Below are 56,026 nucleotides of genomic sequence, written 5' to 3'. Positions count from 1 at the left end.
TGGATCAAGCTCGTCGGCGACTGGATCTCCCGCGAGGAGGGCGACCTGGCGCCGTCGTTCCCCGCGGAGGCCTTCGCCGACGCGATCGCCGCCGCGCACGCCGAGGGCGCCAAGGTGACCGCCCACTGCTTCGGCCACGGCGTCCTGCCCGGCCTGATCGAGGCGGGGATCGACTGCATCGAGCACGGCACCGGGCTCACCGAGGACCTGATCGACGCGATGGTCGAGCACGGCACCCGGCTGGTGCCGACCGTCATGCAGCTCGACAAGTTCCCCCAGCACGCGGCGGCCGGGCAGGAGAGGTTCCCCGCCTACGCCGCGACGATGACCGACCTCTACGCCCGGATGCCCGCGACGATCATGGCGGCCTGGGAGGCGGGCGTGCCGATCTACGCCGGCTCCGACGGCGGTGGCATCAGCCGCCACGGCAACATCGCCGGCGAGGTCGAGGCCCTCGTGCGCATCGGGATGCCCGCCCACGACGCGCTGGGTGCGGCGAGCTGGAGCGCCCGGGAGTGGCTCGGGGTCGACGGCCTCGTCGAGGGCGCGTCGGCCGACTTCGTCGTCTACGACCGCAACCCGGTCGAGGACCTGTCGGTGCTCCGCACCCCGACCGCGGTCGTGCTCCGCGGCGCGCTGGTCAGTCCAGGTCGATGACCTGCACGTCCGGGCCGGGCTCGTAGACCACGAGCGCGCAGTTGCGCTTGACCAGCTCCTCGCCGACCTGCTCGCCGGTGCGGCGGTCGATGACCCGGCGCCAGATCTGGTTGCGGCGGAACACGTCGCCGTCGCGGCGCAGGAACTGCTCGTGCCGGGCCTCGACCCGGTAGGAGTGGTCCGGGCGCTCGTCGGCGCGCAGCTGGCCGTGCAGGAAGCGCTCGCCGACCCACGTCCGGAGCTGGAAGGTGTACGCCGTGTCGTTGCGCACCACGAGGTCGACGTAGTTGTAGACGATCGAGCACCCCACGCCCCACGGCAGCACCCGCCCGCGGTCGGGGAACGGGTCGAAGGAGTGCTCCGAGCGCTCCACGACGGTCAGCGGCGAGTGCAGCACCATCCAGTGCACGAGGTTGGCCAGCTGGCAGATCCCGCCACCGACGCCTGCCTCGGCCGCGCCGTTCGACAGCCGCATCCCGTCGACGTACCCCTTGCGGCGGGTGCAGTTGCCCACGACGCGGTTGAACGACACGCTCTCGCCGGGTCGGATGAGCGTCCCGTCCATCCGCTCGGCCGCGAGCCGGAGGTTGGTCACCTTGTTGTGCTGCAGGTGCATCTGGTCGGGGTCGAGCTCGCGCAGCAGCAGCGACCCGTGCTGCTCGAGCCGCACCGGCAGGTCGACCGCGTCGCGCGTGCGCGCCCACACGACCCGGCCCGACCACGCGTCCCGCACCCAGTGCGTACGCCGGCGGGCGCGGTGCACCGCCATCGCGGCGGGAAGCAGCCACGGGTGACGCTGCGTCAGGCGTGGGGGAGCGGTCAACCGCGCGGGGAGGTCGAGCGGCTCGGGCGGCTGCAGGTGCCCGGCGTGCGCGCTGGTCATGCCAGGTAGACGCACCAGGGGGCGAGGAGGTTGCCGGGAACTGGTTTGTGCCCGCCGCGACGGCTCGGCGAGGATCGGGCTCGTGAGCACCCTCGTCGACCTCTTCCCGCCCCTCGGCCTCCACGTGGTGGCCGGCCCGCTCGAGCTGCGCGGACTCACCGACGAGCTGATCCTCGAGGTGTGCGACCTCGCCGAGGCCGGCATCCACGACCCCGAGGAGATGCCGTTCTACTTCCCGTGGACGGCCGCCCCTCCGGGCCGGCTGGCCCGCAACACCGCCGCCTACCACTGGGGCAAGCGGGCGACGTTCTCCCCGGACGACTTCTGCCTCGACCTCGCCGTGCTGCTCGACGGCCGGGTGATCGGCTGCCAGGGCGTCGCCGCGAAGCACTTCCCGGTGACCCGGACCGGTGAGACCGGCTCGTGGCTGGGGCGCGAGCACCAGGGTCGCGGCCTGGGCACCGCCATGCGGCAGGCGATGTGCGCCCTGCTCTTCGACCACCTCGGGTTCGAGGAGATCACCTCCGCGGCGTTCCTCGACAACCCCGCCTCGCTGGGCGTCTCGCGCAAGGTCGGCTACCGGCCCACCGCGGTGAGCCGGATCAAGCGCCGCGAGGGCGAGCTCGCGCTCAACCAGGGACTGGTGCTGACGCCCGAGACATTCGTCCGGGGCGCCGAGCCGATCCGCGTCACCGGCGCCGACGCAGTGCGTGCCTTCATCGGTCTGGACGACTAGGGTCGGCGCCACCGGATCGGGGGGTCAGGGATGCGTCGTACGTCAGGTAGGGGAGCGGTCGTGACGCTCGCCGTCGCGAGCCTCCTGGTGCCGGTCGCGCCGGCCGGGTCGACGCCGTCCGCCGCCGCGCCCCGGTGCGCAGGCCGGGTCGCGACGATCGTCGGCACCGCGGGTGCCGACCGGCTGGTCGGCACCCCGCGCGCCGACGTCATCGTCGCCCTCGCCGGGCGCGACCACATCGACGCCCGCGGAGGCGACGACCTCGTCTGCGGCGGCCCCGGCGGTGACGTGATCCAGGGCGGCTCCGGGGACGACCGGCTGCTCGGAGAGGGCAACGACTGGCGCGCCGACCGGGGCGGGGTCCACGTCTTCGGCGACGTGCTCGACGGCGGCGCCGGCGACGACGTGCTCGACGTCGGTCCTGCCACTCCGGCGGCCGAGGACCTCGTCCGCGACCGGGTCGAGTTCCGCTCGGCGCCGGGAGCGGTGGTCGTCGACCTCGCTGTCGGCACCGCGACCGGCCAGGGCGAGGACGTCTTCCGGCGCGTGCCCCGCCTGTCGGTGCGCACCGGGGCGGGCGACGACACCATCCGGGGGACGGAGGGGGCCGACGACGTCGACGCCGGCCCCGGCGACGACACGGTGGTGCTGCTCGGCGGCGCGGACTTCTACCGCGAGGGCCGTACGTCGCTGTCCGACGACGACGTGGTCGACACGGGCAGGGGAGCAGATGTCGTACGGGCCGCGTCCGGTGCGGACCGGATCACCACGGGCAGGGGCGCGGACGACGTCACCCTCCGCGGCCGGGGCCCGGTCACGCTCGAGACGGGCCCGGCCAGCGACACGGTCGTCGCCCCGGCCACCGACCGGCCCGGGGCGTCGTACGACCTGGGGCCCGGCGCGGAGAACCACCTGTCCCTGGACCCGGGGCCGCTGGACGCCACGCAGGCAGGCCTGCCGATCCGTGTCGACGTCCCGGCCGGCCTGCTCACGCTCACCCTCGCCGGGGGGCCTGTCGACGCCCGGATCGCCGGCATCCGCAGGCTCGTGCTCGACCCCGGCTTCAGGATCGACTTCCTCGGCGGTGCGGCCGACGAGACCCTCGACGTGGCCCCGCGGGGATCGATCCCGCTCCATGCCGTGATGGGCGCCGGCGACGACCGCGTGTGGGGCACCCGGGGCGACGACCACATCGACGGTGGGGACGGTGTCGACACGGCCTACGGCGACGAGGGGGACGACACGTGCGTCAACGTCGAGGAGCCCACCGACTGCTGATCGAGGGCGGATTGGTCGTCGTGCGTCGCCTCTGGCAGAATCAGTCGTTGTGTCCTGCGTGCCCGGACCCTCTCTCCGAGCACGCAGCGCCCTTCGAGTGACCCGCACCGGTGACCCCACCTGGCAACGGTCCCTCACCCACGACAATTTCTGAGGAGACACCACAAACGTGGCCGTCAAGATTCGCTTGAAGCGCCTGGGCAAGATCCGGGTGCCGCAGTACCGCATCGTCGTCGTCGACTCGCGCAAGAAGCGCGACGGCAAGGTCCTCGAGGAGATCGGCAAGTACCACCCGAAGGAGGACCCGTCCTACATCGACGTCGTCTCCGACCGGGCGCAGTACTGGCTCGGCGTGGGCGCACAGCCCTCCGAGGCCGTCGAGGCGATCCTGAAGATCACCGGTGACTGGCAGAAGTTCAAGGGTCAGCCGGGCACCGAGGGGACCCTCCGGGTCAAGGAGCCCAAGCGTTCCAAGCTCGACATCTTCAACGAGGCCCTCAAGGAGGTCTCCGCCGAGTCCAAGGGCGGCGCGGTGACCTCGAAGAAGAAGGCCGAGAAGGCTGACGACAAGGCTGACGCCAAGTCCGACGCCAAGTCCGACGCCAAGTCCGACAAGGCCGAGGCGCCCGCCGAGGTGCCGGCCTCCGAGACGCCCGAGGGCGCTGCGGACGCCAACGCCGACCTCGAGAACGTCTCGGCCGCGGACAAGCAGGCCTGATCGTGCTCGCCGAGGCGCTCGAGCACCTGGTGCGGGGCATCGTCGACCACCCCGACGATGTCGTCGTCCGCGACAAGCAGCTGCGTCGCGGCTCCATCCTCGAGGTCCGGGTCCACCCCGACGACCTCGGCAAGGTGATCGGCCGCAACGGCCGCACCGCGACCGCCTTCCGCACCGTCGTCTCGGCCCTCGCGGGTCGGGGCGGCGCGCGGGTCGACTTCGTCGACACCGACCGGCGCCGCTGAGCGACCGACAGCCTCACGGACGGGCACCATCCCAGCGGGGGTGGTGCCCGTCCGGCATTTCCCGGGGATCGCCCGGGCGGCGATAGCCTCGGCGCGTGAACGAGGACAACGCTGGCGATGTCGAGGTCGTGGTCGGGCGCATCGGCAAGCCCCACGGGATCCGCGGCGAGGTCACCCTCGACGTACGCACCGACGAGCCCGACCGTCGCTTCGCCCCGGGGGCGACCCTGCGCGCGGAGGCCCCGGCCGGTGCCGACCGGCGCCCCGGCAGCCTGACCGTCGCCCGCGCCCGCTGGCACCAGAGCACCCTCCTCGTGACCTTTGAGGAGCTCGCCGACCGCAACGCCGCCGAGGCCGTGCGGGGCACGGTCCTCCACGCCACCATCGGCCGCGACGAGACCCCCGAGGACCCCGACGAGTTCTACGACCACCAGCTCGTGGGACTCGACGTGGTCGACGTCGACGGGAGCCCGCTCGGCACCGTCACGGCGCTCGTGCGCGGCTCCGCCCAGGACCTGCTGACGGTCCGCACGCCCGCCGGCCGCGACACGCTCGTGCCGTTCGTGTCCGCGCTGGTGCCCGAGGTCGACCTCGCTGCCGGCCGGGTCGTCGTCGCCGACCGCCCCGGTCTGGTCTCACCGTTCCCCGACGAGGTCCCCGACGAGGTCCCCGACGAGGTCACCGACGGGGACGAGTCGTGAGGATCGACGTCGTCACGATCTTCCCCGACTACCTCGCCCCGCTCGGGCTGAGCCTGCCGGGCAAGGCCCAGGACCGCGGCCTGCTCGACGTCGCGGTCCACGACCTGCGGCAGTGGACCACCGACCGGCACCGCACCGTCGACGACACCCCCTACGGCGGCGGCGCCGGGATGGTCATGAAGCCGGAGCCGTGGGGACGGGCGCTGGACGCCGTGGCGGCGGGGGCGACGATCGTCTTCACGACGCCCAGCGGCGAGCCGTTCACCCAGGCGCTGGCCCACGAGCTGAGCGGGCACGAGCACCTGGTCTTCGCGTGCGGACGCTACGAGGGCATCGACCAGCGGGTCATCGAGCACGCCGCGACCGTGGGCACGGTGCGCGAAGTCTCCCTCGGGGACTACGTCCTCAACGGGGGAGAGGTGGCCGCGCTGGCCATCACCGAGGCGGTCGTGCGGCTGCTGCCAGGCTTCATGGGCAACGCCGAGTCGCTCGTCGAGGAGTCGCACGCCGACGGGCTCCTGGAGTACCCCGTCTACACCAAGCCCGCGTCCTGGCAGGGACGCGAGGTCCCGGAGGTGCTGCTCTCGGGCGACCACGCCCGGATCGAGGCGTGGCGCCGCGAGCAGGCCGTCCACCGCACCGCCGAGCGTCGGCCCGACCTGCTGCGGGCCGACGCGCTCGTCGGCGCGCTGGGCGAGCTCGACGTACGCCCGGCCGTGCCCGCTGACGCCGGCGAGCTCTACACGCTCCAGCGGGCCTGCTGGCTCCAGGAGCTCGAGGCCAACCCCGGGGTCGAGATCCCGGCGCTGCGCGAGTCGCTCGACGACGTACGCCGCGGGCTGGGGGAGTGGACCGTCATGGTGGCCCGCGAGCCCTCCTCGGGCCGCCTGGTGGGCGCCGTGCGGGGTCGCCTCGACTCCCACGGCGAGTGGGACATCGGCCGGATCATGGTCGCCCCCGACCTGCAGGGCCGCGGGCTGGGCCGCGCGCTCCTCGAGCTCGTCGAGGGGCTCGCGCCGCCCGACGCGACGACCTACGTGCTGTTCACGGGGGCGGGCTCGACCGACAACCTCCGGATGTACAAGAAGGCCGGCTTCCGGCTGCGTGCGGATCGTCCCTCCCCGCCGGGAGCCGTGGTGCTGACCAAGCAGGTCCGGCGCCGGATTTCACGCTGACGCGCTCGCTCTGGCAGACTTCACCCTTGGTCCGCTCGAGGCCAGGGTCGCCCGGTCGCATCCTCCGATGCGCGCTCCGGGGTCCCGCCGCACCGCACCTGCCACAGGGGGCGCACCGGCCGGCCGCACCGGGCACCAGCCAAGTCCATCACCACCACGATCCGCGGCTGACCTGTGGCACCCGCGAGGAGCAACGACATGACCAACGTCATCGCCGAACTCGGCACCGCCATCAAGCGTGACGACGTCCCGGACTTCCGCGCCGGCGACACCGTCAAGGTCCACGTCAAGGTCATCGAGGGCAGCCGCTCGCGTGTCCAGGTCTTCCAGGGCGTCGTGATCCGCGTCCACGGCTCGGGCATCGGCCGCACCTTCACCGTGCGCAAGGTCTCCTTCGGCGTCGGCGTCGAGCGCACCTTCCCGGTCAACTCCCCGATCTTCGAGAAGCTCGAGGTCGTCACCCGCGGTGACGTGCGTCGCGCCAAGCTCTACTACCTGCGCAACCTGCGCGGCAAGGCCGCCAAGATCAAGGAGCGCCGCGAGGCGTGATCCGTCGAGCCACGCCCCCGGCGTGGACCCGACCAGGGACTCGTTAGTCTCTGCGAGTGACTTCTGATGACCGCGGTTCTTCGTCCCTCTCGACGGGCGAGGGACCGCGGTCGTCGCGTTCGGAGGAGGGCCCCGCGATGACCGGCGGCGCCCGCCCGGAGGCCGGACCGAAGGCCGGCCGCGGCAAGCGCAAGCAGCTCCCGCTGTGGCAGGAGACGATCCTCCTGCTCGGCGTCGCGCTGGTGCTCGCGATCGTCATCAAGACGTTCTTCGTCCAGGCCTTCTACATCCCCTCGGAGTCGATGGAGCCGGGACTGATCCTCAACGACCGGATCCTGATCCAGAAGGTCTCCTACTGGGGCGACGGCGAGCCCGAGCGCGGCGACGTCGTGGTGTTCAAGGACCCCGGTGGCTGGCTGCCGCCGGTCGACTCGGCCGGTCCCACCAACCCGGTCGCGAAGGCGATGGCGAAGGTCGGCCTCTACCCGACCGGCGGCCACCTCGTGAAGCGCGTCATCGGCGTCGCCGGCGACACCATCGAGTGCTGCGACGACAAGGGCCGCCTCATCGTCAACGGCACGCCGCTCGACGAGTCGGCCTACGTCAAGCGCGGCGGCGCGAGCTGCAACGGCCCGATGCCGACCAACGGCGCCTGCGACGAGGACTGGTCGGTCGGCCCGATCCCCGACGGCCACGTCTTCGTGATGGGCGACAACCGGTCCCGCTCGGCCGACAGCTCGCAGAAGATGTGCCGCAGCGACGAGACCGAGTGCGTGCCGGGCGACGAGTTCGTCCCGGTCGACCTCGTCGTCGGCAAGGTCTTCGTGCTGTTGTGGCCGGCCGACCGCTTCCGCTGGAACACCCGTCCCGACACGTTCGAGGACGTGCCGGCACCGTCCTCGTGACCGCCGTGTCCCACCTGCCGCCCGAGCCGCTTCCGGGCGGCTTCACCGTGCGCCGCGACGCCGGGATCTACGGCTACGAGCGCGCGCTGCGCCGGGCCGGCCTGGCGCCCGTCGCCGGGGTCGACGAGGCGGGCCGCGGCGCGTGCGCCGGCCCCCTGGTCGCGGGCGCGGTCGTCCTGCCGCCGGGGAAGGCGGGCATCGTCCCGGGGCTGGCCGACAGCAAGCTCCTCACCGAGGCCGCCCGCGAGCGTGTCTACGCGCAGGTGGTGCGCCGCGCGCTGGCGTGGTCGGTGGTGGTGGTGGACAGCGAGGAGTGCGACCGGCTCGGCATGCACGTCGCCAACGTCGAGGCCCTCAGGCGCGCGGTGGCGCGCCTGGAGACGCGCCCGTCGTACGTCCTCACCGACGGGTTCCCCGTCGACGGCCTCGGCGTGCCGGGGCTCGCGGTCTGGAAGGGCGACCGGGTGGCCGCCTGCATCGCCGCGGCCTCCGTGATCGCCAAGGTGACCCGCGACCGGCTCATGGTCGGGCTCCACGACGAGTGGCCCCACTACGACTTCCGCACCCACAAGGGCTACGTCACCGCCGAGCACGAGGCGGCGCTCGCCGAGCACGGCCCCTCTCCGGTCCACCGGATGCGGTTCGTCAACGTGCGCCGCGCGGCGGGCCTGGAGGCGGTGGCCGGGGACGAGGTGGCTAGTCTCGGCCGTGGGACGGGCAGCACCACCGAGGAGGACGCATGAGCGCCGAGGATCTCGAGAAGTACGAGACCGAGATGGAGCTCACCCTCTATCGCGAGTACCGCGACGTCGTCGGCATCTTCAAGTACGTCGTGGAGACCGACCGGCGCTTCTACCTGTGCAACCAGGTCGACGTGAAGGCGCGCTCCGAGAGCGGCGACGTGTTCTTCGAGGTGTCGATGACCGACGCCTGGGTCTGGGACATGTACCGCCCCGCCCGATTCGCCAAGAACGTCAAGGTGCTGACGTTCAAGGACGTCAACGTCGAGGAGCTCGCTCCCCAGGACATCGACCCTCCCAAGGACTGACCCGGCCGTCCTGCCGGTCCCGTCGCCGGGCTCGTGCCGGCGCGCGTCGTCGGCGTCCCCGCCGCGTGTCGTCGGAGTCCCCGCCGCGTGTCGTCGGAGTCCCCGCCGCGTGTCGTCGGAGTCCCCGCTCGCGTGTCGTCGGAGTCCCCGCTCGAGCGGGGACTCCGACACCTGGAGGGGGTTGCCACCGCCTCCAAGTGTCAGAACGGGCCTCCAGGTCGGGCCTCCAGGGTCGGGCCTCGTGCCGTGGGTCGTACGACGCCTCGCCGCGACCGCGGTGCCACCGACCTGGCCGCGGAGCGTCCACAGGCGCCCTGGTCCGGCCGTCCTCCACAGGCTGACGGCCCGACCGTCGAGGGGCGTCGGAGGGTCGCGGTGTGCTGGGTGCTCACCGACCCGCCCACCGGAAGGCACCCACGATGGCCCGACCCGCTGCCGCCTCTCCCTTCGCGCTCGACGCCGCCGCCGAGCATCGCCGCCGACTGGGGGCGCGCGGCGAGAGCATCGCGGTCCGACACCTCACCGGGCTCGGCCTGGTCCTGCTCGACCGCAACTGGCGCTGCGACGCAGGCGAGATCGACCTCGTCCTGCGCGACGGCGACGTCCTGGTGGTCTGTGAGGTCAAGACCCGCACGTCCACCGACTTCGGCACGCCGCTGGAGGCGATCGACCGGCGCAAGGCCGACCGGCTGCGGCGCCTGGCCGCCCGGTGGCTGCTGGCCCACGACTGCCATCCCGACGATGTCCGCATCGACCTGGTCGGCGTGCTCACCCCGCACGGCCGACCGGTCGAGGTCGAGCACGTCGAGGGGATCGGTTGATGGCCTTCGCGACCGCCCGCTCGCTGGCGCTCAAGGGTGCCGACGGCCACGTCATCGACGTCCAGGTCGACGTCTCCCCGGGCCTGGTCACCACCACGATCATCGGCCGCGTCGACAAGACGCTGTCGGAGGCCCGCGACCGGGTGCGCATGGCGATCAACAACGACTGCGGGCGCTGGCCGGCGACCAAGCGGGTCACGATCCTGCTGGCCCCCGCCGACCTGCCCAAGCGCGGCACCCACTACGACCTCGCGATCGCGATCGCCGTCCTCGCCGCCGACAAGTCGCAGCAGGAGCTGACGCCCGACCTGCTCGAGGGGTGGGCCTTCATCGGCGAGCTGTCCGTCGCCGGCGGGCTGCGGCCGGTGCCCGGGGTGCTGCCCATGGTCATCGCAGCGGCCGCCCACGGCATCAGCCGGGTGTTCGTGCCCGAGCCGCAGGCTGCCGAGGCGGCGTTGGTGCCCGGCATGACCGTGTTCGGCGTCCGGTCGCTCGCGCAGGTGTCCGCCGTGCTCCGCGGGGTCGAGGTGCCCGAGGCGCCGCCGGTGGTCGCCCCGTCTGCCAGCCCACTGGCGACGTGGCGCGGCGACGACCGCCTGGCCGACCTCGACCTGCGCGACCTCGACGGGCTGGAGGACGTCCGCTACGCCGTCGAGGTGGCGGCGGCCGGCGGCCACCCGATGATGCTGATCGGCCCGCGGGGGACGGGCAAGACGTCGATCGCGGAGCGTATCCCGACGATTCTGCCCGACCTCACCACCGAGCAGGCGCTCGAGGTGACGGCCCTGCACTCGGTCGCGGGTGCGCTCCCGCACGGAAGCGGCCTGTTGCGCCGACCTCCGTGGTTCGCCCCGCACCACTCCGCGACCGCGGCGAGCGTGCTCGGTGGCGGCACCGGCAGGGTCCGCCCCGGTCAGGTGAGTCTCGCCCACCACGGGGTCCTGTTCCTCGACGAGTTCCCGCACTTCCGCGCCGACGTCGTCGAGGCGATGCGCCAGCCCCTGGAGTCGGGCGAGGTGACCATCGCCCGGGGCGAGGAGTCGGCCACCTATCCGGCGCGCTCCCTGGTGGTCCTGGCGGCCAACCCCTGCCCGTGCGGCAACTTCCACGGCATGTCGGGCGGCAGCTGCGACTGCAGCGAGGTGCAGCGCTCCCACTACCGCCGCAAGCTCACCGGGCCGATCCTCGACCGGGTCGACATCTGGATGGAGGTACGCCCCCAACGCCGGCGCCGGGCCGTGTCGTTCGGGTCGGAGCCCGAGTCGTCGGCCGACGTGCGGGCCCGGGTGGCCGAGGCGCGGCAGCGCCAGGACCGCCGCTACCGCGACTGTGCCTGGCTCCTCAACTCCTCCTGCCCCGGGCCCGTCCTCGCCGAGCGCTGGCCGCTCGAGCCCGCGGCCCAGGCACTGATCGACGCGGCGCTGGCCGACGGCACGCTGACCCGCCGCGGGCTCACCCGCGTGCAGAGGCTGGCCTGGACGGTCGCCGACTGTGCGGGTGTGTGTCGACCCGGCGTCCGTGAGGCGGAGATCGCGCTTGCGCTCAGGTCCGACGACGCGGCCCGGAGCCTGCCGGCGCGCGTGGTCTCGGTGGCGGCGTCATGACCGGCGACCAGAGCCTGGCCGCCGACGCCGAACGACTCGCCCGGGTCGTGCTCAGCTGCGGTGTCGAGCCGGGCGACGGCAGGACGTCGTCGCTCGTCCGGCAGATCGGTGCCGTCCGAACGCTGGAGGACCTCCTGGTGCCCAAGTCCGACAGCTGCCTGGCCGAGCGCCTCGAGCAGGTCGACCCGGCCCGCCGGCTCGAGCAGGCCGCGAAGTGCGGCATCCGGTTCCTCGTCCCCGGCGACCCCGAGTGGCCGACCCCGCTCGACCAGCTCGACGACGCCATCACCGACCAGGGTGTGGGCGGGACTCCACCGGGGCTGTGGGTGAGGGGCCCGATGCCCCTCACCGAGCTCGCGACGTCCGCCGCCGTGGTCGGCTCCCGCACCGCGTCGGTCTACGGCATGGAGGTGACCCGCGGACTCTGCGACCGCGTCGCCGCAGCAGGCGTGCCGGTGGTCTCAGGTGGCGCGATCGGCATCGACTTCGTCGCCCACGACGCGACCCTCGGGGCCGGAGGGACGACAGCGGCAGTCCTGGCGTGCGGCGTCGACCGGGTCTACCCGGCGCAGAACCGCCCCCTGCTCACGCACCTCGCAGCCGAGTACGCCGTGATCTCGGAGCAACCCCCGGGGTCCGCCCCCACCCGGCCGCGCTTCCTCGCGCGCAACCGGCTGATCGCCGCCCTGACTCGCGGCACCGTGCTCGTCGAGGCCGCCCTGCGCAGCGGCGCGCTCAGCACCGCGGCGTGGGCCGAGGCGCTCAACCGGCCGGTCATGGGCGTGCCGGGCCCGGTGACGAGCTACACCTCGCAGGGGGTCAACCAATGGCTCAGGGAGGGGCGCGCCACGGTGGTGAGCGACGGCGCCGAGGTCCTCGAGCTGATCGGCGAGTCCGGCGAGCACCTCGTCGACGTGCGACGCGGTGAGCGACGACCGCGCGACACGCTCGGCCCCGTCGACCGACAGGTGCTGGAGTGGGTGCCGGTCGGCGCCCCGGCCAGTGTGGACTCGATCGCCCGCCTGGCCTCGCTGCACATCCGCCAGACCGAGGCAGCCCTCCAGCGGCTGCTGACCAAGCGTTTCGTCCGCTACGAGGAGGGCGGGTGGCGACTCGCGCCTGACACGTGACGGCCAGCCGCGCGCCTAGGCTGCCGGAGTGAGCAACGAAGGGACCCGCGCGGCCGCCCCCGAGGCCGCCTCCGAGGCCGGCGAGGCCGCCTCCGAGGCCGGCGAGGCCGCCCCCGAGGCCGGCGAGGCCGCCCCCGAGGCCGAGGGCGGCGCGGACGCCGAGGGCGGCGCGGACGCCGAGGGCGGCGCGGACGCCGAGGCCGCGAGCGGCCTGTCCGAGGCCATGGTGCGGCTGCTCGGCGACTACGAACGCCATCTCGTCTCCGAGCGCGACCTCGCGCCCCACACGGTGCGGGCCTACCTCGGCGACATCGCCGGCCTGCTCGACCACTGCGACCGGCTCGGCATCACCGAGGTGTCCGACCTCGACCTCCGCACCCTGCGCAGCTGGCTGGCGCGGCTGCAGACGACCGGCCGCAGCCGCACCACCATCGCGCGCCGCGCCACGGCTGCGCGCGTCTTCACCGCCTGGCTGCACCGCACGGGCCGGTTGGACGCCGATCCCGGTGCGGCGCTCGGGTCGCCGAAGAAGCACAAGACGCTCCCGCCGGTGCTGCGCGCCGACGAGGCCGAGGCCCTGATCAGGTCCGCCGCCGACCTCGCCGACGACGGCACCCCGGTCGGGGTGCGCGACGTCGCGATGCTCGAGCTGCTCTACGCCACCGGGATCCGCGTCGGGGAGCTCGTCGGGCTCGACATCGACGACCTCGACGCCGAGCGCCGCGTCGTGCGCGTCTTCGGCAAGGGCCGCAAGGAGCGCTCCGTGCCCTACGGCGCCCCGGCCGGCAAGGCCGTCGACCGCTGGCTGCGGGTCGGCCGTCCGCACCTGCGCGTCGAGGGGTCTGGTCCGGCGTTGTTCCTGGGGGTGCGTGGGCGCCGCATCGACCAGCGCGCCGTGCGCGAGCTCGTCCACCGCCGCATCGCCGACGTGCCCGGCGCACCCGACATCGGGCCGCACGGCCTGCGGCACACGGCGGCCACCCACCTCCTCGAGGGCGGCGCCGACCTGCGGTCGGTCCAGGAGCTGCTCGGGCACGCCTCGCTGGCGACGACCCAGCTCTACACCCACGTCACGACCGACCGGCTGCGACGGGCCTACCAGCAGGCGCACCCCCGGGCCTGAGCGGTCCTACGAGACCGCGCTGAGGGATGCCGGTCCGGATGACGCAGGGAGGGGCGGGCGGTGCCCGGCGGGCGGGGGAGTGCTCAGGCGAGCCAGTCCACCGGGCGCCGCCAGCGCGACAGTGGCGGGCTCCACGGCAGCCGGAGGGTCGCGGGCTCGTCGCGCCACAGGGGCAGCAACCGCACGGGTCCTCCGCCGACGAGCGACAGCGGGTCGAGGTAGACCCGGTCGTCGCCGTCCCCCTCGACGAGGCCCCAGTGCAGACAGGCGGCGGGGACGCAGTGCCCGTCGGCGATCACGAGGCGGCCGATCAGCTCCCCGGCGGCCACCTCCTGGCCGCGCTCGACGGACGCCACGACCGGCTCGTAGGTCGTCCGGCGGCCGCCGTGCAGCACGCTCACCACCGGCTTGCCGCCGATCGAGCCGGCGAACCCCACCGTGCCCGGCAGTGCCGCGCGCACGGCCTGGCCGGGCGCCCCGGCGAGGTCGACGCCGCGGTGGCCGGCGGCGTAGGGGTGGGGCGGCGGCTCGAAGGGGCGTACGACGTCGGGCTCGGGGTCGAGCGGCCAGACGCCGGTCGGCTCGTCGACCGCTCCGTCGGAAGGGCCCGCGCCGGACGGGGACGCGCCGAGCGTGACGGTCATCAGGAGCGCGCCGAGCACGGCGCCGAGGAGGGCTCGCATGCGCTCCACCCTCGCCCGACGATGCGCGCCGCGACCGCGCCGGCGCAGCGGCCTGTGGACGAGGGCCGCAAGGGCCGACCTGTGGACGTCCCGCGGACGCGTCCGGCCGGCCGGGAGGGCTCGAGCCCGACCGCTCGGCCCACGCTCGGCCCACGCTCGAGCGAGCACTCGCTGCGATTGGCCCCGCGGGGAGGGGCGGGCTTACGATGTGCGGAGCAGTCCACCCGGACTGACTTCGCACGCTCGCAGACCGCGTCGGAATGCATCCCTGGTTCCGGACCGCCCGTGGGCGTCGGTCCTCAGTTCGCGCCGGTCCCGCCGGCGTGATCGGACCGGCGCGCGAGCGTCAGGGCTCCCGGCACCCGCCGGGCGCAGCAACTGAAAACATCAGGAGCCCGCTCCCGGTCCGACCTGTCGCAAGGTCGGGCACGTCGGCGAGCGCCTCCGTCACCACAGGAGAACCCATGGCAGTCGTCACCATGCGCCAGCTGCTCGAGAGCGGCGTCCACTTCGGTCACCAGACCCGTCGCTGGAACCCGAAGATGAAGCGCTTCATCATGACCGAGCGCAACGGCATCTACATCATCGACCTGCAGCAGTCGCTCGCCTACATCGACCGGTCCTACGCGTTCGTCAAGGAGACCGTCGCCAAGGGCGGTGTCGTGATGTTCGTCGGCACCAAGAAGCAGGCCCAGGAGGCCATCGCCGAGCAGGCGACGCGCGTCGGGATGCCCTATGTCAACCAGCGCTGGCTCGGCGGCATGCTCACCAACTTCCAGACCGTGCACCAGCGGATCAACCGCCTCAAGGAGCTCGACGAGATCGACTTCGACGACGTCGCCGGCTCCAACCGCACGAAGAAGGAGCTCCTGCAGATGAAGCGGGAGCGCACCAAGCTCGACAAGACGCTCGGCGGCATCCGCGACATGACGAAGGTTCCTTCGGCCGTGTGGATCGTCGACACCAACAAGGAGCACCTGGCCGTCGAGGAGGCCCGCAAGCTGCGGATCCCGATCATCGGCATCCTCGACTCCAACTGCGACCCCGACGTCGTCGACTTCCCGATCCCGGGCAACGACGACGCCATCCGCGCGGTCGGCCTGCTGACCCGCGTGGTCGCCGACGCCGTCGCCGAGGGCCTCATCGCCCGCTCGGGCGCCAAGTCCGGCACGGCCGAGGGCGCCGTCGGTGCCGAGGAGCCCCTCGCCGAGTGGGAGCGCGAGCTCCTCGCGGGTGACGCCGAGAAGGCTGCTGCGGCCGCCACCGGTGACGCCGCCGCCGAGACCCCGGCCTCCGAGGCCACCGGTGCCGCTGCCGAGGCCCCGCAGGCCGACGCCGCCGCCGAGGCCGCGACCGACGCGCCTGCCGCCGGGAGCGACGCCCCGGCCGCCGAGGTCGCCGTCGAGGTCAACGCCGACGTCGACGCCGCTGCGGCCGAGGCCGCCTCGGTCGACACCGCCGCGGCCGTGAAGGACGCCGAGCCCGCCACCGACGAGCCCACGGCCTGATCGTCCCCGATCGCGGCGGCGCGCACGACCTGCGCGCCGCCGCGTCCGCATCCACCGAACTGCAAGGAAGAAGGACCATGGCCAACTTCACCGCTGCCGACGTCAAGAAGCTCCGCGAGCTCACCCAGGCCGGGATGATGGACTGCAAGAAGGCGCTGACCGAGACGGACGGCGACTTCGACAAGGCCGTCGAGCTGCTCCGCGTCAAGGGTGCCGCCAAGGCCGCCGCCCGCGGGGCCGAGCGCGAGACCGCCGCCGGCCTCGTCGCCACCTCGGGCAACGCGCTGGTCGAGCTCAAGAGCGAGACCGACTTCGTCGCGAAGAACGAGGAGTTCATCGCCAAGGCCCAGCAGATCGCCGACGTCGCCAACGCCGTCAAGGCCACCGACACCGAGGCCCTCAAGGCCGCCGAGCTCGACGGCAAGACCGTCGGCGAGGTCATCGAGGACCTCGCCATCACCATCGGCGAGAAGATCGAGCTGGGCGACGTCGCCTACTTCGACGGCAACACCGTCACCTACATGCACAAGCGTGCCGCCGACCTGCCGCCCGCCGTGGGCGTGCTGGTGGAGTTCGAGGGCGACGAGGCCGCAGCCCGCGCAGCCGCGATGCAGATCGCCGCGATGCGTGCCCAGTACCTCACCCGCGACGAGGTGCCCGCCGACGTCGTCGAGTCCGAGCGCTCGATCGCCGAGCAGAAGACCCGCGACGAGGGCAAGCCCGAGCAGGCGATCGCGAAGATCGTCGAGGGTCGCCTCGGTGGCTTCTTCAAGGAGATCGTGCTGCTCGAGCAGGAGTCGGTCACCGAGTCCAAGAAGTCGGTCAAGGCCGTCCTGGACGAGGCCGGCACCACCGTGAAGCGGTTCGCCCGCTTCGAGGTCGGCGCCTGAGCCAGCCCCACCCGAGACACCCGACGAGGGGTCGTACGCCACCGGCGTACGGCCCCTCGTCGCACGTCGGGAGGCGGGGTCGACCGCGAGGTGTCCCACCCCACCCCCGGGAGCCGCTCGGTTCGTCGGGCACCGCCGGGTCCGGTAGGTTTCGGGTGACCACCCAGGCGCTCGAAGGGATGCACGTGGCGTACAAGCGAGTCCTCCTCAAACTCTCCGGTGAAGTGTTCGGCGGAGGCGAGGTGGGGTTGAACCTCGACGTCATCAACGCCCTCGCGGGCGAGGTGGCCGAGGTCGCCAAGTCGGGCGTGCAGATCGCGATCGTCGTCGGAGGGGGCAACTTCTTCCGCGGCGCCGAGCTGCAGCAGCGGGGCATGGAGCGGGCCCGCGCCGACTACATGGGCATGCTCGGCACGGTGATGAACTGCCTGGCCCTCCAGGACCTCATCGAGAAGCACGGCGTCGAGACGCGCGTGCAGACCGCGATCACCATGGGCCAGGTCGCCGAGCCCTACATCCCGCGCCGGGCGATCCGCCACATGGAGAAGGGCCGCGTCGTGATCTTCGGCGCCGGCGCCGGCATGCCCTTCTTCTCGACCGACACCGTCGCCGCCCAGCGGGCGCTGGAGACGCGGTGCGAGGTCATCCTGATGGGCAAGCAGGGCGTCGACGGCGTCTACGACTCCGACCCCAAGACCAACCCCGCGGCGGTGAAGTTCGACCGCCTCACCTACGACGAGTACCTCGCCCGCGACCTCAAGGTCGCCGACGCGACCGGCATCGCGATGGCCCGCGACAACCGGATGGACATCGTCTTCTTCAACCTCTCCACGCCCGGCACGATCGTGCGGGCGGTGCGGGGTGAGAAGATCGGCACGCTGGTGAGCAGCTCGGCCTGACCGGGCCCGAGCCCACCCGCACCACGACGTACGAGGAGAGAGAGCACACCGTGATCAAGGACGTCATGAACGATGCCGACGCCAAGATGGGCAAGTCGGTCGAGTCGACGCGCGAGGAGTTCGCCGCGATCCGGGCCGGTCGCGCCAACCCGGCGATGTTCGCCAAGATCACGGCCGACTACTACGGCACCCAGACCCCGCTCCAGCAGCTGGCGAGCTTCTCCTCCCAGGACGCTCGCACGATCCTGATCCAGCCCTTCGACATGGGCGCGATGGGCAGCATCGAGAAGGCCATCCGCGACTCCGACCTCGGGGTCAACCCGGCCAACGACGGCAAGGTGCTGCGCTGCGTCTTCCCCGAGCTGACCGAGGAGCGTCGCAAGGAGTTCATCAAGCTCGCCCGGTCCAAGGCCGAGGACGGGCGCGTGTCGGTGCGCAACGTACGCCGCACGGCCAAGCAGTCCCTGGAGAAGCTCGAGAAGGACGGCGAGGTCGGCCAGGACGACGTCACGGGTGCCGAGAAGCGCCTCGACGCCCTCACCAAGACCCACACCGACAAGATCGACGAGCTGCTCAAGCACAAGGAAGCCGAGCTGCTCGAGGTCTGAGCGCCCCATCGATGACCACTCCTGACCCTCCGGCGGCGCCGGCCCCGCCGCCGCAGCCGGCCCACGGCCGTGCCGGCCGCGACCTCAAGGCAGCCATCACGTCCGGTGTGCTGCTGGTGGGCGCCGTCCTGCTGTCGCTGGTGCTGTGGAAGCCCGCCTTCATGGGCATCGTCGCGATCGCCGTCGTGGTCGCGGTGTGGGAGCTGCACCGCGGCCTCGCGGTCAAGGGCATCGACATGCCGGAGCAGCCGCTGATGCTCGGCGGCGTCGTGATGGTCGTGGTGGCCTACGTCTGGGGCGCTCCCGCGCTGGTGACCGCCACCGCGGTCACGGCGCTGGTCGTGATGCTGTGGCTGCTGCGCCGCGGCGTCGACGGCTACGTCAAGAACGCCACCGCGTCGGTCTTCACGCTCGTCTACGTCCCGTTCCTCGCCTCGTTCGTCGCGCTGCTGCTCGGCCAGGGGGGCACGGCGCCCGGCTTCGGCCTGGACGTCGACGACCCGGGCGTGCGCGGCGTGATCACCTTCATCGCGATCACGGTCGCCTCCGACATCGGCGGCTACGTCGCGGGCGTGCTGTTCGGCAAGCACCCGATGGCCCCGGTCATCTCGCCGAAGAAGTCGTGGGAGGGCTTCGCCGGGTCCATGACCGCCACCGTCGCGGTGGGCGTGTGGCTGGTGACGGCGTTCCTCGGCGGCGACTGGTGGGTCGGCGTGCTCCTCGGCGTGATCGCCGCGGTGATGGCGACCCTCGGCGACCTGTGCGAGTCGGTGATCAAGCGCGACCTCGGCGTCAAGGACATGAGCCACGTCATCCCCGGGCACGGCGGGCTGATGGACCGGCTCGACTCCCTGCTGGCCACGGTGGCCCCGATCTGGCTGGTCCTCTACTACCTCGTGTTCTGACGTGACCCTCCACCTCGTCCGCCACGGTCGCCCGCTGATCCGGCGCTCCGTCCCCGCCGCCCAGTGGGACCTCGACCCGGCGTCGTACGACGACGTGTGGGCGCTGCGGTCCTCCGGGCGCCTGCCCACGGCGGCGGCGTGGTTCGCCTCGCCCGAGCCCAAGGCGGTGCAGACCGCCCAGCTGCTCACCGACGGCGACGTCGGGATCCTCGACGACCTCCGCGAGCACGAGCGGTCGGGGGAGTGGGTCGACGACTTCGCCGGCGCCGTCCGCCGGGCGTTCGCGGACCCCGACGCGCCGGCCGTCGCGGGGTGGGAGCCGCTCGCGACGTGCCGCGAGCGGGTGGTGCCCGCCGTGCGGCGGGTGCTCGACGTGCACGGCTCCGACGACGTCGTCCTCGTCGGCCACGGCACGGCCTGGACGGTCGTGGTCGCCGCCCTCACCGGCCGGCCGCCCGACCTGCGCCGGTGGGAGTCGCTCGCGATGCCCGACGTCCTGACCGTCGAGCCTGACCGTCGAGCCTGACCGTCGATCCCTGACCGTCGATCCCTGACCCCGGCGCGCCCCTCCGACGTCGCCGTCCCCGCGCGCCCCGTGCACGGCGGGACCCCCGAGCGCCTAGGGTGTCGGCGTGGAGATGCAACAGGAGCACGAGGTGTCGCACGAACGGCACTTCGAGTGGTGGCACCACAGCCACCCGACGTTCGCGGGCATCACCGGCTTCTTCGCCGGGATGCTCTTCGTCACCGCGCTGCCCGGGGCGTTCGCCGCGATCCTCCGGCTGCTCTTCTCCTACGAGACCGCCGAGCGGCTCTTCCCGTTCGTGCTCCTCGCGCTGGCGCTCCCGATCGCGATGCTCGTCAAGCGCAAGACCCGCCGGTTCGCCCAGTTCATGTTCGTCGGCATGGTGGTGACCGCCCTCGTCGTCGGCGGCGTCGCGTCGCTGGTGCTCTACTTCATGGTCGACGCCTGACCCGCTGAGCGGTCTGCGAATCGCGCCGCCGACCGCCGGGGTGGGACAATCGCCACGATGTCCGAGACGCCGACCGACCAGCAGCCGATCACGACCCTGCCCCTCGTGTTCAACGAGCCGCGGGGCCGCAAGAAGCCCCCGCGCCACCTCGCCGACCTCGACGAGGCCGGGCGCAAGGCGCTGCTCGAGGAGATGGGCCTGCCCGGCTTCCGCGCCAAGCAGCTCAGCAACCACTACTTCACCCGCCTCGTCGACGACCCGGCCGAGATGACCGACCTGCCCGCCGGCCAGCGCGACGAGCTCGTCTCGGCGCTGCTGCCCGACCTGATGACGCCGCTGCGCACCCTGGAGGCCGACAAGGGCACCACGCGCAAGACGCTGTGGCGGCTCTTCGACGGCGCCCTGGTCGAGTCGGTGCTGATGCGCTACCCCGACCGCGCCACGGTGTGCGTCTCCAGCCAGGCCGGCTGTGGCATGGCGTGCCCCTTCTGCGCCACCGGCATGGGCGGCCTGCAGCGCAACATGTCGACCGCCGAGATCGTCGAGCAGGTCGTCGCAGGCGCCCGGTCGATGGCACGTGGCGAGGTGCCGGGCGGTCCCGGCCGCGTCTCCAACGTCGTCTTCATGGGCATGGGCGAGCCCCTGGCCAACTACAAGGCCGTCATCGGTGCCGTACGACGCCTCACGGACCCCTCGCCCGCCGGGCTCGGCATGAGCGCGCGCGGCATCACCGTCTCCACCGTCGGCCTGGTCCCGCGGATCAACCAGCTCGCCGACGAGGGCATCCCGGTCACCCTGGCACTGAGCCTGCACGCGCCGGACGACGAGCTGCGCAACGAGCTCGTCCCGATCAACACCCGCTTCTCCGTGGCCGAGACCGTCGAGGCGGCCTGGAACTACGCCGCGAAGACCAAGCGCCGCGTCTCGATCGAGTACGCCATGATGCGCGGCATCAACGACCAGGCCCACCGGGCCGACCTGCTCGCCGACGTGCTCAACTCCTACGGCGACTGGGGGTGGGTGCACGTCAACCTGATCCCGCTCAACCCCATCGAGGGCTCGAAGTGGACCGCGTCCGACCCGGCCGACGAGCGCGAGTTCGTCCGCCGGCTCGAGGCCAAGGGCATCCCGACCACGGTGCGTGACACCCGCGGCCGCGAGATCGACGGCGCCTGCGGCCAGCTCGCGGCCAAGGAGTAGCGGCCAAGAAGTAGCGGCCAAGGAGTAGCGGCCAAGGAGTAGCGGCCGACAGTCGGCCCGCGGTCGGCCAGCAGTCCGAGGAGTGGCAGGCGCCGGCGCGGTCAGCCCCCGGCGCGGTGGCCCGCACCCGCCCGCACGACGTCGACGGCCTCCTCGACGGTGTCGACGAGGTGGACGTGCGGCTCCATCGCCCGGCCCGCGGCCAGGGCCTGCAGCAACGGCCAGACCGGCAGGTCCTCGGTCCAGTGGCGACGACCCACGAGCACCATCGGGGCGACCGCGGTCAGGTCGGCGTAGTAGTTCTCGCAGGCGTCCTGGAAGACCTCCTGCACGGTGCCGGCCGCGCCGGGCAGGAAGACGATGCCGGCGGTGCACACCTCGAGCAGCAGGGCCTCGCGGGGAGCGTTGGCGAAGAACTTCGCGATCGAGGTGGCGAACACGTTGGACGGCTCGTGGCCGTAGTGCCAGGTGGGGATGCCGAGCGACTCGCGTCCGGTCCCGGTGGCGGCGACGACGTCGAGGGCCGTGCGCGCCCAGGCGCCCACGTCGGGTCGGAAGGACGGCACGGCTGCCACGGCCGCGAGCGCGCCGGCCAGGTCGCCGGGGACGAACGCGCCGAGGTTGGCCGCCTCCATGGCCCCCGGCCCGCCGCCCGTCGCCACGGTGAGGTGGTCGCCGAGCGCGTGCCCGAGGCGCGCCGCCTCGACGTACGCCGGGCTCCCGCGCTCGAGGGCGTGCCCGCCCATCACGCCGACCACGTCGCGTCCGGCCACCCAGGCGGCCAGGGCGGCGTCGACGTGGTGGTCGTGCAGCGCCATCGCCAGGGTGTCGTCGGCGCTGGTGTCGCCGCGCGACCAGGCGTAGGCGCGGGCGTCGAGGGTGGCGGCGTAGCGGGGTGAGTCGTAGAGCTCGGCGGGGGAGTAGAGGCTCGCGCGGTAGGGGTCGACCGGGGTCCCGGGGATCTCGTGGAGCACGACCGCCCCGGCGCGGCGCACGGCGTCCTCGTCGTCGTCGGTGAGGTCGCACCCCAGGAACAGCGCCTGGTCGAGCGAGCGCTCCAGCAGGGCCGGGCCGCGCCGGGTCAGGTCGAGGCCCAGCAGCCGCCAGCCGGAGAGCGAGCGGGCACCGGCCGCCAGCCTGTGGTCGAGGTCGGCCAGGGTCGTGACGTCGACGACGCGTCCGTGGGTGTGCTTCACGCGCCCCAACCTAGGGTGCCCGGCGGCACCTCAGAAGGCGTGGGCCATCAGCTCACCGAACAGCTCCTGCTCGTCGGCCTCGAGCCCGCGCGAGCGGAACCAGGCGCACATGTTGGCGCAGTCGCGCAGCAGGAAGTCCATGCCGCGCGGGTTGCCGACGAGGTCGACCATCTGCGGCAGGTCGATGATCACGAGCCGGTCACCGGCCGCCAGGGTGTTGTAGGGCGACAGGTCGCCATGGACCTGACCGGCCTGGACGAGGGTGGTCAGCGCGTCGCGCAGCTGCTCGTAGTAGCTCTCGACGAGCGCCCGCTCGGGGCGGACCTGGGCCACGCGGGGCGCGGTCTCGACCTCGCCGTCGACGCGGTGGGTGATCCACTCCATGACGATCTCGGTCTCGTCGATCTGCACCGGATAGGGGACGGGGAGGCCCAGCTCCCAGCAGCGGCGCAGGGCGTTCCACTCCGAGGCCGCCCACTCCCCGGCCGCGACCTGGCGACCCCAGGTGGACTTGCGCTTGAGGGCACGGTTGTCGCGGGACCGCTTCATCGACCGGCCCTCGGTGTAGGAGGCCGCCCGGTGGAACGTGCGGTGGTCGGTGTCGCGGTAGCGCTTGGCGGCCATCACGACCGCCTCGTCGGGCCGATGGGGGTCCGCGCGCTCGATGAGGAAGACGTCGGCCTCCTTGCCGGTCTTGAGCACGCCGAGGTCGGTGTCGATGGCGCCGCTGGAGGTCACGACCCAGTCGGGGCGTGGCTCCGGGCCCTTCATCAGGGCCTCGAGGTCCTCCCAGCGCGACCAGCGCTGGCCCTCGCCGAGCTCGTCGGCGTAGGCCTGGTAGTCGAAGACGAACGACTCGTCGACGTCCTCCATCGGCGGACGGTCGTCGGCGCGGAGGAAGTCCTCGGGGAAACCGGGGGCGGGCGGGTCGGGCGTCGGGTCAGACGCGGGGTGGGGCGTGTGGTGTGACGGGAGGTGCGACAACGTGGGTGCTCCGTGGGTGCGAGAGGTGGTCGGCGGGCAGGCCGAGGACAGCGATGGACATGTCACGGCTCCTCTCGTCACGGGGCGCGGCGTGCAGCGGGCACGCGGCGGGCGGACGCGCGGGCGCGCGTCACCGGGTCCATGCTGACGGTCGCGGCGAGCCCCCCGCAACGCATTTGATTCGCGCTAGGTTCGGACGGTGAGCATCCGAGCCCTCTCCCGGCCCCTGCTGTCCTCCGTGCTCGCCGCGGTGCTGGCGGTGGGGATCACCGGCGCCGCGGCGACCGCCGACCCTCCCGCCGCCGACCCCGCCAACCCCGCCGGGCCCGCAGGCGCTCCCGCGGGGGCGCTCCTGGGGGCTCCCGTCGACGGGGCGCCTGGCATCGGCGACCCCTACTGGCCGCTCGACGGCAACGGCGGCATCGACGTGCGCCGCTACCAGATCGCCAACCGCTACGACCTGGCCACCAAGCGGCTGGCGGGTCGTACGACGATCGAGCTGACGGCGACGCAGGACCTTGCGAGCTTCTCGCTCGACTTCCTCCTCAGGGTGTCCGCGGTCAGCGTCGACGGTCGGAAGGCGCTCTTCACCAGAACCGACGGCGGCCACGAGCTGCGGATCACCCCCGACCAGCCACTGGCCGCCGGCACCGAGCACACCGTCGTGGTGGTCTACGCCGACAAGCCGGCCAGGTACGCCTACGCGGGCGAGCGCAACTGGCTGGCCAGCAAGCGCGAGGTCGTCACGATGAACGAGCCGCACATGGCGCCGTGGTGGTTCCCGGCCAACGACCACCCGCTCGACAAGGCCCTCGTCGACGTGAGGATCCGCGTGCCCAACGGCCGCGAGGTCGTCTCCAACGGGAAGCTGCGCGGGCGTGACGTGGGCAGGAGCACCACCGAGTGGCACTGGCGGGCCGACGAGCCGATGGCGCCCTACCTGGCCTTCTTCGCAGCCGGTGACTTCACCATCGCCAAGGGCCGGCGCGGCGGCCTGCCGTGGCTGGTCGCGGTCTCCCAGCAGCTGAGCCAGGACGAGCAGCGCGCGAGCATGCGGCTGATGAAGCGGACCCCCGCCGTGGTCGCGGGTCTCGAGAAGGACCTGGGCCCCTACCCGTTCTCCGTCGTCGGAGGCATCACCACCGGGCTCGACCCCGGCTTCGCGCTGGAGAACCAGACCCGGCCGACCTATCCGGCGGTCGGCGCCGGCTACACCACCCTCGTCGTGCACGAGCTCGCGCACCAGTGGTTCGGCGACGACATCGCCGTCGAGGGCTGGTCCGACATCTGGCTCAACGAGGGCTTCGCCAGCTTCATGGAGTGGCGCTGGACCGAGACCCACGGCGGCCGGTCGGGCGACGCGATCCTGCGCAGCTACTACGACAGCATCGCGGCCGGCTCCGACGTCTGGACCGTGCCGGTCGGCGACCCGGGGGCGGCGAGGATCTTCGACCAGGCCGTCTACGGTCGCGGCGCGATGACGCTGCAGGCCCTGCGCAACCGTGTCGGCGACGAGGCCTTCTGGCGCGTCGTGCGCGCCTGGACCCGCGAGCAGCGCGGCGGCAACGGCTCCACGGAGGAGTTCGAGGAGCTGGCGGCCCGCGTCAGCGGGCACGACCTCAGCGCGTTCTTCGACGCCTGGCTGCGCACGCCCGCCAAGCCGGCGCGCACGGCCGACAACGGCCTGGGGTGACGATGACGCGCGACACCGCCGCCGTCACCTGGTTCCGGGCCCCGTCCGGCGACGATCCCGGCACCCTCAACGCCTGCTACAACGCCCTCGACATCCACGTGGTCCGCGGCCACGCCGACGACGTCGCGGTCGTCCTCGACGGCACCCCCCGGACCTTCGCGTGGATGCTGAGCGAGGTCGCCGCCTGCGCGGGCGTGCTCCGCGCCTTCGGCGTCGGGGTGGGCGACCGGGTGGTCCTCGGCTCCGTGCCACAGCAGGCCGGCGTGCTGGTCGTGCTGGCAGCCGCCCGGGTGGGCGCGGTCGTGGAGCACGACGACTCGCCCGGCGCCACCGGCAAGGTCGTGGTCCGCGGCGGGCCCGGCGGTCTCGGGTTCACCGTCGACGGCGAGCACGTGCCGTGGGACGTCGCGCTGCGCGCCGGGCGTACGGACCCGGGCGGGTGCGCCGACGTGCCCGGCGACGCGGTGCTGTCACGCCACGGTGCCGACACCCTCACCGTGCTCGACGCCCTCGGCGCCTCCGACGACCACGGCTCGTCCGCACCCGCCGGGGCCGCGCTCGTGGAGGTCGGCGGGCTGACGGTGTGGGCGTTCGACGCGCCGGAGGCCGACTGACGTCCTACGCCCGACGGCGACGCTGACACACTGCGGGGGTGACTGCGCGCGACATCGTGATCCTCGGCTCCACCGGCTCGATCGGCACCCAGGCGCTCGACCTGGTGCGCGCCCACCCCGACCGGTTCCGCGTCGTCGGCCTGACGGCCGGCGGCTCGCACCCCGAGCTCTTCGAGGCGCAGGTCGCGGAGTTCGCGCCGGAGTTCTCCGGGCTCGGGGAGGAGGCCTCGGTCGAGGCCGCCTCACGCACGTGCGACGTCGTGCTCAACGGCATCACGGGCGCCGTGGGGCTTCGGCCCACCCTGGCGGCGCTCGACGCCGGCACCCCGCTCGCCCTGGCCAACAAGGAGTCGCTGATCATCGGCGGTCCGTTGGTCAAGGAGCGCGCGCGACCCGGCCAGATCGTGCCCGTCGACTCCGAGCACAGCGCCATCGCGCAGAGCCTGCGCGCGGGCTCCGCCGACGAGGTACGCCGGCTCGTCCTCACCGCGTCCGGCGGCCCGTTCCGCGGGTGGTCGGCCGACGCGCTGGCCGGGGTCACCCCCGAGCAGGCGCTCGCCCACCCCAACTTCGCGATGGGCCGGGTGATCACCACCAACTCGGCGACGCTCGTCAACAAGGGCCTCGAGGTCATCGAGGCCCACCTGCTCTTCGACATCCCCTTCGACCGCATCGACGTGGTGGTCCACCCCCAGCAGCTCATCCACTCGATGGTGGAGTTCGTCGACGGCGCCGTGGTCGCGCAGCTCGGCCTGCCGACGATGCTGGTGCCCATCGCGCTCGGGATGGGCTGGCCCGACCGGGTCCCCGACGCCGAGGCGCCCATCGACTGGACCCGGGCCGCCGACTGGCGCTTCGAGCCGCTCGACGACGTCGTCTTCCCGGCCGTCACGCTCGCCCGCGCGGCGGGGGAGCTGGGCGGCACCGCGCCCGCGGTCTACAACGCCGCCAACGAGGTCGCCGTCGACGCCTTCCACGAGGGTCGGCTGGGCTTCCACGAGATCGTCGTCACGGTCGCCCACGTCCTCGAGCGCCACGACGTACCATCGAAGGAGCACCTCACCGTCGACGACGTGCTCGCCGCCGACGCCTGGGCGCGAGCCGAGGCCGCGGCCCTCATCTGACGTCTGCTCCCGAAGGATCACGCTCACACATGTCCGCCCTGCTCTACACCCTGGGTGTCGTCGCCTTCGTCGTGGCCATCCTGGTCTCGATCGGGCTCCATGAGTTCGGACACCTCGTGCCGGCCAAGAAGTTCGGCTGCAAGGTGCCGCAGTGGTTCATCGGCTTCGGGCCGACCGTGTGGAGCCGCACGATCGGTGACACCGAGTACGGCATCAAGGCCATCCCGCTCGGCGGCTACGTCAAGATCGTGGGGATGCTGCCCCCGGGCGCCGAGCACCTCGTCGAGGAGACGACCTACGACGAGGACGGCGAGCCCGTCCACAAGGTGCGCCGGTCCAACACCGGGATGTTCACGCAGCTGATCTCCGACGCCCGCGCCGCGGAGTGGGAGTACGTCAAGCAGCACGACACCGACCGCCTCTTCTACCGCCTCCCGTGGTGGAAGAAGGTGATCGTGATGGCGGGCGGCCCGATGGTCAACATCGCCATCGCGTTCGGCCTGTTCGCCGTGCTGTTCGCCACCTACGGCAACCCCCGCGACGAGGTCGTCGAGCCGGTCGTCGCGGCCGTGCCCGAGTGCGTCATCCCGGTCGAGGAGCAGGGCCGCGCCTGCACGGCCGACGACCCGCCGACCCCGGCGAAGGAAGCGGGCATCCAGCCCGGCGACGAGATCCTGAGCTTCAACGGCACCCCGTTCCGCGACTGGGAGAGCCTCCAGGCGCAGATCCGCGCCAACGCCGACGGCGACGCCGTCATCGAGGTGCGCCGCGGCGACGAGCAGCTCACGCTGACCACCAACACCACCGTCACGCTGCGCCAGACGTCGGTCGAGGACGAGACGCTCACCGAGGTCGGCTTCCTCGGCGTGCAGCCGGAGACCCGCTTCGAGACGGGCGGGCTCGTCTACACCGCCGCGCAGATGAAGACGATGGCCGCGGAGACGCTGAAGGCCCTCGGCCAGCTGCCGGTGAAGGTCTACGAGGTGGGCCGCGCCGTCGTCGGCCTGCAGGAGCGCGACCCGGAGAGCCCGGTGTCCATCGTGGGCGGGGGTCGGTTCGCCGGCGAGGCGGCGTCCAGCGAGGCGTTCCCGGTGACCGAGAAGGTCGTCACGCTGCTGTTCCTGGTCGCGAGCTTCAACTTCTTCATCGGCATGTTCAACTTCGTGCCGCTGCTGCCGCTCGACGGTGGTCACATCGCCGGCGCGCTCTACGAGGGCCTCAAGCGCGGCCTCGCCCGGCTTCGCGGGCGGCCCGACCCCGGGCACGTCGACGTCGCCAAGCTCCTGCCCGTCGCCTACGTCGTGGGGCTGGCGATGCTGGTCATGGGCGTCGTGCTCATCGTCGCCGACATCGTCGTCCCCCTGCGCCTGAGCTGATCGGGCCGCGCGTCGCGCGATCGGCGGACGCGGTCGGGGGCGGTGTGCGATCCTGCCCGGAGGCACCGCTGCCGGGCCCGGCGCGGGAGGCGTGCCCGAGCGGCGGTGCCCTCCTGCCCGGCCCGTACGATGGCGCCATGACCTCCGGCCCATCCGTCTCGCTGGGCATGCCCGCCCTCCCGCCCCCCGTCCTGGCCCCGCGCCGCAGGACCCGCCAGATCAAGGTGGGCTCGGTGGGCGTCGGCAGCGACTCGCCGATCTCGGTGCAGTCGATGACCACGACGCTGACCTCCGACGTCAACGCGACCCTCCAGCAGATCGCCGAGCTCACGGCCACCGGCTGTGACATCGTGCGCGTGGCCTGCCCCAGCCAGGACGACGCCGACGCGCTGCCCGAGATCGCCCGCCACTCGCAGATCCCCGTCATCGCCGACATCCACTTCCAGCCCAAGTACGTCTTCGCGGCCATCGACGCCGGCTGCGCCGCGGTGCGGGTCAACCCCGGCAACATCCGCAAGTTCGACGACCAGGTCAAGGAGATCGCGCGGGCCGCCAAGGACCGCGGCACCTCGATCCGCATCGGCGTCAACGCCGGGTCGCTCGACAAGCGGCTGCTCGAGAGGTACGGCAAGGCCACCCCCGAGGCGCTCGTCGAGTCGGCCGTGTGGGAGGCCGGGCTGTTCGAGGAGCACGACTTCCACGACTTCAAGATCTCGGTCAAGCACAACGACCCGGTCGTCATGGTGCGCGCCTACGAGCTGCTCGCCGAGGCCGGCGACTGGCCGCTCCACCTCGGCGTGACCGAGGCGGGGCCCGCGTTCCAGGGCACCATCAAGTCGGCCGTAGCGTTCGGCCACCTGCTGAGCAAGGGCATCGGTGACACCATCCGGGTCTCGCTGTCGGCGCCGCCGGTCGAGGAGGTCAAGGTCGGCCTGCAGATCCTCGAGTCGCTCAACCTCAAGCCCCGCCGGCTCGAGATCGTCTCGTGCCCGTCGTGCGGGCGCGCCCAGGTCGACGTCTACAAGCTGGCCGAGGAGGTCACCGCGGGGCTCGACGGGATGGAGGTGCCGCTGCGGGTCGCCGTCATGGGCTGCGTCGTCAACGGCCCGGGGGAGGCCCGCGAGGCAGACCTCGGCGTCGCGTCCGGCAACGGCAAGGGCCAGATCTTCGTCAAGGGCGAGGTCATCAAGACCGTGCCCGAGTCGCAGATCGTGGAGACCCTCATCGAGGAGGCCATGCGCCTCGCCGAGGGGATGGAGGCGGTCGAGGGCGCCGAGGCCAGCGTCAGCGTCTCCTGACGCTCGAGGGTGGGGGCCGCTGGTCGGCCCGCCCGCATCCCCCTAGGCTCACCACCGTGCTGAGGACCCGCGAGCAGGTGCGCGTGCTGGGCCCGGGCGACCGGGACGCGTTCATCGCGCTCGCCGAGCAGGACCCGGTCGTCAACGTCTTCGCCGACTACCGCGCGCGCCTGACCAACCTCGACGAGCGGTGGCTGGGGGGCCAGGTCTGGGGCCGGTTCGACGACGGGGAGCTCGTCGCGGGGTGCCACCTCGGCGCCAACCTGGTCCCGGTGCAGTGCACCCCCGAGGACGTGGGTGCGTTCGCCGACGTCGCCCTGCGCCGCCGCAGCACCGTCGGCACGATCGTCGGCCCGGCCGACGTGGTGGCCGCCCTGTGGGAGATCGTGGAGCCGCGCTGGGCGCGCCCGCGCGAGATCCGGTCCGACCAGCCGCACCTCGAGGCCGACCGGGTCCCGGCCGTGGCCGCCGACCCCGGCGTGCGGGTCACGACTCCTCGCGACCTCGAGCTCCTCTACCCGGCATGCGTGGCGATGTACACCGAGGAGGTCGGCGTCTCCCCGGAGAGCGACACCGGAGGGGGTGAGCTCTACCGCGCCCGCATCCAGCAGCTCATCGGTCGCGGCTGGTCGATGGCGAGCTTCGACGCCGACGGGGTGGTGTTCAAGGCCGAGGTCGCCTGCCTCACCCCGTACGCAGCCCAGGTGCAGGGGGTCTGGGTCCGCCCGGACCGCCGTGGCCAGGGGCTCGCCACCAGCGGGATGGCGGCCGTCGTCGCGCACGTCCTCGGGTCCGGCATGGCGCCCGTGGTCTCGCTCTACGTCAACGAGTGGAACGCACCCGCGCGAGCGGCCTACGCACGGGTGGGCTTCCGGCAGACGGCGACCTTCGCCACGCTGATGTTCTAGGGCCGGCGCCCGCCGCACGAGACCCCCGAGCCCGCCCGCCGGACCCCGGGAGAAAAATACGGCGACGGCGTATCACGGAGCGGTGTACGCGCACCTGAGTGGACATGGGGACAACAATGGTCACCATGTCAGAGGACCGCAGGGCTGAGGGGCAGTCCGACCAGTCACCGTGGGACATGGCCAGTGGGGCGTTCACCGCCTGGCGTTCGGGGGACGCAGGTGCGGTGGACGAGCTGGTGTCCGCGATGACGCCGGTGCTCTGGCACGTGGTGCGCAGCTACGGGCACGACAAGGAGGTCGCCGAGGACGTGATGCAGGCGACCTGGCTCGGCTTCGTACGGCTGCACCGGACCATCGAGGACCCGCAGGCGGTCGCGTCCTGGCTGATCACCTCAGCCAGGCGCGGCGCAGCCGCACACACGAGGGCCGCGCGACGCGCGACCCCCACGGAGGACGAGGCGCTGCACGCCGCACTCCCGGACACGGAGTCGGCCGAGGCCCTGGCCGTCCTCGACGACGAGGCGGCCCGGCTGTGGCGAGCCGTGGCCACCGTCGACGAGCGGTGCCGCAAGCTGCTGCGAGTCGTGGCGTTCATGGACCGCCCCGACTACCAGTCACTCAGCCGGGAGCTCGGCATGCCGGTCGGGAGCATCGGTCCCACCCGGGCCCGGTGCCTGGCCAAGGTCCGCACCGCACTCAACGAAGGAGGAAAGCGATGACTGATGGGGATGCTGCCCTCCTCGGACGGCTGCGGGAGATGTGGACGACCTGCGACCCGCCGCCGCCCGGACTGACCGAGACGATGATCGCGGCCGTCGCGGCCGCCGACCTCGACGACGAGTGGGAGCTGCTCGTGCTGGTGCGCGACTCGCGCGAGGAGCCCGCCGCCGAGGTGAGGGGAGTGACCACCTCGCGCATCCTCTACTTCACCGCCGCCGAGGGCTGGTCCCTCGACGCCGAGGTCGAGGAGGGGCAGGTGCGCGGGCAGCTGCTCGACTTCGACGGGGACATGGGGTCCGTCGAGGTGGTGGTGGAGGCCGAGGACGGCCAGCGTTGGACGACCGGGCTCGACGACGTGGGCTTCTTCGTCCTCGCCGCCGCACCCACCGGGGCCGTGCGCTTCACCCTCGGCGACGGTCACCGCTCGGCGACCAGCCGCTGGATCGATCTCTGAGCTCCAGCCCTGAGCTCCAGCCCTGAGCCGGATCCCGGCGAACGGCAATCTGGTTCGCGGTGCTCGCGAGCCCACCCCTATCGTTGCGCCCATGACTGGCCGCATCCTCCGCATGTCGACCCTGTTCGTGCGCACCCTGCGCGACGACCCCAACGACGCCGAGGTGCCGAGCCACCGGCTGCTGGTGCGTGCCGGCTACATCCGACGTGCCGCCCCGGGCATCTACACGTGGCTGCCGCTCGGCCTCCGGGTGCTGCGCAGGATCGAGGACATCATCCGCGAGGAGATGGACGACATGGGCGCCCAGGAGCTGTCGTTCCCGGCGCTGCTGCCCAAGGAGCCCTACGAGGCCACCGGCCGCTGGGACGACTACGGCCCCAACATCTTCCGGCTCCAGGACCGCAAGGGCGCCGACTACCTGCTCGGCCCCACCCACGAGGAGATGTTCACCCTCGTGGTCAAGGACCTCTACTCCTCCTACAAGGACCTGCCGCTCTCGATCTACCAGATCCAGACCAAGTACCGCGACGAGGCGCGACCCCGCGCCGGCCTGCTGCGTGGGCGCGAGTTCGTCATGAAGGACTCCTACTCCTTCGACATCGACGACGCCGGGCTCGCGGAGTCCTACCAGAAGCACCGCGACGCCTACGTCCGCATCTTCGACCGGCTCGGGTTCGAGTACGTCATCGTCAAGGCCACCTCCGGTGCCATGGGCGGGTCGGCGAGCGAGGAGTTCCTGGCCAAGGCGGAGGTCGGCGAGGACACCTACGTCCGCTGCACGCAGTGCGACTACGCCGCCAACGTCGAGGCCGTCACGGTCCCCTCACCGCCCGCGCTCGCCTACGACGACGTCCCCGCGGCGCACGTCGAGGAGACCCCCGACACGCCCACCATCGAGACGCTGGTCGAGCACCTCAACACGGCCCACCCCCGCGACGACCGGCCGTGGGCGGCCGGCGACACGCTCAAGAACGTGCTCGTCGTCCTCAAGCACCCCGACGGCACCCGTGAGCCGCTGGCCATCGGGGTCCCCGGCGACCGCGAGGTCGACCAGAAGCGCCTCGAGGGCCAGCTCGAGCCGATCGAGGTCGAGGCGATGGGCGAGGCCGAGATCGCCAAGCACCCGGCCCTGGTGCGGGGCTACATCGGCCCCGAGGTGCTGGGCGAGGAGTCCACGTCCGGCATCCGCTACCTCGTCGACCCCCGGGTCGTGGAGGGCACCCGCTGGGTCACCGGCGCCAACGTGGCCGGCTCGCACGTCCTCGACCTGGTCGTCGGGCGCGACTTCACCCCCGACGGCACCATCGAGGCCGCCGACGTCCGCGACGGCGACGCCTGCCCCAGCTGCGACCAGGGCACCCTCGAGTCGGCGCGTGGCGTCGAGATGGGCCACATCTTCCAGCTCGGCCGCAAGTACGCCGACGCGCTCGGGCTCAAGGTGCTCGACGAGTTCGGCAAGCTCGTCACCGTGACGATGGGCTCCTACGGCATCGGCCCGTCGCGTGCCGTGGCGGCCATCGCCGAGGGCACGCTCGACGACCTCGGCCTGTGCTGGCCGCGCGACGTCGCGCCCGCCGACGTCCACGTCGTCGCCGCCGGCAAGGACGAGGCGATCCTCGCCGCCGCCGAGGTGCTCGCCCAGGAGCTCAAGGGCGCGGGCCTCGAGGTGCTCCTCGACGACCGCACGGGCAAGGTCAGCCCGGGCGTGAAGTTCAAGGACGCCGAGCTCATCGGCGTGCCCACCATCGTCACGGTCGGCCGTGGCCTCGCCGACGGCAACGTCGAGGTGCGCGACCGGCGCACCGGCGACCGCGAGGACGTCCCCGTCGGCACGGCGGCCGCGCGCATCACCGACATCGTCCGCAGCTGACCGCTCCCCGCTGAAAGGGTCCTCCCACATGGCACGCGGGCAGATCGAGGCGGTCATCTTCGACTGGGGCGGCACGCTGACGCGCTGGCACGACGTGGACTTCCACGCCGAGTCGGTCGCGCTGGCCCAGGCGGTGCGTCGTACGCCCACGCCGCACGACGACCACCACGCGTGGGCCACGCGGCTGCACCGCGCCGGCGACGTCGTCTGGGGCCGCTCCCGCGACCACCAGCAGAGCGCGACGATCGCCGACCTCTTCACCGAGGCGGGCCTCGACCACGACCCCGACCTGCTCGCCGCCTACTACGAGTTCTGGGAGCCGCACACCGCCACCGACCCCGAGGTGGGTCCGATGTGGCGCGAGCTGCGCGACGCGGGACTCAAGGTCGGGGTGCTGTCCAACACGATCTGGCCGAGGGAGTGGCACGTCGGCTTCTTCGAGCGCGACGGCGTCTACGACCTGGTCGACGGCGACGTCTACACCAGCGAGATCCCGTGGACCAAGCCCTCCCAGCGCGCCTTTCGCGCCGCGATGGACGCCGTCGGTGTCGACGACCCGGCGGCGTGCGTCTACGTGGGGGACCGGCTCTTCGACGACATCTGGGGCGCACACAACGCGGGCATGCGCGCGATCCACGTGCCGCTGAGCACCATCCCGGCGACCCAGGTCGGCCACACCGAGGGCGAGCCCGACGCCACGGTCACGTCGCTGGCGCAGGTGCCGGCCGTGGTGCGTCGTCTCGGCACCGCCTGAGCGCACCCGTTCTGCAACTTCGTGCGTTGCAGGAACATGCGAGTCGCGACGCCTTACGTTGAGGCGGGATCGAATGCATGATTGTGCATGTCGCTCGACCTCCCCCACAGGTTCGATCGACACAGGGTGATGCTGACCAACCCCATGGGAGCGGTCCGCGTCCTCGGCTTTTGGGAGAGATCTCGGGACTTTCCCAAAGGCTGAGGCCGCGGGCCGCTCTTCCCGTCTCAGCGATGGCGAGCGGGCGCTAGGCCCCGTCGAGCTCCGGGGCCCCGGGCCAGGTGGTGGCGCTGGCGCCGAGCCGCACCTCCCACGTCGCCGACCAGGTCGCCTCGGTGAGCGCCCACTCGCGCACGGCGCCGCTCGACTGCGCCACGAGGGCGAGGAGCACCTCGACGCTCGTCGCCTCCAGCAGTTGGGCGGCACGGGCGACCTGCTGCGGTCGGCGCAGGGCGTTGGCCACGTCGTACGCGGGGGCGGCGGCGACCGGCTCGCCGCCAGCGTCGCCCACCATCAGCCGCAGCTGGTCGCGCCGGGCCCGGTGCCGACGGTAGCCGGAGGTCAGGGTGTCGAACAGCTCGGGGGAGGCGGCCTGCGAGGTGCGCGCCCCGAGCACGCCGTAGGCGTAGAGCGCCGCGTGCTCGTCGGCGAGGGTCGTCTGCAGGGCGTCGAGGACGCTCATCCGGCCTCCGCGGAGGCGGGGCTCGTCGTGGCGTCGGCGAGGACGGCCGAGTGCTGCGCTGTCGAGGCCGCCACGCTTGCCAGCACCCGGGCGAGGTCGCCGCTGGCCGCGACGAGGCAGGCGCGCCGCACCTCGCGCAGCAGCCGCTGCTCCGAGCGGCGGACCGCGGTCAGCGCCCGTCGCGGGGCGGCCGGCAGCACGGGCGGGTCGGAGGCGGGCACGTCGGTGTCGGCGACCGCCGTCGCCAGCACGTCGAGCTGGGCGGTGTGCGCGGTCGCCACCGGCGCCAGGAGCGGGGTCAGGCCGGGGACCGCCAGCGTCGCCGCCTCCAGCACGGATCGGGCCCGCACCAGCGCCGCGACCACGCCCGCCACCAGCTCGGAGTCCTCCGGCGGGGGCTGGTCGGCGTCCACGGACCCGGCGTCGCGGCGCGGCGGGTCGATGTCGCAGGCGGCCAGCACGAGGGGCGCCGCGAGCGCCGCGCCCACCGTCGTACGACGGGTCAGCGGGCGTGCGGGCACCCCCGCACCCTAGCGGCCCGGCGCTCCGGTCCGGACCGGCCGGCGGGGTTTGTCGCGGTGCGGGGGAGGACGGCTATCGTGGAGTCGGACAACTACACAAGGAGGTCGCACCCCGATGAGCACCCCCCGCCAGGACGCCACCCGGGACCGCATCGAGGCGGAGCTGGTCGACCCCTTGCGAGCGTTGGGTCTCGACGTCGAGGCCGTCGAGGTGACCCCCGCCGGCCGCCGCCGCGTCCTGCGGGTCGCGGTCGACAAGGACGGCGGCGTGACCCTGGACGACGTCGCCGACGCGACGCGTGAGGTCTCGCGCGTGCTCGACGAGTCCGACGTGATGGGCGAGATGCCCTACACGCTGGAGGTCACCTCCCGCGGCGTCGACCGCCCGCTGACCCTGCCGCGGCACTGGCGGCGCAACGAGGACCGGCTGGTCAAGGCCACGCTCGCCGACGGCTCGAGCCTGACCGGGCGGGTGCTGGCCTCGTCGGAGGAGTCGGCGACCCTCGACGTGTCGGGGGAGCGGCGCGAGGTCGCCTACGCCGACGTGACCAAGGCGCTCGTGCAGATCGAGTTCAACCGCAAGACCGACCAGAAGGACGACTGATGGACATCGACCTGAGCATCCTGCGCATGCTGGAGCGGGAGAAGGAGATCTCCTTCGAGGTGCTGGCCGAGGCCATCGAGCAGGCCCTGCTCACCGCCTACCAGCGCGCGACCGAGTCGCAGCGCCCCGCCCGCGTGGAGCTGGACCGCAAGACCGGCCACGTCACCGTGTGGGCGCGCGAGATCGACGAGGACGGCTCGGCCGGGCCCGAGTACGACGACACCCCGCAGGGCTTCGGCCGCATCGCCGCCACGACCGCCAAGCAGGTCATGCTCCAGCGGCTGCGCGACGCCGAGGACGAGATCAAGTTCGGCGAGTTCGCCGGCAAGGAGGGCGACATCGTCTCCGGGATCATCCAGCAGGGCCGCAACCCCGACGACGTGATGGTCGACCTCGGCAAGATCGAGGCGATCCTGCCCGTCAGCGAGCGGGTGCCGGGCGAGAAGTACGTCCACGGCGAGCGCATCAAGTGCCTGGTCACCTCGGTGCGCAAGGGCATGCGCGGGCCGCAGATCACCCTGTCGCGCTCCCACCCGACGCTGGTGAAGAAGCTGTTCGCCCTCGAGGTGCCCGAGATCGCCGACGGCACCGTCGAGGTCGCGGCGATCGCCCGCGAGGCCGGCCACCGCACCAAGATCGCCGTGCACTCGAGCGTCCCGGGCGTCAACGCGAAGGGCGCCTGCATCGGCCCGATGGGCCAGCGCGTGCGTAACGTGATGAGCGAGCTGCACGGCGAGAAGATCGACATCGTCGACTGGGCCGAGGACCCCGCGGAGCTCGTCGCCCACGCCCTGTCGCCGGCCCGGGTCAACTCGGTGGAGATCGTCGACCTCGCCGCCCGGTCCTGCCGGGTGGTCGTGCCCGACTTCCAGCTCTCGCTGGCGATCGGCAAGGAGGGCCAGAACGCCCGCCTCGCGGCCCGGCTCACCGGCTGGCGCATCGACATCCGCAGCGACGAGGCTCCCGAGCCCAGTTCGTGAACCAGGGGCTCCACCGGCTAGAGTGGGGGTCAGTGGCCACCACGTCTGACACCCTTGCGCCCGGACCCGTCCGGACCTGCGTGGGTTGCCGGACCAGGGCCGCTGCGAGCGAGCTGCTGCGGATGGTCGCAGGCTCGGACGCCGAGGGCCGACCGGCCCTGGTGCCCGATCCGGACCGTCGGGCACCCGGGCGAGGGGCGCACATCCACCCCACGCAGGAGTGTTGGGAGCTCGCCGTGCGACGCCGAGCACCATCCCGGGCCCTCCGCTCGGGCGAGCACCTCAGCGGCGCGCCGGTGCAGGAACACCTCACCGCGCACCAGTCCGAATCACCGCAGCACCGACCAGAAACTGGAGCACGCAGCTCATGAGCACTCGATGAGTAACTCGCGATGAGTTTGCACACCCACTAGCTGTTCCGTTTCCCCTCTCCTTCTGGGGTCACGGACCAGAAGGAGCAGAAACAACCGTGGCAAAGACCCGAGTCCACGAACTCGCCAAGGAGTTCGGAGTCGAGAGCAAGTTCGTTCTCGAGAAGCTCAAGGAGATGGGGGAGTTCGTCAAGTCGGCATCGTCGACTGTCGAGCCGCCCGTCGAGATGCGCTTCAAGAAGCAGTACGGCGAGGAGCTGAAGGCCGCTGCGGCCTCCGCGCCCGCCGACACCGCCGCGCCGGCCGACAAGCCGGCTGCCAAGAAGGCCGCGCCCAAGCCCGGCCCCAAGCCCGCTCCCGCCCCGGCGGCCACCGAGGCTCCGGCCGAGGCGCCCGCCGAGCCGGTCGCCCCCATCCAGCCTGCCGAGCCGGCCGCACCCGCGGCCGCTGAGCCGGCCGCACCCGCGGCCGCCCAGCCGGCAGCCCCGTCGGCCCGTCCCGGCCCGCGTCCCGGCCCGAAGGCACCTGCCGCCGAGCCCACGCCTCCGCCGGCCGAGCCCGAGGCGCCCGCCGCCCCGGCCGCGAAGTCGCCGAGCCCGGCACCTCGTCCCGTCGGCAGGCCCGGCGCCCCGCGTCCGGGCAACAACCCGTTCGCCCCGAGCCAGGGCATGGGCCAGCGCCCCGCCCCGCGCACCGGCGGCGACGACAACCGTCCGCCGCGTCCGCCGGCCGGCGGTGAGGGACGCCCCGGCATGCCGCGTCCCAACCCGGCGATGATGCCCAAGTCCCCGGCCGCCTTCGGCAACGGTCCCGGCGGGCGTCCTGCCCGCGGTGGCCCCGGTGGTGGCCCCGGTGGCGGTCCCGGCCGTCCCGGTGCTCCCGGTCGCAGCGGTGCCCCGGGTCGTCCCGGCGCCGGTGCCCCCGGTGGCGCTCCCGGTCGTCCCGGCGGCTTCGGCCCGTCCGGCGGCGGTCGCCCCGGTGGCGGTCGTCCCGGCCAGCGTGGCCAGACGCAGGGCGCCTTCGGTCGTCCCGGCGGTCCCTCGCGCCGTGGTCGCAAGTCGAAGCGGGCGCGTCGTCAGGAGTTCGAGGCCATGGAGGCCCCGACGATCGGCGGCGTGCGCGTCCGCAAGGGCAACGGCGAGACCGTTCGCCTGCCGCGCGGTGCCTCGCTCACCGACTTCGCCGAGAGGATCAACGTCGACGCGGCCGCCCTGGTCCAGATGCTGTTCTCGCTCGGCGAGATGGTCACCTCGACCCAGTCGGTCGGTGACGAGACGTTCGAGCTGCTCGCCGACGAGCTCAACTACGTGGTCCAGATCGTGTCCCCCGAGGACGAGGACCGCGAGCTGCTCGAGACGTTCGACCTCGAGTTCGGCGCCGACGAGGGCGACGAGTCCGACCTGGTCATCCGTCCGCCGGTCGTGACCGTCATGGGTCACGTCGACCACGGAAAGACCAAGCTCCTCGACGCGCTGCGTGACGCCAACGTGGTCGACAAGGAGGCCGGTGGCATCACCCAGCACATCGGTGCCTACCAGGTCCACACCGAGGTCGACGGCGACGACCGTCGCATCACCCTGATCGACACCCCCGGTCACGAGGCGTTCACCGCCATGCGTGCTCGTGGTGCGCAGGCCACCGACATCGCGATCCTCGTGGTCGCGGCCGACGACGGTGTCATGCCGCAGACGGTCGAGGCGCTCAACCACGCCAAGGCCGCCGGTGTCCCGATCGTGGTCGCGGTCAACAAGATCGACAAGCCGGAGGCCGACTCGACCAAGGTCCGCGGCCAGCTCACCGAGTACGGCCTGATCCCCGAGGAGTACGGCGGCGACGCGATGTTCGTCGACGTCTCGGCCAAGGCCGGCACCAACCTCGACAAGCTGCTCGAGGCCGTCGTCCTCACCGCCGACGCCTCGCTCGACCTGCGGGCCAACCCCGACCAGGACGCACAGGGCCTCGTCGTCGAGGCGCACCTCGACCGCGGTCGCGGTCCGGTCGCCACGGTGCTGGTCCAGCGAGGCACGCTGCGCGTCGGCGACTCGATCGTCGCCGGTCCGGCCCACGGCCGCGTCCGCGCGATGCTCGACGAGCACGGCAACGAGCTCACCGAGGCCGACCCGTCGCGTCCGGCGATGGTGCTGGGTCTCTCGGCGGTGCCGGGAGCGGGCCAGAACTTCATCGTGGTCGAGGACGACCGCATGGCCCGCCAGATCGCCGAGAAGCGCGAGGCGCGCGAGCGTGCGGCCATGCAGGCCAAGCGTCGCGTGCGTCGCAGCCTCGAGGACTTCATGGCCTCCATGGAGAAGGGCGAGAGCCAGGAGCTCAACCTCATCCTCAAGGGCGACGTGTCCGGCTCGGTCGAGGCACTCGAGGACGCGCTGTCGCAGATCGACGTGGGCGACGAGGTCTCCCTGCGCGTGATCGACCGCGGTGTCGGTGCGATCACCGAGACCAACGTCGACCTCGCCGCCGCCTCCGACGCCATCATCATCGGCTTCAACGTCCGCCCGCAGGGCAAGGCGAGCCAGATGGCCGACAAGGAAGGTGTCGAGATCCGCTACTACTCGGTCATCTACCAGGCGATCGAGGAGATCGAGGCGGCGCTCAAGGGCATGCTCAAGCCCGTCTACGAGGAGTCGACCCTCGGGCAGGCGGAGATCCGCGAGATCTTCCGCTCGTCCAAGGCCGGCAACATCGCGGGCTGCATGGTCACCTCCGGTGTGCTCCGCCGCAACGCCAAGGTGCGCGTCCTGCGCGACGGGGCGGTCGTGGCCGACAACCTCGACCTCTCCTCGCTGCGCCGCGAGAAGGACGACGCGTCCGAGGTCCGCGAGGGCTTCGAGTGCGGTCTGGTGCTCCGCAACTTCCAGGACATCAAGATCGGCGACGTCGTGGAGGCCTTCGAGATGCGCGAGATCCCGCGCAGCTGAACACCGTTCGTCGAGTCGGCGCATCCTGACGCCCGATCAAGCTCGAGTCGGCGCATCCTGACCCCCAGTGGGGTGAGGATGCGCCGACTCGACGCGATCCGGCCATCAGGACGCGCCGGCTCGACGTGCCCTTTGAGAGAGTGAGCCCATGACCAATCCCCGCGTGCGCAAGATCGCCGACCGCATCCAGGTGATCGTCGCCGAGATGCTCGAGCGCCGGATCAAGGACCCCCGCCTCGGCTTCGTCACCGTCACCGACGTCCGCGTGACCGGCGACTCCCAGCAGGCCTCGATCTTCTACACGGTCCTCGGCACCGAGGAGGAGCTGGCCAGCACGGCCGCCGCCCTCGAGTCGGCCAAGGGAGTGATCCGCTCCGAGGTCGCCAAGCAGCTCGGCATGCGCATCGTGCCCTCGCTGACCTTCATCCCCGACGCCCTCCCCGAGAGCGCTCGCGCCCTCGACGAGGTGCTGGAGCGTGCCCGCCGGCTCGACGAGGAGGTGGCCGCCCGCCGCGTCGAGGCCTACGCCGGCGAGCCCGACCCCTACAAGAAGCCTCGTGAGCCCGAGGACGACGACGCGGCCGGCGACGCGGACGACGACCCCGCCGACCCCGCCGACCCCGTCGACCGCGACGACGAGGGCGACCGCGCCTGATGGTCGACCCCGGCCTGGTCGTCGTCGACAAGGCCCCGGGCATGACCTCGCACGACGTGGTGGCCCGGGTCCGCCGGCTCGCCGGCACCCGCAAGGTCGGGCACGCCGGCACGCTCGACCCGATGGCGACCGGCGTGCTGGTGCTCGGCGTCGACCGCGCCACCCGGCTGCTCGGCCACCTGATGCTCACCGAGAAGGCCTACGACGCCACGGTGCGCCTCGGCGTCTCCACGACCACCGACGACGCGGAGGGCGAGGTCACGGGCTCGCGCGCGGCGTCCCACCTCGACCCGGCCCGGGTCGAGGCCGAGCTCGGCGCGATGGTCGGTGAGATCATGCAGGTGCCGACCGCGGTGTCGGCGATCAAGGTCGGCGGCAAGCGGGCCTACGCCCGCGTGCGCGACGGCGAGCAGGTCGAGCTGAAGGCGCGCCCCGTCACCATCCACTCCCTGGAGGTCCACGACCAGCGCGTCGTCGGTGAGTGCCTCGACGTCGACGTCTCGGTGCGCTGCTCCTCGGGCACCTACATCCGCGCGATCGCCCGCGACGTCGGCGTGGCGCTCGGGGTCGGTGGGCACCTGACGGCGCTGCGGCGCACGGCCGTGGGCCCCTTCGACCTGTCCGTGGCCCGCACCCTCGAGCAGCTCGCCGACGACTTCTCCCTCGTGCCGATCGCCGCCGCCGCCCGGGCGACGTTCCCGCCGGTCGACCTCGACGACGCGCAGGCAGCCGACGTACGCGTGGGGCGTGGTCTCGACCTCGAGCTGCCCGGGGCCGGCCCGCACGCCGTGTTCGCACCCGGCGGACAGTTCCTCGCGCTCTACGAGCAGCGTGGGGGGCAGGCGCGGCCGGTCGCGGTCTTCGTCTGACCCCAGGGACGGGGGAGTCGGTGCGGGAACGTGTCCCGCCGATAGGCTGCCCGGGTGCAGATCTGGCGAGACGTCGACGACGTGCCGGCCGACCTCGGCCGCACCGTGGTGAGCATCGGCAACTTCGACGGCGTGCACCTCGGGCACGCCCGCGTGCTCCTCGAGGCGCGCACCACCGCCGAGCGACTGGGCATCGACACCGTGGTGGCGGTGACGTTCGACCCGCACCCGATGGCGGTGCTCCGGCCCGACCACGCCCCGCCCACGCTCACCTCCATCGAGACCCGCGCCCGGCTGCTGCGTGACGCCGGGGTCGACGCGATCCTGGTGGTCCCCTTCGACCGCGACATCGCGTCGTGGTCGCCGCAGGAGTTCATCGACCGGATCCTGGTCGACACGCTGCACGCCGGCGCGGTGGTCGTCGGCTCCAACTTCCGCTTCGGCGCCAAGGCGGCCGGTGAGGTCGCCACGCTCGTCGAGGCCGGCGCCGGCCGCGGGTTCGAGACCGTCGGGGTGCCCCTCGACGGCGGCCCGCAGGTCTGGAGCTCCACCTACGTCCGGCAGTGCCTGGCGACCGGCGACGTCGCCGGCGCCGCCGAGGCACTGGGCCGCCCGTTCACGGTGCGCGGCACGGTCGTCGAGGGCGACAAGCGCGGCCGTGCGCTCGGCTACCCGACCGCCAACGTCCCGGTGCCGCCCGTCGACGCCGCGCCCGCCGACGGCGTGTACGCCGGCTGGCTCACCCGCCTCGACACCGGCGAGCGCTACCCCGCCGCCATCTCGGTGGGCACCAACCCGACCTTCGACGGCGAGCGGGTGCGCCGCGTGGAGTCCCACGTGCTCGACCGCGACGACCTCGAGCTCTACGGCGTCGAGATCGAGGTGGCCTTCGTCGACCGACTGCGCGGCATGGTGAAGTTCGAGGGCGTCGAGGCGCTCGTGGAGACCATGCACGACGACGTACGCCGCGCACGGGACCTGCTGGCGTGACCGGCGACCGCACGGCGGTCGAGGCGTGGTTCCTGGCCCACGGCCTGCCCTACTTCGTCGCCGAGGAGCGCGCCGCCGCGCGTGCGGGCCTGCGGCCGCGGCGGCTGGTGTCGCTGGCGGTGGTCGTGCTGGTCCTCGCGGCGCTCGCCGGCCTGCTCGCGTGGGCGTCCGACGCGTACGCGGTCGGACCCGCGCTGTGGCTCTCGATCACCGTGCTCGCCCTCATCTGGTACGCCTCGACCGCCCTGCGCGCGCGGCCGATCCTCGCCTTCGCGCTGTCCCGGACGCTCGGCAGCGTGCGCTTCCTCGTGCCCATGGCCTCGCGCGCCCTGCCGCTGCTGCTGGTCTTCGTGACGTTCCTCTTCGTCAACGCCGAGGCGTGGCAGATGACCACCAACCTGCCGTTCGGGCTGCTGTGGTTCACCGTGCTGCTGATGTTCGGCCTCGCCGTGCTGTTCCTGCTCGTGCGGCTGCCCGAGGAGGTCGACCGGGTCGACGACGAGGTCGACGACGACTTCGTGGTGCGGGCGTGCGCCGGCACCCCGCTCGAGGAGGCGAGCCGGGAGGTCGCGGCCGACCCGGGCATCGATCCCCGAGCGCACGCCCAGGTCTCCGGCTTCGAGCGGTGGAACCTGATCCTCGTGCTGCTGGTCATCCAGACGGTGCAGGTGCTGTTGCTCTCGGTGACCGTCTTCGTGTTCTTCATGCTGTTCGGGTCGCTGGTGATGCAGGTGGACACCCAGCTCGCGTGGACCGGCGCCAAGACGGTCGGCGAGGTGCCGTTCCTGTCCAGCGTGTCGCTCTCGCTGGTGAAGGTCTCGCTGTTCCTCGCCTCGTTCAGCGGCTTCTACTTCACGGTGTCCGCGGTCACCGACGACACCTACCGGCGCGACTTCTTCCGGGTGGTCGAGAGTCAGCTCGAGCGGGCCGTCGGGATGCGGACGGTCTACCTGGCGGCGCGCGAGCGCCGCTGACGCGGCACCCGCCGGGGGCTCAGGCGTCGAGGTCCTGCTCGACCAGCGCCGCGATGGTGTCGACCGCGGACTGGTCGTCGCCGGCGACCTCGACCGTGTCGCCGTTGCCGGCGCCCAGGGTCATGATCATCAGCGAGGAGCTGGCGTCGACGCCGTTGATGGTCACCTCCGAGCCGAGCTCGGCCGCCTTCTCGGCGATGATGGCGGCGGGACGGGCGTGGAGGCCGACGGCTGATCCGACGACGACGGACTTGGTGGGCATGGTTCTCCTCGAGGGACAGGTCTGGGCTGGGCGGTCTGGCTGGGCGGGATGGGTGCTTCAGACAGTAGCGACGTCCGCGTCGCGGCGGCCCATGCTCTTGAGCAGGATGACGAGCACGGCGCCGACGACGACACCGGCGGCGAGGGCGATGAGGTAGCCCAGCACGCCGTCGACGGCGAACAGGACGAAGATCCCGCCGTGGGGAGCTCGGACGCCGACGTCCATCGCCATCGAGAGGCCACCGGTCACGGCGCTGCCCGCCATGATCGCCGGGATGACGCGCAGTGGGTCGGCCGCCGCGAACGGGATCGCGCCCTCGGTGATGAACGAGGCGCCCAGCAGCCATCCGGCCTTGCCGTTCTCGCGCTCAGCGGCGGAGAAGAGACCGGGTCGCAGCACGGTCGCGAGGGCCAGGGCGATCGGGGGGACCATGCCGGCGAGCATGACCGCGGCCATGATGCGCAGCTCGGGGGCGTCGGTGGTCAGGGCGGCGCCGCCCACGCCGGCGGCGGCGAAGCTGTAGGCCACCTTGTTGAGCGGGCCGCCCATGTCGAAGGCCATCATCAGCCCGAGGATGACGCCGAGCAGGACGGCGCTGCCGCCGCTCAACGAGTTGAGGCCGTCCTCGAGCTGGCCCATCAGCCAGGCGATCGGTCGCCCGAAGACGACGAGCATCAAGAAGCCCGCGACGATGCTGGTGACCAGTGGGATGACGAGCACCGGCATCAGCCCGCGGGCCCAGGCGGGCACCTTGCGCCCGGCGAGCCAGTGGGCGATGAGGCCGGCCAGCACGCCGCCGACGATCGCGCCGATGAAGCCGGTCGCCGGGTAGGGGGAGTCGCCGCTCACCTGGAGCACGTTGGAGGCGAGGCCGCCCATCACGAAGCCCGGCGCGATGCCGGGGCGGTCCGCGATGGCGTAGGCGATGTAGCCCGCCAGGGCGGGGATGAAGAAGGCGAAGGCGGTCTGGCCGATGATCAGCAGGAGCGCCCCGATGTAGGCCAGGAAGTCCGAGCCCAGCAGCGCGTGGTCGAGCCCGATCGCCGAGGCGTCGGGCAGGTTGGTGAAGGAGTTCTCGAGCAGGATGTCCCGGGCGTGGTCGACGATCTCGTAGCCGCTGAGCAGGAAGCCGAGGGCGATCATCAGGCCACCGGCGGCGACGAAGGGGATCATGTAGGACACGCCGGTCATCAGCACGCGCCGGGTGCGACCGCCCCAGGTCTCCTGCCCGGCGCTGCCCGTGCCCTCGGAGGCGCCACCCGCCTCGCCCTCGACCCTCGGCGCCGACGCCGGGTCGGCGGCGTAGCGCAGCGCCTCGGCGATCATCGCGTCGGCGTCGTCGATCGGACGCTTCACGCCCGAGGTCACCATCGGCTTGCCCGCGAAGCGGGAGCGGTCGCGTACGCCCACGTCGACGGCGAAGATCACCGCGCCGGCCGCGGCGATGGTGTCGGGGGAGAGGGGGGTCGAGCCGGCAGAGCCCTGCGTCTCGACCTGGAGGGGGACCCCCGCGCGCTCGGCGGCCGCCTCGAGCGCCTCGGCCGCCATGTAGGTGTGGGCGATGCCGGTCGGGCAGGACGTGACCGCGACGAGGGACGTCGTGCCGGCCGGGGCTGCGGCCGAGGTCGCGGCGGGGTCGGCGCCCGCACCGCCGTCGGACGGGGTGCCGGTGCTCGCCTGCGCGGGGTCGGTGGTCTCGGCGCCGCCCGGCGTCGCCGCGCCCGAGGGCGCACCGGACGCCGGCACGGCGGCCTTCGCCGCCGGCGCCGGCTCGCCCAGCTCGTGGGCGACCAGGTCGACGACCTCCTCCGCGCTCCCGGCGGAGCGGAGCGCGTCGGTGAAGGCGGGCTTGACGAGCGCCCGGGCGAGCTTGGTGAGGATGGTGAGGTGGTCGGCGTCGCCGCCCGCGGGGGCGGCGATCAGGAAGGCGAGGTCGGCCGGGCCGTCCTTGGCGCCGAAGTCGACCGGAGGCTCGAGGCGGGCGAAGGCCAGCGTCGGCACCTCGACCCCGGACGTACGACAGTGCGGGATCGCGATGCCGCCCGGCAGGCCGGTCGCCGAGGTCTCCTCGCGCGCGAACGCGTCCGCGACGAGCTGGTCCTTGCTGGTGGCCCGGCCGGCGTCGTCGACGACGTCGGCGAGGGCGCGGATCACGTCGTGCTTGTCGGAGCCCCACCCGGCGCCGAGCCGGACGAGGTCGGTGGTGATGAGCGAGGTCATGGGGTGCCTCCGAGGGCGGTGACGGCGACCAGCTCCGTGCGGAGCTGCGACGGCAGGGGGATGGTCGTGCCGGGCAGGCCCGCGGCGGCGCTGCCGTAGGCCACGGCCAGTGCCAGGCGCTCGGGGGCGGACAGCCCCCTGACGTCGCCGAGCACGTAGCCGAAGAGACTGGAGTCGCCGGCACCGACGGTGCTGACGACCGTGGTGGGCGGCGGCGCCGCGTGCCAGGCGCCCTCGGGCGTGACCAGCACGGCACCGTGACCCCCGAGGGTGGCCAGGACGGCGCCGACGCCACGCTCGACCAGCCGGCGTGCGGCGGCTGCCGCGGCGCGGGGGTCGGCCTCGAGCTGGTCGGGGTCGCCACCGGTGAACGACGCCAGCTCGTCGCCGTTGGGCTTCATCAGGTCGGGTGCGGCGTCGGGCAGGGCGTCGACCAGCGCCAGCAGGGGCGCCTCGCTGGTGTCGACGGCCACCCGGCCGCCGACCTTGCGCAGGCGTCGTACGAGATCGGCGTAGAAGTCGGCCGGGGCGCCCGCGGGCAACGACCCGGCCAGGACCGTCCAGTCGGCGGTGCCGCCGCGGACCAGCACGGCCTGGGCCATCAGCTCGCAGTGGAGCGGGAGCACGGGGGCGCCGGGGGAGTTGAGCTTGGTCGTGGTGCCGTCGGGCTCGGTGATGGTGAGGTTGACCCGCACGTCGCCGGCGGGCGGGACGGGCCGGCAGTCGATGCCGGCGCCGAGCAGCTCGAGGACGAACGGGTCGTCCTTGGCGGCGGGGACCACGGCGATGCTGGGGATGTCGGCGCTGACGGCGGCCCGGGAGATGTTGACGCCCTTGCCGCCGGCCTGGGAGGTCACCGAGGCGACCCGGTGCACCTGCCCGCGGGTCAGCTCGCCGTCGAGGGCGACCGTGCGATCGATGCTCGGGTTGGGCGTCAGGGTCAGGATCATGCGACCACCAGCTCGATCCCGGCGGACTCGAGCGCGCGCCGGTCGCCGGGCTCGATGTCGCTGTCGGTGACGAGCGCGTCGATGCTGTCGAGGGTCGCGAAGCGGACCGCCGTCTCGACCCCCAGCTTGGTGGAGTCGGCCAGGACGACCGTCCTGCGGGCGCAGGCGATCATCGCGCGCTTGGTCGCGGCCTCGTCGCTGTCGGGGGTGGTGAGCCCGTGGCCGACGGCCAGGCCGTTGGTGGCGATGAACGCCGCGTCGGCGCGCAGCTCGGCCAGCGCCGCGACGGTCTCGGCGCCGACGGCCGCGTGGGTCGTGGGCCGCACCTTGCCCGGCAGGAGGTGGAGCTCGATCTGCGGCAGGCCGGCGAGGCGGGTGGCGACCGGCACTGCGTGGGTGATGACGGTGAGCCGGTGGTCGCGGGGGAGCGCTGCCGCGAAGCGCGCGGTCGTGCTGCCCGCGTCGATGACCACCACGGAGTCGGGCGGCGGGAGGAGGGCCACCGCGGCGCTGGCGATCGCCTCCTTGGCCTGCGTGTTGGCCTGGTCGCGCTCGCCGATGCCCGACTCGATCACCGTCAGCGATCCCGCGGGGACCGCGCCGCCGTGGACGCGCCGGACCAGGCCCATCCGGTCGAGGGTGGACAGGTCGCGGCGCACGGTCTCGGTGGTGACCGCGTACTCCTGGGCCAGCTGGACGACCGAGAGCCGGCCGCGCCGGCTGATCAGGTGGGCCATCGCCTGCTGTCGCTCCTCCGCGTACATGCGGGTCCACCCCCTCCCGAGACATCTGTGTATATGTTGTTTTAGTCCCGAATGTGTTGCTTGTCAAGCATCCCGTGTTCTACGGTGTGTTCATGACCACATCGGCCGAGACGTCCGAGACCACCCTCCGCGGCACTCCGGTCGTCCCGGGGATCGCCGCCGGTCCCGTCCTCCACGTGCGCGGCGAGGTCTCGCCCGACGCGATCGAGCGCTTCGGTGACGGCGACTTCGCCGACGCCGGCGCGGCGCTCGCGGCCTACGACGAGGCGGTGGGTGCCGTCGCGAGGACGTACACCGACAAGGCCGACGCCGCGCAGGGCGCGGCCGCCGAGGTGCTGACCGCCAGCGCGGGGCTGGCCAGTGACAAGGGGCTGCGCTCGGCCGTGGCGAAGAACCTCGAGTCGGGCCAGGGCGTGGTGACGGCCGTGCAGGGAGCCGTCGAGCAGTTCGTCACGATCTTCACCAACATGGGCGGCCTGATGGCCGAGCGCGTCGCCGACCTGCGCGACATCGAGCGCCGCCTCGTGGCCCACCTCGTCGGCGAGCCCGCGCCGGGCGTGCCGACGCCGACCGAGCCGTCCGTCCTGGTCGCCGAGGACCTCGCGCCCAGCGACACCTCCGGCCTCGACCCCGACCTGGTCACGGCGCTGGTCACCGAGCGGGGCGGCGCCACCAGCCACACTGCGATCATCGCCCGTCAGCTCGGCATCCCGTGCGTGGTCGGCGCGGCGGGCGTCCTGTCCGTCCCCGAGGGCGCCTTCGTCGTCGTCGACGGCGAGGCCGGCACCATCGAGCAGGGCGCCGACCCCGAGGCGGCCCGCGACCGCGTCGACGAGAGCCGTCGCCTGCGCGCGGAGCTCGCCGGCTGGAGCGGTCCCGCCGCCACCTCCGACGGCCTGCCGGTCAAGCTGCTGGCCAACGTCGCCGACGGACCGTCGGCCGAGTCGGCCAGCGAGGAGCCCGTGCAGGGCGTCGGGCTGTTCCGCACCGAGCTGTGCTTCCTCAACCGCAGGGACGAGCCCAGCGTGGAGGAGCAGGCCGACATCTACGCCGAGGTCCTGGCGCCCTACTCCGACGGGCGCTACGTCGTCGTACGCACCCTCGACGCCGGGTCGGACAAGCCGATCGCGTTCGCCACCCGCTCGGGCGAGGAGAACCCGGCGCTCGGCGTGCGCGGCTTGCGGCTGAGCTATGACAACCCCGGCCTGATGGACCGCCAGCTCGACGCCATCGCCCTCGCCGCAGAGCGCACCGGCACCGACACGCGGGTGATGGCGCCGATGGTCGCGACCGTCACCGAGGCCGCCGACTTCGCCGGGCGGGTCCGCGACCGCGGGCTGAAGGCGGGGGTGATGGTGGAGATCCCGAGCGCGGCGCTGCTGGCCCACCGGATGCTCCAGGTCGTCGACTTCCTCTCGATCGGCACCAACGACCTCACCCAGTACGCGATGGCCGCGGACCGGATGGCCACCGACCTGGCCCACCTCACCGATCCCTGGCAGCCCGCCGTCCTCCAGCTGATCGCGATCACCGCCCACGCCGGCACCGAGGCCGGCAAGCCGGTCGGCGTGTGCGGCGAGGCCGCCGCCGACCCGCTCCTCGCGACCGCGCTGATCGGGATGGGCATCTCCTCGCTCTCGATGGCCGCCCGCGCCGTCCGCCCGGTCGGCGCCCAGCTGGGCAAGGTCAGCCTCGACACCTGCGAGGCCGCCGCCGAGGCGGCACTCGGCGCGCCCGACCCGATGGCCGGACGCGCCGCCGTGCGGGAGCTGCTCGGGCACTGAGCCCCCGAGGGCACCCGGGCGTCAGGGCTCGACGGTGACCTTGATCGCCTCGCCCTTGGCGACGATGTCGAAGACGCTCATCACGTCGTCGAGGGGCACGTGCCTGGTGATCAGGTCCTTGACCGGCACCTGGCCGGTGGAGATGTACTCCAGCGCCCGCTTGTTGTGCTCGGGGGAGGAGCCGTTGGCGCCGTGGACGTGCAGCTGGCGGTAGTGGATCAGGTTGGAGTCGGCCTTGATGTAGGGGTCGGTCTTGGGCAGGCCGCCGAAGAAGGAGATCCGGCCCTGGCGGGCGGCCATCGCGATGGCCTGCTCCTGGGTGATGTTGGCCGGGGTGGCGGTGATGACGATGTCCGCACCGCGGCCGCCGGTGAGCTCCATGACCTTCTCCACCACGTCGACCTCGGAGGCGTTGATGACGTGGTCGGGCTGGACGGCGTCGGCCGACATCGCGAGCCGCGCCTCGTTGATGTCGACGAGCACGACGGTGCCGACCTTGTGGACGCCGCGGGCGATGCGGATGTGCATGCAGCCGATGGGTCCGGCGCCGAAGACGACGGTGAAGTCGCCCTCCTCGATGCCGAGCTGCTCCTGGGCGTTGATGGCGCACGCGAACGGCTCGGCGGCGGAGGCCTCGTCGTAGCCGACGTTGTCGGGGATGCGGTTGAGGCCGTCGACCTTGAGCACCTGCTCGGGCACGATCATGTACTCGGCGAACCCGCCGTCGTACTGGTAGCCGACCGACGTCTGGTTCTGGCAGACCTCCATCCAGCCCTTGCGACACTCGTGGCACTCGCCGCACGGCACGGCGGCGATGCACTGCACGCGGTCGCCGACCTGGAAGCCGCCGAGCGCCTCGGCGCCCACCTCGACGACCTCGCCGGCGACCTCGTGGCCCATCGTGGTCTCGCCGGTGATGTTGACGTGGCCGTTCTTCTTGATCTTCACGTCGGTGCCGCAGGTGGAGCAGTTGCGCACCTTGATCTTGACCTCGCGGGGACCGCATGCGGGCTCGGGCACGTCGACGAGACGGACGTCCTCGGGGGCGAAGAAGCGAAGGGCCTTCATGGCGGGTACCTCTCGTGGTGGTCGGCAGGGGATCGGTCGGCAGGACCGGGGACGGGCGCGACATGACGCCGTCGGCACCCACCGATGGGTCCTCGGCGTCGCGTCCTGCTGACCACGTTAACCGGTGAACCGGGGTGAAAGCCACACACTCGGGCAGACAATCATGCCCGAACGCTTGGCAACATGCCCGTTCGTGAGGTTTAATCGCTGCATCATGTGATGGGGCTCACCCCCGCGCTCACCTTCGCGCTCACCTGGAGGACTCAGCATGGCGACCACGACTTCCACGTCCGCGTCCGGCACCAGCGCGCGCGTCCGCGTGCAGCGGTTCGGCACGTTCCTCTCCAACATGATCATGCCCAACATCCCGGCACTGATCGCGTGGGGACTCCTCACGGCCCTGTTCATCGACGTCGGCTGGCTCCCCAACGCCGACCTGGCCACGATGGTCGGCCCGACGATCCACTACCTGCTCCCGATCCTCATCGCCGGCACGGGCGGCCGCATGGTGCACGGCGACCGTGGTGCGGTGGTCGGTGCCTTCGCCGTGATGGGCGCCATCGCCGGCTCCGACCTGCTCGTCGCGGAGTTCAACGCGACCCTGCCGCCCGACGAGCCGCCGCTGGGCCAGGTCCACATGTTCATCGGCGCGATGATCCTGGGCCCCCTGGCCGCCTACGTGATGAAGCGGCTCGACGCGCTGTGGGACGGCAAGGTGCGGGCGGGCTTCGAGATGCTCGTCAACATGTTCTCCGCCGGCATCGTCGCCTTCGTCATGGCGCTCGTCGGCTTCTACGGGGTGGCGCCGGTCGTCAACGAGGTGATGGACGTCCTCGGCAACGCCGTCGAGACGCTCGTCGACAACAACCTCCTGCCGCTGACCTCGTTGCTCATCGAGCCGGCCAAGGTGTTCTTCCTCAACAACGCCATCAACCACGGCGTGCTGACGCCGCTCGGCCTCACCGAGGCGGCGGAGACCGGGAAGTCGGTGCTGTTCCTGCTCGAGGCCAACCCCGGCCCCGGCCTCGGCCTGCTGATGGCCTACTCGATCTTCGGCCGGGGCGTGGCCAAGGCCACCGCCCCCGGAGCCGCGATCATCGAGTTCCTGGGCGGCATCCACGAGATCTACTTCCCCTACGTGCTGATGAAGCCCCGCCTGATCCTGGCGATGATCGCGGGCGGCATGACCGGGGTCGCGATCAACGTCGCGCTCGACGTGGGCCTGCGGGCCCCGGCCGCGCCCGGCTCGATCTTCGCCGTGTACGCCCAGACCGCCCGCGACAGCTACCTCGGCGTGACGCTGTCGGTCGTCGCCTCGGCCGCGGTCACGTTCGCCGTCGCCGCGGTGCTGCTCAAGCTCGACCGCTCCGACGACGACGGCGACCTTGCCGCCGCCACCGCGCAGATGGAGGCCAACAAGGGCAAGAAGTCGTCGGTCAGTGGCGCACTCGCCGGCCGGGGCGCCAGCTCCGGGCCGATCCACTCGATCGCCTTCGCCTGCGATGCGGGCATGGGGTCGTCGGCGATGGGCGCCTCGGTGCTGCGCAAGAAGATCCAGGACGCGGGCCACGGCGACGTCACGGTGGTCAACAAGGCCATCAGCAACCTCGACGACAGCTACGACCTCGTGGTCACCCACCAGGACCTCACCGACCGCGCCAGGCAGCAGACGCCGTCGGCGGTGCACGTCTCGGTGGACAACTTCATGGCCAGCCCCCGCTACGACGAGATCGTGGAGATGCTGGACGACACCCCGGACGACAACCCGGACGGCGCCACCGACGCGGCCCCGGGCGCCTCGGCCCACGGCGGTGGGCTCGCGACGAGCGACGTGCTGTCGCGCGACTCCATCGTGCTGGGCGGCTCGGCCCGCACGCGCGACGACGCGATCACCGAGGCGGGCGAGCTCCTGGTCGCGGCCGGGGCGGTCGACCCGTCCTACGTCGAGGCGATGCACGAGCGGGAGCGATCGGTCTCGACCCACATGGGCAACGGCCTGGCGATCCCGCACGGCACCAACGAGGCGAAGGGCGCGATCCACCGCTCCGCGCTGTCGTTCGTCCGCTACGACGACGGCATCGACTGGAACGGCAAGGAGGCCTCCTTCGTGGTCGGCATCGCCGGCGCCGGCGACGACCACCTCGCCCTGCTCCGCTCGCTCGCGACCGTGTTCGCCGATGAGTCGCAGGTGGCCCGCCTCCGGGCGGCCGCCACGCCCGACGAGGTGCTCGCCGTGCTCGACGGCGTCAGCGTCTGACCCGACTCGCCCCGGCTCGGGGGCCGAGCCGGGGTCCGGCGGGGCCGGGTGTGGGCGGGGCCGACCCTCAGGGGCGGCCCCGTCCGCTCGTCGTTCGGGGAGTGGCGGCGAGCGAAGAGTCGGGAGCGGCGGCGGGCGCGGCGGCCGTGACCTCGACGGGGACGGCGTTGAGCGCGGCGTTGCCCGACACGTCGAGCCGCTCGGGATCGGTGAGGTCGTTGACCGAGACGCCGGGGACCGCGCGGCTGCGCGACATCAGGACGCCCTCGGCGGCGTGGCCGTAGCCGTGGGGGAGGGAGACCACGCCCGGCATCAGGTCGTCGGTCGCGGCCACCTCGACCTCGACCGACCCGACGCGGGAGGTGACCCGTACGCGGGACCCGTCGGCGATCGAGCGGTCGGCCAGGTCGGCGGGGTTCATCAGCAGCTGGTGGCGTGCCCGTCCCTTGGTGAGGCGCTCGGAGTTGTGCATCCACGAGTTGCAGTCGCGCTGGTGGCGGCGGCCGATGAGGAGCAGGCCGTCGCCCGCCGGCTCGGTCACCGCCGCCAGCCGGGCGACGTCCTCGACGACCAGGGCGGGCGCCAGGTCCACCCGCTTGCCGCGTGAGGGCAGCCGGTCGGGCAGCTGCCCGCCGCGCAGCGGGCCGAGGTCGATGCCGGCCGGCCTCGCCCGCAGCTTGGTGAGGGTGACCCCGCTCGACCCGCGGCGCAGCAGCTGCCCGACGAGGAAGGTGGGGCTGGCGCTGAGCCGGGCCCGCTGCCGCAGCCGCGTGCGCAGCGGCGGCTTGCCGTCGAGCCGGGCCGTCGTGCGCAGCGCGATCTCGCGGAAGATCTGCCAGTCGTGGCGCTGGTCGGGCTCCTTGGCGAAGACCGCGGGGGTGAACCGCGCCGTGTCGCGCACGGCCAGCAGGTGGAAGACGATGTCGTAGTGGTCGCGCTCGAGGGCCGTCGTCGGGGGCAGGATCACATCGGCGTGCCGGGTGGTCTCGTTGACGTAGATGTCCACCGCCGCCATGAAGTCGAGCCCGCGCAGGGCCCGGTCGAGCCGGGCGCCGTCGGGCGTGGAGAGCACCGGGTTGCCTGCGACGGTCAGCATCGCGCGCAGCTGGCCGTCGCCGGGCGTCTCGATCTCCTCGCGCAGCGCCGCCACGGGCAGCTCGCCGGCCGTCTCGGGCAGCCCGCGCACGCGCGAGCGCCACGCGTCGTGGTGGCCGCGGCCGATCAGGCCGGTGCCGACGGCGTCGATGGCCGGGGTGGTGAACATCGCCCCGCCCGGCCGGTCGAGGTTGCCGGTGAGCACGTTGAGGCAGGTGACCGCCCACTGGCACACCGTGCCCCAGGGGCCGGCCGAGACGCCGACCCGGCTGTAGACCACGCCCGACTCAGCGGCCGCGAGCTCGCGGGCGAGGCGGCGGACCTCGTCGGCGGGGAGCCCGCTCATCGCCTCGGCGCGCTCGGGGGTGAACGGCGCGACGAGGGCGACCACCGTCTCCAGCCCGTCGACGTACGACGCGACCGTCGGCGTCTGCTCGCCGGCCTCGGCGGCCTCGGCGGCCTCGGCGGCCTCGGCGGTGAGGACGTGCAGCATCGCGAGCAGCACCCAGGCGTCGGTGCCGGGGCGCACGAAGTGGTGCTCGTCGGCCACCTTGGCCGTCTCGGTGCGGCGCGGGTCGAGCACGATCATCCGTCCGCCCCGGGCCCGGAGGTCGCGCACGCGCCGGGGGAAGTCGGGCACCGTCATCAGCGAGCCGTTGGACGCCATCGGGTTGCCGCCGACCACGAGGAACCACGACGTGCGGTCGATGTCGGGCACCGGCAGGAACAGCTGGTGGCCGAAGACCAGGTGGGCCACGAGCTGGTGGGGGAGCTGGTCGACCGACGTCGCGGAGAAGCGGTTGCGGGTGCGCAGCGCCTTGACCATCGCGCTGCCGTGGGTCAGCGAGCCGAGGCTGTGCGCGTTGGGGTTGCCGAGGTAGATACCGAGCGCGTCGGCGCCGTGCTCGCCGACGACCCGGGCGAGGTTGTCGGCGACCAGGTCGAAGGCCTCGTCCCAGCCGATCTCCTCCCACCGGGCGGCGGCGCCCTCCCCGACCCGGCGGACGGGACGGCGCAGGCGGTCGGGGTCGGCGTACACGTCGCCGATCGCCACCCCCTTGGGGCACACGTGCCCGCGCGACAGGGGGTCGGCGGGATTGCCCCGCACGCCGACGACCTCGCGGCCCTCGATGGTCAGCTCGAGGCCGCAGATCGCCTCGCAGAGGTTGCACACGCCGATGCGCTTCTCGCCCATGCCTCGGATCGTCGCACGTCCGGGCACCCCGCAGGGGGGTGACAGCGCGTCGGTGGGGGGCCAGACTCTCCCCGGCCCGCCCGCGGCTCACGCTCGCCGGGCGACATCCCCAACAGAATGGAGCACGTCATGGGTTTCGGAGGGCCGATCGGCCTGATCGTCGTGGGACTGATCCTCGCGCTGGCGTTCAACCAGCAGCAGGTGGGTCCCCTCGAGGTGACCACCCTGGGATGGATCCTCGTCGTCGCCGGTGCGCTGTGGCTGGTGCTGACCGTGGTCCAGCAGAACACCCGCCGCCGTCACGTCACGACCGCGACCACCACCGACGCGCAGGGACGCCAGGCGACCACGCAGCGCAGCACCGAGTCCGACCCGCCGCCGCCGGCCGTGTGAGTCGCTCGACCCGCACGTGACAGGAGCCCCCGCCGGACCCTCGGCGGGGGCTCCTGCGCGTCCTCGGGACGGCGCGCGCGGATTGGGGGAGCCGCCCACGGCGTTGGTACGCTCGTCCGGTTGCCCGGAAGGGCGACACGCCGTGTGAACGGCCGCGGACCCAGAGTGCCCCGGTGAACAGGCCCGGGCGCGCCGCGCAACGAGAACCGAAGGAGCCCCCCATGTCGA

57 protein-coding genes (2 of these 57 running past the window's edge) are annotated in these 56,026 nt (G+C 72.8%); 45 read left to right on the top strand and 12 right to left on the bottom strand.

Annotated features, from left to right (window positions below):
* On the top strand, window positions 1-657 hold the 3' portion of the coding sequence (locus JX575_RS12580; RefSeq protein ID WP_186340927.1) for an amidohydrolase family protein. Its footprint begins 441 nt before the window's first position; 657 of the gene's 1,098 nt are visible here — the last part of the coding sequence; its start codon lies off the left edge, out of view; its stop codon occupies window positions 655-657.
* On the opposite strand, the gene JX575_RS12575 is transcribed toward JX575_RS12580, so the two are convergent.
* Window positions 641-1,540: a VanW family protein gene (locus JX575_RS12575; RefSeq protein WP_186340928.1), complete on the bottom strand. Its 900-nt coding sequence runs from the start codon at window positions 1,538-1,540 to the stop codon at window positions 641-643. The two genes, JX575_RS12580 and JX575_RS12575, sit on opposite strands and share 17 nt — an antisense overlap.
* 82 nt (window positions 1,541-1,622) lie before the next feature.
* Here JX575_RS12575 and JX575_RS12570 point away from each other — a divergent pair, with 82 nt between their 5' ends.
* The 14 genes from JX575_RS12570 (at window position 1,623) to JX575_RS12505 (ending at window position 13,573) form a co-directional block, all read left to right on the top strand.
* A complete protein-coding gene (locus JX575_RS12570) occupies window positions 1,623-2,276 on the top strand; it encodes a GNAT family protein (RefSeq protein WP_241005139.1) in 654 nt (217 codons plus the stop codon).
* 60 nt (window positions 2,277-2,336) lie between these two features.
* Window positions 2,337-3,554: a hypothetical protein gene (locus JX575_RS12565; protein ID WP_186340930.1), complete on the top strand. Its 1,218-nt coding sequence runs from the start codon at window positions 2,337-2,339 to the stop codon at window positions 3,552-3,554.
* 169 nt (window positions 3,555-3,723) lie between these two features.
* Complete coding sequence (rpsP, locus tag JX575_RS12560) at window positions 3,724-4,272, top strand: 30S ribosomal protein S16 (RefSeq protein ID WP_186340931.1); 549 nt, start codon at window positions 3,724-3,726, stop codon at window positions 4,270-4,272.
* A 2-nt stretch (window positions 4,273-4,274) separates the two neighbouring features.
* Window positions 4,275-4,517, top strand: coding sequence for an RNA-binding protein (locus tag JX575_RS12555; RefSeq protein ID WP_091196877.1), 243 nt, complete (start codon window positions 4,275-4,277; stop codon window positions 4,515-4,517).
* A 95-nt stretch (window positions 4,518-4,612) separates the two neighbouring features.
* Window positions 4,613-5,218, top strand: coding sequence for a ribosome maturation factor RimM (rimM, locus tag JX575_RS12550; RefSeq protein ID WP_186340932.1), 606 nt, complete (start codon window positions 4,613-4,615; stop codon window positions 5,216-5,218).
* Window positions 5,215-6,393 (top strand): tRNA (guanosine(37)-N1)-methyltransferase TrmD, encoded by a 1,179-nt coding sequence (gene trmD, locus JX575_RS12545; protein ID WP_186340933.1) that lies wholly within the window; start codon window positions 5,215-5,217, stop codon window positions 6,391-6,393. Before rimM ends, trmD begins: the two co-directional genes overlap by 4 nt.
* Before the next feature lie 198 nt (window positions 6,394-6,591).
* A complete protein-coding gene (gene rplS, locus JX575_RS12540; RefSeq protein ID WP_186340934.1) occupies window positions 6,592-6,942 on the top strand; it encodes a 50S ribosomal protein L19 in 351 nt (116 codons plus the stop codon).
* Between the two features lie 137 nt (window positions 6,943-7,079).
* Window positions 7,080-7,847 carry a signal peptidase I gene (lepB, locus tag JX575_RS12535; RefSeq protein WP_186340935.1) on the top strand — a complete coding sequence of 256 codons (768 nt, stop codon included), beginning with the start codon at window positions 7,080-7,082 and terminating at the stop codon, window positions 7,845-7,847.
* Entirely contained in the window at window positions 7,844-8,590 is a 747-nt protein-coding gene (locus JX575_RS12530) for a ribonuclease HII (protein ID WP_241005138.1), read from the top strand. Before lepB ends, JX575_RS12530 begins: the two co-directional genes overlap by 4 nt.
* Window positions 8,587-8,895: a DUF2469 domain-containing protein gene (locus JX575_RS12525; protein WP_172259171.1), complete on the top strand. Its 309-nt coding sequence runs from the start codon at window positions 8,587-8,589 to the stop codon at window positions 8,893-8,895. Before JX575_RS12530 ends, JX575_RS12525 begins: the two co-directional genes overlap by 4 nt.
* Before the next feature lie 419 nt (window positions 8,896-9,314).
* Window positions 9,315-9,716, top strand: coding sequence for a YraN family protein (locus JX575_RS12520; RefSeq protein WP_186340936.1), 402 nt, complete (start codon window positions 9,315-9,317; stop codon window positions 9,714-9,716).
* Complete coding sequence (locus JX575_RS12515; protein WP_186340937.1) at window positions 9,716-11,320, top strand: YifB family Mg chelatase-like AAA ATPase; 1,605 nt, start codon at window positions 9,716-9,718, stop codon at window positions 11,318-11,320. Before JX575_RS12520 ends, JX575_RS12515 begins: the two co-directional genes overlap by 1 nt.
* On the top strand, window positions 11,317-12,450 hold the full coding sequence (dprA, locus tag JX575_RS12510; protein WP_186340938.1) for a DNA-processing protein DprA: 1,134 nt from the start codon (window positions 11,317-11,319) through the stop codon (window positions 12,448-12,450). Before JX575_RS12515 ends, dprA begins: the two co-directional genes overlap by 4 nt.
* A gap of 223 nt (window positions 12,451-12,673) precedes the next feature.
* Entirely contained in the window at window positions 12,674-13,573 is a 900-nt protein-coding gene (locus JX575_RS12505; RefSeq protein ID WP_186341252.1) for a tyrosine recombinase XerC, read from the top strand.
* Window positions 13,574-13,656: 83 nt separating this feature from the next.
* Here JX575_RS12505 and JX575_RS12500 read toward each other — a convergent pair whose 3' ends face one another.
* Window positions 13,657-14,256, bottom strand: coding sequence for a peptidoglycan DD-metalloendopeptidase family protein (locus JX575_RS12500; protein WP_186340939.1), 600 nt, complete (start codon window positions 14,254-14,256; stop codon window positions 13,657-13,659).
* 464 nt (window positions 14,257-14,720) lie between these two features.
* On the opposite strand from JX575_RS12500, the gene rpsB reads away from it, so the two are divergent.
* The 8 genes from rpsB to rlmN all read left to right on the top strand — a co-directional run bounded on the left by rpsB (window position 14,721) and on the right by rlmN (window position 21,240).
* Complete coding sequence (gene rpsB, locus JX575_RS12495) at window positions 14,721-15,764, top strand: 30S ribosomal protein S2 (RefSeq protein ID WP_186340940.1); 1,044 nt, start codon at window positions 14,721-14,723, stop codon at window positions 15,762-15,764.
* Window positions 15,765-15,841: 77 nt separating this feature from the next.
* Complete coding sequence (tsf, locus tag JX575_RS12490) at window positions 15,842-16,654, top strand: translation elongation factor Ts (RefSeq protein WP_186340941.1); 813 nt, start codon at window positions 15,842-15,844, stop codon at window positions 16,652-16,654.
* 179 nt (window positions 16,655-16,833) lie between these two features.
* Window positions 16,834-17,553 (top strand): UMP kinase, encoded by a 720-nt coding sequence (gene pyrH, locus JX575_RS12485; RefSeq protein ID WP_186341253.1) that lies wholly within the window; start codon window positions 16,834-16,836, stop codon window positions 17,551-17,553.
* A 53-nt stretch (window positions 17,554-17,606) separates the two neighbouring features.
* Complete coding sequence (frr, locus tag JX575_RS12480; RefSeq protein WP_206054637.1) at window positions 17,607-18,161, top strand: ribosome recycling factor; 555 nt, start codon at window positions 17,607-17,609, stop codon at window positions 18,159-18,161.
* Between the two features lie 11 nt (window positions 18,162-18,172).
* Window positions 18,173-19,066: a phosphatidate cytidylyltransferase gene (locus JX575_RS12475; RefSeq protein WP_186340943.1), complete on the top strand. Its 894-nt coding sequence runs from the start codon at window positions 18,173-18,175 to the stop codon at window positions 19,064-19,066.
* A gap of 1 nt (window position 19,067) precedes the next feature.
* Complete coding sequence (locus JX575_RS12470) at window positions 19,068-19,592, top strand: histidine phosphatase family protein (protein WP_186340944.1); 525 nt, start codon at window positions 19,068-19,070, stop codon at window positions 19,590-19,592.
* A gap of 112 nt (window positions 19,593-19,704) precedes the next feature.
* Window positions 19,705-20,040, top strand: coding sequence for a hypothetical protein (locus tag JX575_RS12465; RefSeq protein WP_186341254.1), 336 nt, complete (start codon window positions 19,705-19,707; stop codon window positions 20,038-20,040).
* A 57-nt stretch (window positions 20,041-20,097) separates the two neighbouring features.
* Window positions 20,098-21,240: a 23S rRNA (adenine(2503)-C(2))-methyltransferase RlmN gene (rlmN, locus tag JX575_RS12460; protein ID WP_186340945.1), complete on the top strand. Its 1,143-nt coding sequence runs from the start codon at window positions 20,098-20,100 to the stop codon at window positions 21,238-21,240.
* Window positions 21,241-21,341: 101 nt separating this feature from the next.
* Here rlmN and JX575_RS12455 read toward each other — a convergent pair whose 3' ends face one another.
* Both JX575_RS12455 and JX575_RS12450 read right to left on the bottom strand, forming a co-directional pair.
* Window positions 21,342-22,436 (bottom strand): Rossmann fold nucleotide-binding protein, encoded by a 1,095-nt coding sequence (locus JX575_RS12455; protein WP_186340946.1) that lies wholly within the window; start codon window positions 22,434-22,436, stop codon window positions 21,342-21,344.
* A gap of 30 nt (window positions 22,437-22,466) precedes the next feature.
* Window positions 22,467-23,309, bottom strand: a complete 843-nt coding sequence (locus JX575_RS12450) for an RIO1 family regulatory kinase/ATPase (protein ID WP_186340947.1) — start codon at window positions 23,307-23,309, stop codon at window positions 22,467-22,469.
* A 310-nt stretch (window positions 23,310-23,619) separates the two neighbouring features.
* Between JX575_RS12450 and JX575_RS12445 the strand changes: the two genes are divergently transcribed.
* The 10 genes from JX575_RS12445 (at window position 23,620) to JX575_RS12400 (ending at window position 34,231) form a co-directional block, all read left to right on the top strand.
* Window positions 23,620-25,113: a M1 family metallopeptidase gene (locus JX575_RS12445; protein WP_186340948.1), complete on the top strand. Its 1,494-nt coding sequence runs from the start codon at window positions 23,620-23,622 to the stop codon at window positions 25,111-25,113.
* A 2-nt stretch (window positions 25,114-25,115) separates the two neighbouring features.
* The gene (locus tag JX575_RS12440; RefSeq protein ID WP_186340949.1) at window positions 25,116-25,727 is read left to right on the top strand and encodes a hypothetical protein; all 612 of its coding nucleotides are present in this window, start codon (window positions 25,116-25,118) and stop codon (window positions 25,725-25,727) included.
* A 38-nt stretch (window positions 25,728-25,765) separates the two neighbouring features.
* Window positions 25,766-26,851, top strand: a complete 1,086-nt coding sequence (locus JX575_RS12435) for a 1-deoxy-D-xylulose-5-phosphate reductoisomerase (RefSeq protein WP_186340950.1) — start codon at window positions 25,766-25,768, stop codon at window positions 26,849-26,851.
* 29 nt (window positions 26,852-26,880) lie between these two features.
* Window positions 26,881-28,227 carry a site-2 protease family protein gene (locus JX575_RS12430; RefSeq protein ID WP_186340951.1) on the top strand — a complete coding sequence of 449 codons (1,347 nt, stop codon included), beginning with the start codon at window positions 26,881-26,883 and terminating at the stop codon, window positions 28,225-28,227.
* Window positions 28,228-28,364: 137 nt separating this feature from the next.
* Window positions 28,365-29,525, top strand: coding sequence for a flavodoxin-dependent (E)-4-hydroxy-3-methylbut-2-enyl-diphosphate synthase (gene ispG / locus JX575_RS12425; protein WP_186340952.1), 1,161 nt, complete (start codon window positions 28,365-28,367; stop codon window positions 29,523-29,525).
* Between the two features lie 56 nt (window positions 29,526-29,581).
* Window positions 29,582-30,433: a GNAT family N-acetyltransferase gene (locus tag JX575_RS12420; protein WP_186340953.1), complete on the top strand. Its 852-nt coding sequence runs from the start codon at window positions 29,582-29,584 to the stop codon at window positions 30,431-30,433.
* Window positions 30,434-30,558: 125 nt separating this feature from the next.
* On the top strand, window positions 30,559-31,152 hold the full coding sequence (locus JX575_RS12415) for a sigma-70 family RNA polymerase sigma factor (RefSeq protein WP_206054386.1): 594 nt from the start codon (window positions 30,559-30,561) through the stop codon (window positions 31,150-31,152).
* The gene (locus tag JX575_RS12410) at window positions 31,149-31,607 is read left to right on the top strand and encodes a hypothetical protein (protein ID WP_186340955.1); all 459 of its coding nucleotides are present in this window, start codon (window positions 31,149-31,151) and stop codon (window positions 31,605-31,607) included. Before JX575_RS12415 ends, JX575_RS12410 begins: the two co-directional genes overlap by 4 nt.
* A gap of 91 nt (window positions 31,608-31,698) precedes the next feature.
* The gene (locus JX575_RS12405) at window positions 31,699-33,477 is read left to right on the top strand and encodes a proline--tRNA ligase (protein WP_241005137.1); all 1,779 of its coding nucleotides are present in this window, start codon (window positions 31,699-31,701) and stop codon (window positions 33,475-33,477) included.
* 28 nt (window positions 33,478-33,505) lie between these two features.
* Complete coding sequence (locus JX575_RS12400; RefSeq protein ID WP_186340956.1) at window positions 33,506-34,231, top strand: HAD family hydrolase; 726 nt, start codon at window positions 33,506-33,508, stop codon at window positions 34,229-34,231.
* Between the two features lie 247 nt (window positions 34,232-34,478).
* Here the strand turns inward: JX575_RS12400 and JX575_RS12395 are convergent, their stop codons facing one another.
* Entirely contained in the window at window positions 34,479-34,913 is a 435-nt protein-coding gene (locus tag JX575_RS12395) for a ferritin-like domain-containing protein (RefSeq protein ID WP_186340957.1), read from the bottom strand.
* A complete protein-coding gene (locus JX575_RS12390) occupies window positions 34,910-35,434 on the bottom strand; it encodes a hypothetical protein (RefSeq protein ID WP_186340958.1) in 525 nt (174 codons plus the stop codon). The genes JX575_RS12395 and JX575_RS12390 overlap by 4 nt, the downstream gene beginning before the upstream one ends.
* Before the next feature lie 115 nt (window positions 35,435-35,549).
* Here JX575_RS12390 and rimP point away from each other — a divergent pair, with 115 nt between their 5' ends.
* From rimP to JX575_RS12350, 8 genes are all read left to right on the top strand, one after another.
* Window positions 35,550-36,038 carry a ribosome maturation factor RimP gene (gene rimP, locus JX575_RS12385; protein ID WP_186340959.1) on the top strand — a complete coding sequence of 163 codons (489 nt, stop codon included), beginning with the start codon at window positions 35,550-35,552 and terminating at the stop codon, window positions 36,036-36,038.
* Window positions 36,038-37,018: a transcription termination factor NusA gene (gene nusA / locus JX575_RS12380; RefSeq protein WP_186340960.1), complete on the top strand. Its 981-nt coding sequence runs from the start codon at window positions 36,038-36,040 to the stop codon at window positions 37,016-37,018. Before rimP ends, nusA begins: the two co-directional genes overlap by 1 nt.
* Window positions 37,015-37,389, top strand: coding sequence for a YlxR family protein (locus tag JX575_RS12375; protein ID WP_346776142.1), 375 nt, complete (start codon window positions 37,015-37,017; stop codon window positions 37,387-37,389). Before nusA ends, JX575_RS12375 begins: the two co-directional genes overlap by 4 nt.
* A gap of 98 nt (window positions 37,390-37,487) precedes the next feature.
* On the top strand, window positions 37,488-40,322 hold the full coding sequence (gene infB / locus JX575_RS12370) for a translation initiation factor IF-2 (protein WP_186340962.1): 2,835 nt from the start codon (window positions 37,488-37,490) through the stop codon (window positions 40,320-40,322).
* Window positions 40,323-40,470: 148 nt separating this feature from the next.
* Window positions 40,471-40,977, top strand: a complete 507-nt coding sequence (gene rbfA / locus JX575_RS12365) for a 30S ribosome-binding factor RbfA (protein ID WP_186340963.1) — start codon at window positions 40,471-40,473, stop codon at window positions 40,975-40,977.
* Entirely contained in the window at window positions 40,977-41,846 is an 870-nt protein-coding gene (gene truB / locus JX575_RS12360; protein WP_186340964.1) for a tRNA pseudouridine(55) synthase TruB, read from the top strand. The genes rbfA and truB overlap by 1 nt, the downstream gene beginning before the upstream one ends.
* A 54-nt stretch (window positions 41,847-41,900) precedes the next feature.
* Window positions 41,901-42,836 (top strand): bifunctional riboflavin kinase/FAD synthetase, encoded by a 936-nt coding sequence (locus tag JX575_RS12355; protein WP_186340965.1) that lies wholly within the window; start codon window positions 41,901-41,903, stop codon window positions 42,834-42,836.
* Window positions 42,833-43,810: a hypothetical protein gene (locus JX575_RS12350; RefSeq protein WP_186340966.1), complete on the top strand. Its 978-nt coding sequence runs from the start codon at window positions 42,833-42,835 to the stop codon at window positions 43,808-43,810. The genes JX575_RS12355 and JX575_RS12350 overlap by 4 nt, the downstream gene beginning before the upstream one ends.
* Window positions 43,811-43,829: 19 nt before the next feature.
* On the opposite strand, the gene JX575_RS12345 is transcribed toward JX575_RS12350, so the two are convergent.
* Genes JX575_RS12345 through JX575_RS12330 form a run of 4 tightly spaced genes read right to left on the bottom strand, consistent with a single transcriptional unit; the run spans window position 43,830 to window position 48,006 of the window.
* On the bottom strand, window positions 43,830-44,072 hold the full coding sequence (locus JX575_RS12345) for an HPr family phosphocarrier protein (protein WP_186340967.1): 243 nt from the start codon (window positions 44,070-44,072) through the stop codon (window positions 43,830-43,832).
* Window positions 44,073-44,129: 57 nt separating this feature from the next.
* Window positions 44,130-46,292, bottom strand: coding sequence for a fructose-specific PTS transporter subunit EIIC (locus tag JX575_RS12340; RefSeq protein ID WP_186340968.1), 2,163 nt, complete (start codon window positions 46,290-46,292; stop codon window positions 44,130-44,132).
* Window positions 46,289-47,242 carry a 1-phosphofructokinase family hexose kinase gene (locus JX575_RS12335; protein WP_186340969.1) on the bottom strand — a complete coding sequence of 318 codons (954 nt, stop codon included), beginning with the start codon at window positions 47,240-47,242 and terminating at the stop codon, window positions 46,289-46,291. Before JX575_RS12335 ends, JX575_RS12340 begins: the two co-directional genes overlap by 4 nt.
* Window positions 47,239-48,006 (bottom strand): DeoR/GlpR family DNA-binding transcription regulator, encoded by a 768-nt coding sequence (locus JX575_RS12330; protein ID WP_186340970.1) that lies wholly within the window; start codon window positions 48,004-48,006, stop codon window positions 47,239-47,241. Before JX575_RS12330 ends, JX575_RS12335 begins: the two co-directional genes overlap by 4 nt.
* 92 nt (window positions 48,007-48,098) lie before the next feature.
* Here JX575_RS12330 and ptsP point away from each other — a divergent pair, with 92 nt between their 5' ends.
* Complete coding sequence (gene ptsP / locus JX575_RS12325; RefSeq protein WP_186340971.1) at window positions 48,099-49,790, top strand: phosphoenolpyruvate--protein phosphotransferase; 1,692 nt, start codon at window positions 48,099-48,101, stop codon at window positions 49,788-49,790.
* Between the two features lie 21 nt (window positions 49,791-49,811).
* Here the strand turns inward: ptsP and JX575_RS12320 are convergent, their stop codons facing one another.
* The gene (locus JX575_RS12320; protein WP_186340972.1) at window positions 49,812-50,858 is read right to left on the bottom strand and encodes a zinc-dependent dehydrogenase; all 1,047 of its coding nucleotides are present in this window, start codon (window positions 50,856-50,858) and stop codon (window positions 49,812-49,814) included.
* A 268-nt stretch (window positions 50,859-51,126) separates the two neighbouring features.
* Between JX575_RS12320 and JX575_RS12315 the strand changes: the two genes are divergently transcribed.
* Entirely contained in the window at window positions 51,127-53,115 is a 1,989-nt protein-coding gene (locus tag JX575_RS12315) for a PTS mannitol transporter subunit IICBA (protein WP_186340973.1), read from the top strand.
* A gap of 67 nt (window positions 53,116-53,182) precedes the next feature.
* Here JX575_RS12315 and JX575_RS12310 read toward each other — a convergent pair whose 3' ends face one another.
* Window positions 53,183-55,405 (bottom strand): molybdopterin-dependent oxidoreductase, encoded by a 2,223-nt coding sequence (locus tag JX575_RS12310; RefSeq protein WP_186340974.1) that lies wholly within the window; start codon window positions 55,403-55,405, stop codon window positions 53,183-53,185.
* A gap of 129 nt (window positions 55,406-55,534) precedes the next feature.
* Here JX575_RS12310 and JX575_RS12305 point away from each other — a divergent pair, with 129 nt between their 5' ends.
* Window positions 55,535-55,798, top strand: a complete 264-nt coding sequence (locus tag JX575_RS12305) for a DUF6458 family protein (RefSeq protein ID WP_186340975.1) — start codon at window positions 55,535-55,537, stop codon at window positions 55,796-55,798.
* Window positions 55,799-56,019: 221 nt separating this feature from the next.
* Window positions 56,020-56,026, top strand: partial view of a 30S ribosomal protein S15 gene (gene rpsO, locus JX575_RS12300; protein WP_186340976.1) — the 5' portion only. The gene runs 269 nt beyond the window's last position; 7 of the gene's 276 nt are visible here — the first part of the coding sequence; its start codon is at window positions 56,020-56,022; its stop codon lies off the right edge, out of view.

Origin of the sequence: Nocardioides sp. zg-1228, from assembly GCF_017086465.1 — a bacterium.
Classification (GTDB): Bacteria; Actinomycetota; Actinomycetes; order Propionibacteriales; family Nocardioidaceae; genus Nocardioides.
Note: the sequence above shows the minus strand (reverse complement) of the source record. Positions and strands in the feature narration are given on the sequence as shown.

Coding starts and splice junctions, on each gene's coding strand:
- ptsP (WP_186340971.1), top strand. CDS start 48,099: ATGACCACATCGGCCGAGACGTCCGAGACCACCCTCCGCGGCACTCCG.
- JX575_RS12500 (WP_186340939.1), bottom strand. CDS start 14,256: ATGCGAGCCCTCCTCGGCGCCGTGCTCGGCGCGCTCCTGATGACCGTC.
- JX575_RS12335 (WP_186340969.1), bottom strand. CDS start 47,242: ATGATCCTGACCCTGACGCCCAACCCGAGCATCGATCGCACGGTCGCC.
- JX575_RS12345 (WP_186340967.1), bottom strand. CDS start 44,072: ATGCCCACCAAGTCCGTCGTCGTCGGATCAGCCGTCGGCCTCCACGCC.
- JX575_RS12520 (WP_186340936.1), top strand. CDS start 9,315: ATGGCCCGACCCGCTGCCGCCTCTCCCTTCGCGCTCGACGCCGCCGCC.
- JX575_RS12400 (WP_186340956.1), top strand. CDS start 33,506: ATGGCACGCGGGCAGATCGAGGCGGTCATCTTCGACTGGGGCGGCACG.
- JX575_RS12575 (WP_186340928.1), bottom strand. CDS start 1,540: ATGACCAGCGCGCACGCCGGGCACCTGCAGCCGCCCGAGCCGCTCGAC.
- JX575_RS12340 (WP_186340968.1), bottom strand. CDS start 46,292: ATGACCTCGCTCATCACCACCGACCTCGTCCGGCTCGGCGCCGGGTGG.
- JX575_RS12525 (WP_172259171.1), top strand. CDS start 8,587: ATGAGCGCCGAGGATCTCGAGAAGTACGAGACCGAGATGGAGCTCACC.
- JX575_RS12410 (WP_186340955.1), top strand. CDS start 31,149: ATGACTGATGGGGATGCTGCCCTCCTCGGACGGCTGCGGGAGATGTGG.
- JX575_RS12475 (WP_186340943.1), top strand. CDS start 18,173: ATGACCACTCCTGACCCTCCGGCGGCGCCGGCCCCGCCGCCGCAGCCG.
- JX575_RS12515 (WP_186340937.1), top strand. CDS start 9,716: ATGGCCTTCGCGACCGCCCGCTCGCTGGCGCTCAAGGGTGCCGACGGC.
- JX575_RS12430 (WP_186340951.1), top strand. CDS start 26,881: ATGTCCGCCCTGCTCTACACCCTGGGTGTCGTCGCCTTCGTCGTGGCC.
- rimP (WP_186340959.1), top strand. CDS start 35,550: ATGAGCACCCCCCGCCAGGACGCCACCCGGGACCGCATCGAGGCGGAG.
- rbfA (WP_186340963.1), top strand. CDS start 40,471: ATGACCAATCCCCGCGTGCGCAAGATCGCCGACCGCATCCAGGTGATC.
- JX575_RS12415 (WP_206054386.1), top strand. CDS start 30,559: ATGTCAGAGGACCGCAGGGCTGAGGGGCAGTCCGACCAGTCACCGTGG.
- JX575_RS12465 (WP_186341254.1), top strand. CDS start 19,705: ATGCAACAGGAGCACGAGGTGTCGCACGAACGGCACTTCGAGTGGTGG.
- pyrH (WP_186341253.1), top strand. CDS start 16,834: ATGCACGTGGCGTACAAGCGAGTCCTCCTCAAACTCTCCGGTGAAGTG.
- lepB (WP_186340935.1), top strand. CDS start 7,080: ATGACCGGCGGCGCCCGCCCGGAGGCCGGACCGAAGGCCGGCCGCGGC.
- JX575_RS12320 (WP_186340972.1), bottom strand. CDS start 50,858: ATGAAGGCCCTTCGCTTCTTCGCCCCCGAGGACGTCCGTCTCGTCGAC.
- truB (WP_186340964.1), top strand. CDS start 40,977: ATGGTCGACCCCGGCCTGGTCGTCGTCGACAAGGCCCCGGGCATGACC.
- JX575_RS12405 (WP_241005137.1), top strand. CDS start 31,699: ATGACTGGCCGCATCCTCCGCATGTCGACCCTGTTCGTGCGCACCCTG.
- JX575_RS12315 (WP_186340973.1), top strand. CDS start 51,127: ATGGCGACCACGACTTCCACGTCCGCGTCCGGCACCAGCGCGCGCGTC.
- rpsB (WP_186340940.1), top strand. CDS start 14,721: ATGGCAGTCGTCACCATGCGCCAGCTGCTCGAGAGCGGCGTCCACTTC.
- rlmN (WP_186340945.1), top strand. CDS start 20,098: ATGTCCGAGACGCCGACCGACCAGCAGCCGATCACGACCCTGCCCCTC.
- nusA (WP_186340960.1), top strand. CDS start 36,038: ATGGACATCGACCTGAGCATCCTGCGCATGCTGGAGCGGGAGAAGGAG.
- JX575_RS12505 (WP_186341252.1), top strand. CDS start 12,674: ATGGTGCGGCTGCTCGGCGACTACGAACGCCATCTCGTCTCCGAGCGC.
- rplS (WP_186340934.1), top strand. CDS start 6,592: ATGACCAACGTCATCGCCGAACTCGGCACCGCCATCAAGCGTGACGAC.
- JX575_RS12450 (WP_186340947.1), bottom strand. CDS start 23,309: ATGGAGGACGTCGACGAGTCGTTCGTCTTCGACTACCAGGCCTACGCC.
- ispG (WP_186340952.1), top strand. CDS start 28,365: ATGACCTCCGGCCCATCCGTCTCGCTGGGCATGCCCGCCCTCCCGCCC.
- JX575_RS12330 (WP_186340970.1), bottom strand. CDS start 48,006: ATGTACGCGGAGGAGCGACAGCAGGCGATGGCCCACCTGATCAGCCGG.
- JX575_RS12395 (WP_186340957.1), bottom strand. CDS start 34,913: ATGAGCGTCCTCGACGCCCTGCAGACGACCCTCGCCGACGAGCACGCG.
- tsf (WP_186340941.1), top strand. CDS start 15,842: ATGGCCAACTTCACCGCTGCCGACGTCAAGAAGCTCCGCGAGCTCACC.
- JX575_RS12310 (WP_186340974.1), bottom strand. CDS start 55,405: ATGGGCGAGAAGCGCATCGGCGTGTGCAACCTCTGCGAGGCGATCTGC.
- JX575_RS12305 (WP_186340975.1), top strand. CDS start 55,535: ATGGGTTTCGGAGGGCCGATCGGCCTGATCGTCGTGGGACTGATCCTC.
- dprA (WP_186340938.1), top strand. CDS start 11,317: ATGACCGGCGACCAGAGCCTGGCCGCCGACGCCGAACGACTCGCCCGG.
- JX575_RS12440 (WP_186340949.1), top strand. CDS start 25,116: ATGACGCGCGACACCGCCGCCGTCACCTGGTTCCGGGCCCCGTCCGGC.